Raw genomic sequence first — 57,259 nt, 5'->3', positions numbered from 1 at the left:
CCCGCTGCTGCCGAGTGCGCCGATGTACTGGGGCGGCATCGACGTCGAGCGGTCTCATCTGCTGAGTCATCTGTCCTCGCTGCTGATCCGGCCGGTCGGAGGTGGCGAGCCGATCGTCGGGCCCGAACTGTCGACGGCGGCGCGCGACGCACTCGGGGCGCGGATCGCGGCCTCGCCATGGCAGTGGATGGGCCAGGAACTCCCCGAGTTCTCCAGCGCCCCAGCTGATTACCTTCCTGGCGGGTTGTCGCTCTCGCAGGTCGGGATGCGGCTCTTCACGGTGTCCCAGCGGGGCGGGTATGCGCCGATGATCGGTGGCCTCGGCTATCTGCTGGCGGCCGGATCTGCCGCCTACGATCTGAACAGCGTTGCCGCAAAGGACGTCTGGGTGCGTACTCCGGCGCGGGTGAGCCCCGAGACCGTGGTGGTGCCGCCGTCGGAGGAGTCGTTGCCGACCCCCGCCACCGCCAGTCCCACACACGAGATCAGCTCCCCGCGCGTGCTGTCGGACCTGTTCTGGATCGGTCGCTACGCCGAACGTGCCGAGCACACGGCGCGTCTGCTGACCGTGACCCGCGAGCGCTATCACGAGTTCCGCCGCCGGCAGGCGATGGACGGCAGCCAGTGCGTGCCGGTGCTGCTGTCCGCTCTGGGGGACATCACCGGCACCGATATCGGCGCTGCAGATCGACACGAGATGGTGGCCACCGCGCCGACCACGCTGTGGTCGCTGACCGCCGACCGGCACCGACCCGGGTCGCTCGCGCAGTCGGTCGAGAGACTGGGGCTGGCGGCCCGCGCGGTGCGCGACCAGATGTCCAACGACACGTGGATGCTGCTCTCTACACTTGAACGCACGCTGCTGCAGGCCGGCGACAACCCACCGGAATCCCACAGCGAGGGAGAGGCGTTCCTGACGTCGACCAACACCGTCGCTCTGGCCGGGCTGCTGGCGCTGTCGGGGGTGATCGCCGAATCGATGGTGCACGACATCGGCTGGACGATGCTCGACATCGGCAAGCGCATCGAGCGGGCGCAGGTGCTCACCGCGCTGCTGCGGGCCACCCTGACCACCGCGCGTCCCCCCGAGGCCGAGCAGACCGTCATCGAGTCGACGTTGGCCGTGTGCGAGTCGCTGGTGATCTATCGCCGCCGCAACCCCGGCACGATCAGCGTCGCCGGCGTGGCCGAACTGGTGCTGTTCGACGACGAGAACCCGAGATCGCTTGTGTTCCAACTCAACCGGTTGCGGGCGCACCTGAAGTCGCTGCCCGGCTCCTCGGGGTCGTCGCGGCCGGAGCGGTTGGTCGACGAGATCGCCAGGCGGTTGCGCCGAGTCGAGCCGGACGATCTCGACGATGTCGCCGCCGACGGCAGCCGCGAGGAGCTCGAGGACCTGCTCACCGCGTTACACACCGGACTGCGGGATCTGTCCGATGTCATCACCACGACGCATCTGGCGCTGCCGGGTGACATGCAGCCGTTGTGGGGCCGGTACGAGCGCCGGGTGGTGCCGGCATGACACTGAGCGAGCATGCGAGCGAATCAAAGGCAGCGAGTGAGCGTCGGTACGCGATCACCCACCGCACCGTCTACACCTATTCGGACGTCGTCACCAGCTCCTACGGTCGCGGGTTCCTCACCCCGCGCGATTCGGCACGGCAGCGGTGTCTGTCCCACGAACTGCTCCTCGACCCCGAGGCGGCCGACAGTTCCACCAGCCGCGACGGCTGGGGCAACGTGAGCACGTACTTCCACGTCACCCGGCCCCACCACCGCCTCTCCGTCACCAGCCGCTCGGTCGTCGAGGTGGCGCCGCCGCCGCCGGACGTCTACCAGGGGCCGTCGGCCCGCGCGCCGTGGGAGATCGCCCGCCCGGTCGGCCCCGAGGGGGCGTTGGCGAGCGAGTTCACCCTGGACCTGACGCCCCCGGAGATCACCGACGAGCTGCGTGAGTACGCGGCGCCGGTGTTCACCCCGGGTCGGCCGCTGATCGACGTGCTGAGCGACCTCACATCACGCATCTACTCCGATTTCACCTACCGATCCGGGTCGACCACCGTTTCCACCCAGGTGAGCGAGGTTTTGGCGGCGCGGGAAGGGGTATGTCAGGACTTCGCCAGGCTCGCGATCGCGTGCCTGCGCGCCAACGGACTGGCAGCGAGTTACGTATCGGGCTACCTGGCCACCGATCCGCCGCCGGGAAAGGAACGAATGGTCGGGATTGACGCGACGCACGCCTGGGCGTCGGTGTGGACGCCGCAGAACGTGTGGCTGGGAATGGATCCCACCAACGATCAAATGATCGACGAACGCTATGTCACCGTGGGTTTCGGTCGCGATTACGCGGACGTGCCCCCACTGCGCGGCATCATCTACACGGACTCCGAGAGCAGCACCATCGACGTCTCGGTGGACGTCGCACCCTATGAGGGAGAATCGCTCGATGCGTGATTTCACCTGCCCCAACTGCGGTCAGCGGTTGGCGTTCGAGAACTCGGTGTGCCTCAATTGTGGGAGCGCACTGGGCTTTTCACTCGATGACATGGCTCTGTTGGTCATCGCCCCTCCGGCGGAGAGCGAACACGCAGGCGCGGTCGACGAGACCCGATTCCAGCTGTGCGTGAACATGCACCTCGCCGAGTGCAACTGGCTCGTCGAGAAGGGGCCGATCGCGAAGCTGTGCGTGTCCTGCGCACTGACCCGCACCCGGCCCAACGACGCCGACACGATCGCGCTGGCGGCGTTCGCCGCGGCCGAGAAAGCCAAGCGCCGCCTGATCGTCGAGTTGCACGAGCTGAAGCTGCCGATCGTCGGACGCGACATGGACCCCCAGTTCGGCCTGGCCTTCGATCTGCTGTCGAGTCAGTTCGAGAAGGTGTTCACCGGTCATGACAACGGGATCATCACCCTCGATCTGGCCGAGGGCGACGATGTGCACCGCGAACAGCTGCGGATCTCGATGGACGAGCCGTACCGCACCTTGCTCGGGCATTTCCGCCACGAGATCGGTCACTACTACCAGTACCGGCTGATCGGCACCTCACAGGAGTATCTGCAGCGGTATCACGAGCTGTTCGGCGATCCCGAGGCCGACTACCAGGAGGCGCTGGACCGCCACTACAGCGAGGGTGCTCCGGCGGGCTGGGAGGCCGACTACGTGTCGTCCTATGCCACCATGCACCCGGCCGAGGACTGGGCCGAGACCTTCGCCCACTACCTGCACATCCGCGACACGCTGGACACCGCCGCGGCGTTCGGAATGGCGCCGGCGGCGGCCACCTTCGACCGGAGGGCGTTGGGCCCCAGCGGATTCGACACGATGATCGAGATGTGGCTCCCGCTGGCGTGGGCGCTGAACATGGTCAACCGGTCGATGGGCAAGGACGACCTGTATCCGTTCGTGCTCCCGGCTCCGGTGTTGGACAAGATGCGGTTCATCCACACCGTCATCGACGAGGTCACCTCCAGCCCGACCAAACTCGCCGAAGTCGGTGCGCCTGCCGACGAGCAGAGCCAGCAACTGGGCTAGGCGGCCTCTAGAACCCGGTGGCGCTCCGGTGTGAGGCAACACGCGGCGCGAGGATCGACCACCCGGCCCCGACCGATCCCTAGGATCGCCGGGTGGCCGATCGTTACGGCGCCGACATCCTGGCGCGCAATCCGCACCGCAAGCCCCGTTCGACCGAACAGCCGATCAAGATCGGGATGGTGGTCGAAGACGCGGCCAGCGGCTTCGTCGGCGCCGTGGTGCGGGTCGAGTACGGCCGCATGACGCTCGAGGACCGGCACGGGCGTACCAAACCCTTCCCGGTGGGGCCGGGGTATCTGATCGACGGCAGGCCGGTGATCCTGACCGCACCCAAGAAGGCGGCTCCAGCTGCGCCGACGCGCACCGCGTCGGGCTCGGTCGCGGTTGCGGGCGCCCGCGCGAAAATGGCGCTCGCCAGCCGTATCTACGTCGAGGGCCGGCACGACGCCGAACTCGTCGAGCAGGTGTGGGGGGAGGATCTGCGCCTCGAGGGTGTCGTCGTCGAATACCTGGGCGGCGTCGACGACCTCGCGGCGATCGTCGCCGAGTTCCGGCCCGGGCCGGGCAGGCGCCTCGGGGTTCTGGTCGACCACCTGGTGGCGGGCTCGAAGGAGGCGCGCATCGCCGAGCAGGTGCGGCGGGGCCCGGGCGGGGAGCACACGCTGGTGGTCGGTCATCCGTTCATCGACATCTGGGAGGCCGTCAAACCCGCGCGGATCGGCGTCGCGCAGTGGCCGAGAGTGCCCAAGGGTCAGGACTGGAAGCACGGGGTGTGCGAGGCGCTGGGATGGCGACATCGCGACCAGGCCGACATCGCTGCGGCGTGGCAGAAGATCCGTGGCCGGGTGCGGGACTGGACGGACCTCGAGCCCGAGTTGATCGGCCGCGTGGAGGAGCTGATCGACTTCGTCACCGCACCCGTGTAAGCAGGGAGCGTGTCCGACAGCCTGTTCGACGTTCCCGGTGAGCGCGCGCCCTCTGACGCGCAGCTGGTCGGGGCGGCGGTGCCGCTGGCGGTGCGGATGCGGCCCGCGTCGCTCGACGAGGTCGTCGGCCAGCAGCATCTACTCACCGGCAACTCGCCCTTGCGCCGACTGGTCGAAGGCTCTGGCGCGGCATCGGTGATTCTCTACGGCCCGCCCGGCACCGGCAAGACCACCCTCGCATCGCTGATCTCGCAGGCCACCGGTCGCCGATTCGAGGCGCTGTCTGCGCTGTCGGCCGGGGTCAAAGAGGTGCGCGCCGTCATCGAGGAGGCGCGGGTCGCGCTACTGCGGCGCAGCGAGCAGACGGTGCTGTTCATCGACGAGGTGCACCGATTCTCCAAGACCCAGCAGGACGCACTGCTCGCAGCGGTCGAGAACCGGGTGGTTCTGCTGGTCGCGGCCACGACGGAGAACCCGTCGTTCTCGGTGGTGGCGCCGCTGCTGAGCCGCTCGCTGATCCTGCAGCTGCAACCGCTGACGGCAGAGGACATCAAGGCGGTGCTGCGCCGCGCCCTCGACGACGAACGGGGCCTGGCCGGCAAGGTGCCGATCACCGACGAGGCGCTGGATCTACTGGTGCAACTGTCAGCCGGCGACGCGCGCCGCGCTCTGACCGCGCTGGAGGTCGCGGCCGAGTCGGGGGACATCACGGTCGAGGTGATCGAGCAGTCGCTGGACAAGGCCGCGGTGCGCTACGACCGCGACGGCGACCAGCACTACGACGTGGTGAGCGCGTTCATCAAATCGGTGCGCGGCTCCGACGTCGACGCGGCGCTGCACTACCTGGCACGCATGCTGGTCGCGGGGGAGGACCCGCGGTTCATCGCGCGCCGACTGATGATCCTGGCCAGCGAGGACATCGGCATGGCCGACCCGACGGCCCTTCCGACGGCTGTGGCGGCCGCCCAGACCGTGCAGCTGATCGGCATGCCCGAGGCGCAGTTGACGCTCGCGCATGCGACGGTGCACCTGGCGACGGCGCCGAAGTCGAACGCGGTCACGACGGCGATCGGCGCTGCGATGGCCGACATCCGGGCCGGAAAAGCGGGCCTGGTGCCGCCGCATCTGCGCGACGGGCACTACTCGGGGGCGCAGAAACTCGGCAACGCGGTCGGCTACCGCTACGCCCATGACGAACCGGGTGGTGTTGCCTCGCAACAGTATCCGCCCGACGAGGTGGTCGGTGTCGACTACTACCGGCCGACCACCCACGGTGCGGAGCGTGAGATCGCGACGCGGGTGGAGAAGCTGCGCGCCATCATCCGCCGGACGCGCTGAGACCCCTTGACCAGGTCACAGGCACCCGTTAGAGTCGTGATCAACCAATTGGTTGATCAAAAGAAAGGTTGATCACTGGCCGACGACGAGGACCGCTTGGACCGCGCCTTCCTGGCGCTCTCCGATCCGGTGCGGCGCGCATTGGTCGCGCGGCTGTCCCGTGGCGCGGCCACGGTCAACGAGCTGGCAGCACCGTTCGCCATCACCAAACAGGCTGTCTCCAAACACATTCGGGTGCTGGAGGAGGCCGGTCTGGTGACGCGTACCCGCGACGCCCAGCGCCGCCCGGTGCACCTCGACGCGGGTGCGCTGGAAGCGATGACGGCGTGGATCGACCGCTACCGGCTCGATGCCGAACGCAACTACCGGCAGCTCGACCAGCTGCTCGCCGAGAAAGGACACTCACGATGAGCCCCCTGCACGTGACCGCACCCGTGGACACCCTCGCCATGGAGTTCACCCGCGAGTTCGACGCCCCGGTCGGGGCGCTGTTCGCCGCGCACGCGGACCCGGACCTGGTCCGGCAGTGGCTCGGACCGCGCGATCTGGAGATGGAGATCGCCGAATGGGACTTCCGCGATCACGGCGGCTACCGCTACACCCACCGCAACGAGCGCGGCGCCTTCTCGTTCAACGGCACCTTCCACACCGTGCGTGCGGGCGAATTCATCCTCCAGACCTTCGAATTCGACGGTGCGCCCGACATGGTGAACCTCGAGTACCTGTGGTTCGACGACCTCGGCAACGGCCGATCGCGGCTGCGCGGGCGCTCGATCTGCCCGAACACCGACGCGCGCGACGCCCTGCTCTCGTCGGGCATGGAAGGCGGCATGACCGAGGGGTACGACAAACTCGACGAGCTGCTGGCTCGCGACTAACCGTCGGTGGCGAGCACCTTGTCCACGAACCCGTGCACCTTTCGGCGCAGGTCCTCGACCCGCTCGGCGCGGATGCCTTGCAGGTCGGTGCCCTTGTGGAAGGCGGGTGGCGGCCGTCGCACGTTCCGGGAACAGCTGAAGTCCGCGCAGATCAGGGTGCCGACGGTGTCGCCCTTGCGGCCGGCCGCCCCGGCGCGGCGCACGGCATAGAGCACCGCGTCCTCGGTGAGGGTGACGTCGTTGCACCACGTGCACATGGCACGTCCCCGAGGCGTGCTCGCTGCGCGGTTCAGCAGCAGCGTGATGGGTCCGTCGAGGCCCTCGACCCCGGTAGTTCTGTCGAGGCCCTCGACGACTAGATACGCGCGGCGGGGGATCTTGGGATCGGTCCAGCCGTAGTACTCCAGGGCGTCGAAGTCGACGCTGTCGAAATCAGGTGCGAAGGTGACCTTTTTGACCTCGCCGCGGGTCGCGCCGCGGAAGGCGCCCAGGATCTGGTCACGGGTGTAGGCGTGCATGAACGAAACCATCCGATGAGGGGAGGGCGCACGGAGCGCCGGTGAGTGAGGACATGACTGCGCCGCCGACCCCGCAGGTCAGCGACGGGGCGCGGTCATCTGATGTCGGCGTAGGCGCCGACGACCTCCTCGACTCGGTTGTTCACCGGAGAGACGTTAGTGGGTGACCCCGTTGGGGGCCAAGGATTTATCTGTCACAACGGGGGTGATCCCGACTGGTCGGGGGCCCAGCCGGGATCACCACGAAGGGAGTCCGGCGCGTCAGCGCAGGATTCCGGACCGGCGACCGCCACCCATCAGGCCGCGGCTGCGCCGGCGGCCCATGAGTGAGGCCACCAGCGCCACGCCGAGCGCGGCGACGATGACCTGGACGAGGAGTTCGCCCCAGTCGATCCCGTTGGTGACGGTCGGAACGCCGATCGCCCGCGCGATCGCCGTACCGATGAAGGCGGAGACGATACCGACGAGGATGGTGAGCAACATCCCGATGGGTTGCTTGCCGGGGACGACCAGTCGGCCGAGTACGCCGACCACGATGCCGATGAGAATTGCGGTGATGATGCCGGTGATGGTCATTTCTTCCTCCAAGAATTGCGGCTGAGCGCTGAAATACCCGAGCCCGTTCTGCAATAAACGCTCGCGTCAACCGGTGTTTGACCGGCGGCCGCCGGGGTAGTCGGCGCCGGCACTGGACGGCGTTCTCGGGAGTCACTCATGACCAGCTTCATCGGCGAGGTACGCAGGACCGGCAATGGACTGCTCATCCGGGTATGCGTGATCGCCGCCATCGGCGGACTGCTCTTCGGTTATGACACCGGCGTGATCTCCGGTGCCCTGCTGTTCATCAGGGAGGACTTGGGCGCCAACGATTTCGAGCAAGAGGCCATCGTCGCTGCGGTCCTGCTCGGGGCGATGTTCGGCGCGGCGGCATCAGGCTATCTGGCCGATCGCATCAGCCGGCGCTGGACGAAAGTCCTGTCCGGCACCGTGTATCTGGTCGCCGCCCTGGGATGCGCGTTCTCCGTCAACGCCGAGATGCTGATCGGCTTCCGGTTTCTGCTCGGACTCGCGGTCGGCACGGCGTCGTTCGTTTCGCCGCTCTACATCGCCGAGATGGCCCCGCCCGCCATCCGCGGAGGCCTGGTCTCGTTCAATCAGCTGGCCATCACCTCGGGCATCCTGATCTCCTATCTGACCAATGTCGCGTTCCAGAACGTCAGCGGGGACTGGCGCTGGATGCTCGGCATCGCGGCGCTGCCCGGCGCGGCCCTGGCGGTGGGGATGCTCTCGGTACCCCAGACGCCACGCTGGCTGGTCGACGCCGGGCGCGACGAGGATGCCCGCGGCGTGCTGCGCCGACTGCGCAGCGGCGACCCCGACGCCGACGTCGACGCGGAGTTCGACGACATCGAGGAGGCCAACCGCGCCGAGGCACGATCGTCGCTGCGCGACCTGATGCGACCCGAGCTGCGGCCCCTGGTGACTCTCGGGGTGGTGCTGGCGCTCGCGCAACAGTTCGTCGGGGTCAACACCGTGATCTACTACGCCCCGACGATCCTGTCCGACACCGGGTTGTCCAACAGCGGAGCTCTCGCCCGCACGGTGCTGGTGGGCGTCACCAACGTCGTGTTCACCGTGATCGCAGTGCTGCTCCTGGACCGGGTGGGCCGGCGGAAACTGTTGATCACCGGCACGGTCGGCATGTTGGCCGGCCTGCTCATCCTGGCGGTCTACTTCACGTCTGCCGGTCTGCAACGTGATGCCGGTTATCTGGCGCTGGCCGGTCTGCTGCTGTTCATCGCTTCGTTCGCGATCGGTCTCGGCCCGGTGTTCTGGCTGATGATCTCCGAGATCTTCCCCATCGGGGTCCGCAGCGCGGCCATGGCGGTCTGCACCATCGTCAATTGGGGTGCGAACTTCGTTGTCGCGCAGACCTTCTTGACGCTCGGTAACCTGATCACCCGCCAAGGGGTGTTCTACCTCTACGCCGCGCTGGCGGCGCTGTCGCTGGTGTACTTCATCCGGCGGGTGCCCGAGACCCAGGGCCGCTCGCTGGAAGAGGTGCAGAAGGAACTGCGGCCCGATTGATCCCCGATCGATAGGCTCTCCTCGATGGACACCCACGTGCTCGACGTCGACACGACCCGCCGGCGGACCGTCGACCTGACCGACGAGGTCCGCGACTTCTGCGCCTCCCGCGGCGACGGTTTGTGCAACGTCTTCGTACCGCACGCCACCGCAGGGGTGGCGATCATCGAGACCGGTGCGGGCTCCGACCACGACCTGGTGGAGTCGCTGGAGCGGCTGTTGCCCCGCGACGACCGCTACCGGCACGCGCACGGCTCACCCGGCCACGGCGCCGATCACGTACTGCCTGGTCTCGTCGCGCCGTCGATCACCGTGCCGGTGAGCGGCGGAGAACCCTTGCTCGGCACCTGGCAGAGCGTCGTACTGGTGGATCTGAACAGGGACAACAGCAGGCGCAGTGTCCGGCTCAGCTTCGTGTCGGGGTGAACGTCTGCCGCGGTGGTGGCCCGGTACTGTGGTGCGGTCGAGTATTCGCAGGTGGCGGCCGATCGGCCCCGCTGACCAGACCCGAAGGGCAGCAGGAGTGCAGACACACGAGATCAGGAAGCGGTTCCTTGATCACTTCGTGAACGCCGGACACACCGAGGTGCCCAGCGCATCGGTGATCCTCGACGACCCCAACCTGCTGTTCGTCAATGCCGGCATGGTGCAGTTCGTCCCCTTCTTCCTCGGCGCCAGGACCCCGCCGTGGGACCGCGCCGTGAGCATCCAGAAGTGCATCCGCACTCCGGACATCGATGAAGTGGGCATCACCACCCGGCACAACACCTTCTTCCAGATGGCGGGCAACTTCAGCTTCGGCGACTACTTCAAGAAGGGCGCCATCGAGTTCGCCTGGACGCTGCTGACCAACCCGGTCGAGCAGGGCGGATACGGCTTCGATCCGGAAAAGCTCTGGGCCACCGTCTATCTCGACGACGACGAGGCGATCGGCTACTGGCAGGAGGTGGCCGGCCTGCCCCTCGAGCGCATCCAGCGCCGCGGCATGGCCGACAACTACTGGTCGATGGGCATCCCCGGGCCGTGCGGACCGTCGTCGGAGATCTACTACGACCGCGGTCCGGAGTACGGCATCGAGGGCGGCCCGGAGGCGAACGAGGACCGCTACATCGAGATCTGGAACCTCGTGTTCATGCAGAACGAGCGCGGCGAGGGTACCTCGAAGGAGAACTTCGAGGTCCTCGGCCCGCTGCCGCGCAAGAACATCGACACCGGCATGGGCATCGAACGGGTGGCGTGCCTGCTGCAGGGTGTGGACAACGTCTACGAAACCGACCTGCTACGCCCAGCGATCGACCTGATGGCCGCCCGCGCGCCGCGCGGTTACGGGCAGGGCAATCACGCCGACGACGTCCGCTACCGCATCATCGCCGACCACAGCCGCACTGCGGCGATCATCATCGGCGATGGGGTGAGCCCCGGAAACGAGGGGCGCGGGTACGTGCTGCGCCGGTTGCTGCGGCGTATCGTCCGGGCCGCGAAACTGCTCGGCGTCGAGGATGCCTTCATGGGTGATCTGATGGCCACGGTGCGCGACGCCACCGGGCCGTCCTACCCGGAACTGGTCAACGACTTCGATCGCATCTCACGCATCGCCGTCGCCGAGGAGGCGGCGTTCAACCGCACGCTGGCCTCTGGCTCGCGGCTCTTCGACGACGCGGCACGCGCCACCAAGGCGTCGGGTTCCTCCCGGCTGTCGGGCTCGGACGCGTTCACGCTGCACGACACGTACGGTTTCCCGTTGGAGCTGACGCTGGAGATGGCGGCCGAGGCCGATCTCGGCGTCGACGAAGAGGGTTTCCGCACCCTGATGGCCGAGCAGCGGCAGCGCGCGAAGGCCGACGCCGCCGCGCGCAAACAGGCCCACACCGATCTCAGCGCCTATCGCGAGCTCGTCGACGCCGGCCCCACCGAGTTCACCGGATTCGACGAGTTGACCAGTGAGGCAAGGATTCTCGGCATCTTCGTGGACGGCAAGCGGGTGCCTGTGGTGGCTCACGCCGGCCGCGAGGGCACGCACGAACGAGTGGAATTCATCCTGGATCGCAGCCCGTTCTACGCCGAGTCGGGCGGGCAGATCGCCGACGAAGGCCACATCAGTGGCACCGGCTCGTCAGAGGCGGCGAAGGCCGCAGTCACCGATGTGCAGAAGATCGCCAAAACACTGTGGGCGCATCGCGTCAACGTCGAATCGGGCGAGTTCATCGAGGGCGACACCGTGACCGCGGCCGTCGACCCCCAGTGGCGCCGCGGCGCGACCCAAGGTCACTCCGGCACCCACATGGTGCACGCCGCACTGCGACAGGTGTTGGGCCCCAACGCGGTTCAGGCCGGCTCCCTGAACCGGCCCGGCTACCTGCGGTTCGATTTCAACTTCCAGGGCGCGCTCAGCGATGAGCAGCGGGCGCAGGTCGAGGAGGTCACCAACGAGGCGGTGCAAGCCGACTTCGAGGTGCACACCTTCCACGAGAAGTTGGAGAAGGCCAAAGCGATGGGCGCGATGGCGATGTTCGGCGAGTCGTACCCCGACGAGGTGCGCGTCGTCGAGATCGGTGGGCCGTTCTCGCTCGAGCTGTGCGGCGGCACGCACGTGGGGCGCTCCGCGCAGATCGGCCCGGTGACGATCCTCGGCGAATCCTCGGTGGGGTCGGGAGTGCGCCGCGTCGAGGCCTACGTCGGTCTGGATTCGTTCCGGCATCTCGCCCGGGAGCGGGCCCTGATGGCCGGGCTGGCCTCGTCGCTGAAGGTGCCCTCGGAGGAGGTGCCCGCCCGCGTCGCGACATTGGTGGACCGGCTCAAGACCGCCGAGAAGGAACTCGACAGGCTGCGGCTGGCCGGCGCGCGCGCCGCGGCGGTCAACGCGGCCGCGGGCGCCGAGCAGATCGGTAAGGTGCGGCTCGTGGCGCAGCGGATGGCCGGCGGCATCTCGGCGGGGGACCTGCGCTCCCTCGTCGGCGACATCCGCGGCAAGCTCGGCAGTGATCCGGCCGTCGTCGCGCTGATCGCCGAAGGCGACAACGATTCAGTGCCCTTTGTCGTGGCGGTCAACCCGGCGGCGCAGGACCTGGGGCTGCGCGCCAACGAGCTGGTCACCGTGCTGGGCGCGGCGGTCGACGGCCGCGGTGGCGGTAAGGCCGATCTGGCCCAGGGCTCGGGTCGGGGTGCCGGCGGCATCGACGCGGCGCTCGCGGCGCTGCGCGCGGAGATCGGCCGGAGCTGAGCGCCAGTGCCCGACGCTTCCCACGACGCCTCCAGCGACGCCCACGTCGCCGACCGTGCACCGGATCGACCCGGTGACCCGGCCACCGCGCCGGATCCGGGCAGGGGGCGCCGGCTCGGGGTCGACGTCGGTTCGGTGCGTATCGGGGTCGCGGTGAGCGACCCGGACGCCACGCTGGCCACGCCGGTGGAGACCGTGCCCCGCGACCGGCGAGGCAACCGGCACCTCAAGCGACTCGCCGGGTTGGTCGAGGACTATCAGGCGGTCGAGGTCGTGGTCGGTCTGCCGCGCACACTCGCCGACCGGGCCGGGTCGTCGGCGCGAGACGCGGTCGAGGTCGCCGACCGGCTGGGCGAACGGATCGCCCCGGTGCCGATCCGCTTCGTCGATGAACGCTTCACCACCCTCACCGCGCAGCGGGCGCTGCGTGAAGCAGGGGTCCGGGCCCGCGGCCAGCGGGCTGTGATCGACCAAGCTGCAGCGGTGGGGATCCTGCAGAACTGGCTGGACCAGCGGCGGGTGGCGCTGTCCCCACACGGAGAGGCCAGGGATGGCTGACGACTGGCACGGGGACCGGGCCGAACCGCTGGCGGTCGGGCCGCCGCGGCAGCGGATGACCCGCCGGCAGCGCGCGCGGGAGAACCGGATGCGCCGCCGGCGGCGTGTGGCGGCGGTGACGGCGGTGTCGATCGTCGTGGTCGTCGCCATCGTCGCAGTGCTCCTCGGCTCTCGGATGTGGAACTCCCTGTTCGGCGGCGCCGACAACGACTACACCGGCAGCGGCGTCACCGACGTCGTCATCCAGATCCACGACGGCGACTCGACGACGGCGATCGGCAAGACGCTGCTCGACAACAAGGTCGTCGCCACCGTCAAGGCGTTCGTCGACGCCGCCGACGGCAACGACTCGATCGCCTCGATCCAGCCGGGCTTCTACAAGGTGCGCACCGAGATCCCCGCCTCCAACGCGGTGTCGCGACTGGCGGACCCGGCCAACCGGGTCGGCAAGCTGGTGATCCCGGAGGGCCGCCAGCTCGACGACGTGTCCGACGTCAAGACCAACGCGGTCACCGACGGCATCTTCACGCTGATCTCCAAGGCCAGCTGCGTCGACCTCGACGACAACCGGCGCTGTGTATCGGCCGCGGACCTGAAGGCCACCGCCGGCACGTCGCCCCCGGCGGCGCTGGGGGTGCCGCAGTGGGCCGTCGGGCCGGTGACGGCGATGGGCGCCGACCACCGCCGCCTGGAGGGGTTGATCGCTCCCGGCACGTGGAACATCGACCCCTCGGCCACCCCGCAGGAGATCCTGTCCACGCTCATCACCAGCAGCGCCGGGCAGTACGAGCAGAGTGGTCTGCTCACGACCGCGACCAGCCTGAACATGACCCCCTACCAGATCCTCACGGTCGCCTCCCTCGTGCAGCGCGAATCCACGCCGGCGGACTTCGCCAAGGTGGCGCGCGTCATCTACAACCGGCTCGCCGAGAACCGCACGCTGGAATTCGACTCCACGGTCAACTACGCGCTCGACCGCATCGAGGTGGCCACCACCGACGGCGACCGCGCTCAGGCCACGCCGTGGAACACCTACGTGCGGCCCGGGTTGCCGGCCACCCCGATCTGCTCGCCCGGCGGGCCCGCGCTGGCCGCGGCCGAACAGCCGGCGCCGGGGGACTGGCTGTACTTCGTCACGATCGACATGCAGGGCACCACGCTGTTCACCCGCGAGTACGAGCAGCACCTGGCGAACATCGAGCAGGCCCGCCGCAACGGCGTCCTCGACTCGGCCCGCTGACCGCGTGAGCTCCGCGCGTCGGGCGGCCGTGCTGGGCTCGCCGATCGCCCATTCGCGGTCCCCGCAGCTGCACCTGGCCGCCTATCGGGCGCTGGGTCTCGACGACTGGACGTATGACCGCATCGAGTGCACGGGGGAGCAGCTGCCGGGGGTGGTGGCAGCGTTCGGGCCGGAGTGGGTCGGGGTGTCGGTGACGATGCCCGGCAAGTTCGCCGCGCTTCAGGTGGCCGATGAGGCCACCGAGCGGGCCCGGTTGCTCGGGTCGGCCAACACACTGGTGCGGTCCGCGGCCGGGTGGTACGCGGACAACACCGACGTCGACGGCGTCGTCGGTGCGCTGGCCGACGCGCCGCCCGCCGACCGCGCGGCCGTGATCGGGTCCGGCGGTACCGCACCGGCCGCCGTCGCGGGCCTGGCCGCGCGCGGAGCGCGCCACGTCACTGTGGTCGCGCGCAGCGTCGACAAGGCGGCCGGAGTGCTCGAGGTGGCGCGACGCAGCGGCGTCGAGGCCGCATTCTGCGAGCTGCAGGGCGCCGCCCTGGCCGACGTGATTGCCGACGCGCAGGTGCTGGTGAACACGATCCCCGCCGACGCCGCGGCGCCCTACGCCCGCGTGCTGGCAGAGGCCCCCGTCTGCCTCGACGCGATCTACGAACCATGGCCGACCCCGCTGGCTGCGGCCGTCGAGGCGCGGGGCGGCCTCGTGATCAGCGGTCTGCAGATGCTGCTCAACCAGGCGTTCACGCAGGTGGAATTGTTCACCGGGCTGCCTGCCCCCAAAGAGGCGATGAGGGCGGTACTTCCCGGGGCTTAGCCTCGAGCGATGGGGGAGACGGCGTTCGTGGCGCTGGCGGGCTGGCTGATCACGTTGAGCACCTACGATCTGCGGTGCCACCGCCTGCCCAATTTGCTCACGCTGCCCGGTGCGGCGGTGATCCTGATCGCGGCCGCGCTGTCGGGGCGCGGCTCGGGTGCACTGTTCGGCGCCGTGGCGTTGACCGGCGTCTATGCGCTGGTGCACCTGGCGGCACCGGGGGCGCTGGGCGCTGGCGACGTGAAACTCGCACTCGGTGTGGGCGGCGTGACCGGCGCGTTCGGGATGCAGGCGTGGGTGCTGTGCGCCGTCGGCGCCTCGCTGCTGACCGGGCTGTGGGGTACGACGCGCCTGCTGCGTGGCGTGCGCACGCCGGTGCCGCACGGGCCGGCGATGTGCCTGGCGACGGCTCTCGCAGTCGTACTGGGCCTGGCCGAGCCTGCGCTGCGGTAGTCGCCGTTTTCCGGACCCCGGCCGCCTCATGCGAAACTGGGACACGTGTTGCGATGGACCACAGCAGGGGAATCCCACGGTCGTGCATTGGTGGCGATGGTCGAGGGGATGGTCGCCGGCGTCGAGGTGACCTCTGCCGACGTCGCCGCCGCGCTCGCGCGTCGCCGCCTCGGCTACGGCCGCGGAGCGCGGATGAAGTTCGAGCAGGACCAGGTGACGATCCTCGCGGGGCTGCGGCACGGAGTGACGCTCGGCGGACCCCTGGCGATCGAGATCGGCAACACCGAGTGGCCGAAGTGGGAAACCGTGATGGCGGCCGACCCGGTCGATCCGGCCGTGCTCGCCGACAGCGCCGCCCGCAACGCCCCGCTGACCCGGCCCCGCCCCGGCCACGCCGACTACGCCGGCATGCTCAAGTACGGCTTCGACGACGCCCGTCCCGTGCTCGAGCGGGCCAGTGCCCGAGAGACCGCGGCGCGGGTCGCCGCGGGCACCGTGGCCCGGGCGTTCCTGCGGCAGGCGCTCGGCGTCGAGGTCGTCTCCCACGTCATCTCCATCGGCGCGTCGGACCCCTACGACGGGCCACCGCCGCTGCCCGGCGACCTGGCCGCGATCGACGAGAGCCCGGTGCGCGCCTTCGACTCCGCTGCCGAGGCGTCGATGATCGCCGAGATCGAAGCCGCCAAGAAGGACGGCGACACGCTCGGCGGCGTGGTCGAGGTCGTGGCCCACAATCTCCCGATCGGACTGGGGTCCTTCACCAGCGGCGAGAACCGGCTGGACAGTCAGCTGGCCGCCGCGGTGATGGGCATCCAGGCGATCAAAGGTGTGGAGATCGGCGACGGGTTCGAGACCGCGCGCCGGCGCGGCAGTGTCGCCCACGACGAGATGTATCCCGGGCCCGACGGTGTGATGCGTTCGACCAATCGCGCCGGCGGGTTGGAGGGCGGTATGACCAACGGCCTGCCGGTCCGGGTGCGCGCGGCGATGAAGCCCATCTCGACGGTGCCCCGCGCGCTGGCGACCGTAGACATGGCGACGGGCCAGGAAGCGGTCGCGATCCATCAGCGCTCCGATGTGTGCGCGGTGCCTGCGGCAGGCGTTGTCGTCGAGACGATGGTGGCGCTGGTGCTCGCGCGGGCCGCTCTGGAGAAGTTCGGCGGCGACTCCCTGACCGAGACCCGCGCCAACATCGAGACCTACCTGCGCGCCGTGGCGGCGCGCGAGCCCGCCACCGACGGGGTCAGGGCGTCGGGCTGATGGCGCCCAAGGCAGTGCTCGTGGGGCTGCCCGGATCGGGCAAGTCCACGATCGGCCGGCGGCTGGCGAAGGCGCTCGAGGTGGAGATGCTCGACACCGACGCCGCGATCGAGAAGAGCACCGGCCGCACGATCGCCGACATCTTCGCCACCGACGGCGAAGCGGAATTCCGGCGCATCGAAGAGGAGGTGATCCGCGAGGCGCTGACGTCCCATGACGGCGTGGTGTCCCTCGGCGGCGGCGCGATCACCACGCCGGGTGTGCGTGAAGCGCTGGCCGGGCAGACGGTCATCTATCTGGAGATCAGCGCGTCCGAGGGGATCCGCCGCACCGGGGGCTCCACCGTACGCCCGCTGCTGGCCGGCCCGGATCGCGCTGAGAAGTTCAAAGCATTGATGTCGCAACGAGTTCCGCTGTACCGGCAGGTGGCGACCATGCGCGTCAACACGAACCGTCGCAACCCGGCGGCGGTGGTGCGCCACATCGTCGCTCGGCTGGAGAACCCGGCCGCTGCGCGCGGCGACCGGCGCCGTCGGCGGCCGTCGTGGCGGCGTGCCCCACTGTCTCTGACCGCAGCGCCCTCGACGGAGGCGCCGCCCAGTCCCGCCGCGGTGGCGGCCAGGAAAGGATCCCCGTGTCGACGCAAGGACATGCCGTGACAGAACCGGTGACCGTCGAGGTGCGCACCCGCCCGCCGTATCCCGTCATCATCGGTACCGGACTGCTCGGTGACCTCGGCCGCATCCTCGACGGCAGGCACAAGGTCGCGATCCTGCATCAGCCCACGCTCACCCAGACCGCCGAAGCGATCCGAGCTCACTTGGCCGACAAGGGAATCGACGCGCACCGCATCGAGATCCCGGACGCCGAGGCCGGCAAGGAGCTGCCGGTGGTCGGCTTCATCTGGGAGGTGCTGGGCCGCATCGGTGTCGGGCGCAAAGACGCGATCGTGAGCCTCGGGGGCGGTGCTGCCACCGACGTGGCCGGCTTCGCGGCAGCGACCTGGCTGCGCGGAATCGACATCGTGCACGTGCCCACCACGCTGCTCGGAATGGTCGACGCCGCCGTGGGTGGCAAGACCGGGATCAACACCGACGCCGGCAAGAACCTCGTCGGCGCGTTCCACCAGCCGACCGCCGTGCTGGTCGACCTGGCGACGCTGGACAGCTTGCCGCGCAACGAGATCGTGGCCGGCATGGCTGAGGTCGTGAAAGCCGGATTCATCGCCGATCCGGTGATCCTCGACATGATCGAGGCCGATCCGCAGCGGTCCGTGGACCCCGGTGGTGACGTGCTGCCCGAGCTGATCCGGCGGGCGGTCGCGGTCAAGGCCGAGGTGGTGGCCGCCGACGAGAAAGAGTCGGCGCTGCGGGAGATCCTGAACTACGGCCACACCTTGGCGCACGCGATCGAACGGCGGGAGCGCTACCAGTGGCGACACGGCGCCGCGGTGTCCGTCGGTCTGGTGTTCGCCGCCGAATTGGGCCGCCTCGCAGGACGATTGGACGATGCGACCGCCGAGCGGCACCGCGCTGTCCTCACCTCACTCGGGCTGCCCGTCACCTACGATGCGGATGCGCTGCCCGCGCTGATGGAGTCGATGGTCGGCGACAAGAAGACCCGCGCCGGGGTGCTGCGGTTCGTGGTCCTCGATGGGCTCGCCAAACCGGGCCGTCTGGAAGGGCCCGACCCGTCGCTGCTGGCGGCGGCCTACGCCGAGGTGGCGCGCGAGAGCAGTTAGTTCTCGCGCCGCGTCTTGTCGGTCTCGTCGTCCTCGGCCACCGCGACCGAGGAGTTCTGCCGCTCGGTCTCGGCGTTCTCGTAGTCCTGCACGTCCCGGTCGTCCCTGTCGTCGCGCACGGCGGCGAACACGTCGGTGTCTGCCCGGTCGTCGTCACCCTCGCGGCGACGCGGCGTGTTCGGCGTCTTGCGGTCGACCAGCCAGCGGCCCAGCCCGACGCCGACGATCGCGAACAGGAACACCAGCAGCGCGGTGAACGCCGCGAACGTGGTCACCTCGTTGATCAGACCCTCGACATAGAGGTTCTTGTAGAAGAGGCCGATGAACCAGGCGACCGCGCCGCTGACCACGCCGGCGAACAGTCCGGCCAGTAGCCACGTCATCGCCAGATCCGACCGACGGTCCGGGTCCGGGTTGGCTCGGGCGTCGGCGCGACCGTCGATGTAACCCCAGATGAAGACGACGACCGCGTACAGCGCGACCAGGACGGCACTGATCAGACCGGCCTTGGTTTCCCAGGTGTTGATCAACGCTCCCTGCAGCAATCGGACGATCACCATCAGGGCGGCGAACACCAGTCCGCGCAGCAGCCACTTGCTCATGAGGCCTCACCTTAGCGAGTAGCGTCGGCAGTCGTGACGATTTCTGCCCGCCGCGACCGGCTGCGCCAGCGTCTTGCCGACGCCGAGATCGACGCCATGCTCGTGACAGACCTGGTCAACGTTCGCTATCTGTCCGGTTTCACCGGATCCAACGCGGCGCTTCTGGTCCTGGTCGGAGACGACACGCCGGTGCTGGCCACCGATGGCCGCTATCGGACCCAGGCGGCTGCCCAGGCGCCGGACGCCGAGGTCGTCATCGAACGGGCCTGCGGGCCCCATCTGGCGGCGCGGGCGGCCGCAACCGGTGTGCGCACCCTGGGGTTCGAGAGCCACGTGGTGACCGTCGACGCGTTCGCTGCGTTGAGCGATGCGGCGGACGGGAAGGTCGAGTTCGTGCGAGCCGCAGGCATGATCGAGGCGCTGCGCGAGGTCAAGGACGCGGGTGAGTTCGCGCTGCTGCGCCGAGCATGCGACGCCGCTGACGCGGCACTGCAGGATCTGGTGCAGCGTGGCGGGCTGCGCGCCGGGCGTACCGAGAAGCAGGTGCGCAACGAGCTCGAGGCGCTGATGCTCGAACACGGTGCCGACGGCGCGTCGTTCGAGACGATCGTCGCGACCGGGGCCAACTCGGCCGTCCCGCACCACCGGCCCACCGAGGCGGTGCTCGCCGCCGGGGACTTCGTCAAGATCGACTTCGGTGCGCTCGTCGGCGGCTACCACTCGGACATGACCCGTACGTTCGTGCTCGCGCCGGCCGCGCAGTGGCAGCACGACATCTACGGACTCGTGGCGCGCTCGCAGCAGGCCGGGCGCGAAGCGCTGGCACCCGGCGTCGTGTTGCGCGACGTCGACGCCGCATCGCGGCAGGTCATCGCCGATGCCGGCTACGGCGAGAACTTCGGCCACGGCCTCGGGCACGGCGTCGGTCTGCAGATCCACGAAGCGCCCGGAATCAACTCCGCAGCCGCCGGTACACTGCTTGCTGGCTCCGCAGTGACCGTCGAGCCCGGTGTCTACCTGCCCGATCGCGGCGGCGTCCGCATCGAGGACACGCTGGCGGTCACCCCGGAGGGGCCCGAACTACTGACCAGGTTCGGCAAGGACCTGATGATCCTCTAGACGCTAGGAGTACACCCCACCGTGGCATCGACCGCCGACTTCAAGAATGGGCTCGTCCTGCAGATCGACGGCCAGCTGTGGCAGATCGTCGAGTTCCAGCACGTCAAACCCGGCAAGGGACCTGCCTTCGTGCGCACCAAGCTCAAGAACGTGGTGTCGGGCAAGGTCGTCGACAAGACCTACAACGCCGGGGTGAAGGTGGAAACCGCGACGGTCGACCGGCGTGACGCCACCTATCTGTACCGCGACGGCTCGGACTTCGTGTTCATGGACTCCGAGGACTACGAGCAGCACCCGCTGCCGGAGGCGCTGGTGGGCCGGTTGGCCGGGTTCCTGCTCGAGGGCATGCCCGTGCAGATCGCGTTCCATGACGGCACGGCGCTGTACCTGGAGCTGCCGGTGACGGTCGAGCTTCTCGTCAGCCACACCGAGCCGGGTCTGCAGGGCGACCGGTCGAGCGCCGGCACGAAGCCCGCGACGCTGGAGACCGGCGCCGAGATCCAGGTGCCGCTGTTCATCAACACCGGCGACAAGCTGAAGGTGGACTCGCGGGACGGAAGTTACCTGGGAAGGGTCAATGGCTGACCGCAGGGGAGACCGGGGCCGGCACCAGGCCCGTAAACGCGCGGTCGATCTGCTGTTCGAGGCGGAGGCCCGCGACATCACCCCGGCCGAGGTTGCCGAAGCGCGAAACACGTTGGCGCAGAAGCAGACCGACGATTGGTCCGATGAGGACGGTATCGCGCCGCTGAACCCGTACACGGTGACGGTGGCGCGGGGCGTCACCGAACACCGAGCGCACATCGACGATCTCATCTCGTCGCACCTGCAGGGTTGGACGCTGGACCGGCTGCCTGCCGTGGACCGCGCCATCCTGCGCGTTGCGGTGTGGGAGCTGCTGCACGCCGAGGACGTGCCCGAGCCGGTCGCCGTCGACGAGGCGGTCGAGCTGGCCAAGCGGCTGTCGACCGACGACTCGCCGGGCTTCGTCAACGGAGTACTCGGTCAGGTGATGCTCGTGACGCCGCAGATCCGCGCGGCCGCGGCGGCGGTGCGCGCGGGCAGCAACGGAGCCGACGGCACCGCCGGGTGAATTCTCGCGCCGGCCGCGATGAACTAAATGTGCGCAACCTGGCTTTGAGCTGAGCTGTCGGCGAACATCACAGGGGTGACGGTCTTCCCCGAAGCTCACTGTGTTCACCGGCCGCACTGGTCGCTGGCGCGTACCTGGCTTTTGGAGCCCGCGCGGCCGGGCTGTCAGCGCGCGCTGGCGTCGGAGGCTGATGTCGTGGTTCTCGACATCGAGGACGGTCTTCCCGATTCTGACAAGCCGGCCGGTCGGCGGGCGGTCGCCGAATGTCTCGACGGCGACGGGCAGGCATGGGTGCGGATCAGCAGTGCGGGCACCCCGAACTGGAACGCCGACCTGGATGCGGTGGCCGGTGTGCCGGGCCTGAGCGGGGTGATACTCGCCAAGGTCGAGTCCGCGCACGATGTGGTCTCGACGGCGCAGCGGTTGCCTGCCGGGACGCCTGTGGTCGCCCTGATCGAGTCCGCGCTCGGCATCGAATCGGCGCTGGAGATCGCGCGCTCGTGTGCCCGAATCGCGTTCGGGATCGGCGATTTCCGTCGCGATACCGGGATGTGCGCCGATCCGATGGTCCTGGCCTATCCGCGCGCCCGCCTGGTCATCGCGAGCCGGGCTGCGGGATTGCCCGCGCCGATCGACGGTCCGACACTGCGTGACAACGCCGGGGATCTCCCGCGCGACACCGAGATCGCCAAGGCAGCCGGGATGACGGGCCGGCTGTGCCTGGACGCCGGACACGCAGGCACGATCAACACGCTGCTGAGCCCGTCGCTGGACGAGATCGACGCTGCACGGGCGATACTCGCGCGCCTGGATGCACCGTCAAGTCATTACGACGGTAGCTCCGGACCCACCCGTGCCCGGGCCGAGGCGATCCTCGACCTGGCTGCCAAGCTCGGTGTGCTCAGCGATAGTCCGGCAGCGTTATCGAATCCGCGGTGGTGAACCATTTCTTCTCGGCGACCGATCGGAACGGCCACCGCTGGCACCACTTCATCACCGCCGCGGTGATCACGATGTCGGACTCCCGCATCGGCGCATAGCCCTCGACCCCGCGTGGTAGGTCCTGGCAGCGATCGACATAGGGGCGCATCGCCTGCTCGTAGCGCGCGAGTGCCGGGGCCAGGCGGGTGGCATCGAAGCGCTCGGCAGGGCCGAGCTCGCCGGCCAGCACGTAGGCGCCGACCAGCGCCAGGCTGGTGCCCATTCCCGACAGCGGGGAGGCGCAATAGCCGGCATCTCCGACCAACGTCACCCGCCCCGACGACCATGTCGGCATGTGGACCTGCGCGAAGGCGTCGAAGTAGAAGTCGTCGGCGTCTGCGGCAGCGGCGAGCAGCGCATCACAGTGCCATCCCGCCCCGGCGAATCGGTGGACCAGGATCTGCCGTTGCTCGTCGATGTCGTGGCGGTCGTAGTCCAGCGGTTCCGATTGGAAAGCCAGTCCTGCCTTGGCAATTGCCGGATCGTGCGATGGCCGCATCGATGCGTTGAGGCCGCCCGGCGCCTGGTAGAGCAGGAACCATCCGTCGAGCCCGACGGTGTCCGGGGCGGAGAACCACGCGTGGTAGCCGCCGAGGGGACGGACGTAGCGGTCCTCGGGGCCGAACCCGATGCGGCGTACGGCCGAGTGCGGCCCGTCGGCGCCGACGACGAGATCGACGGGCAGGCGGGTGCCGTTGGCCAGGGTTGCGGTGACACCGTCTTCGCTCTGCTCCAGACCGGTGACGGTGGAGCCGAACCGGTAGTCCACGTCCTCGCGCGTCGCCTCGTAGAGCACCGCGGCGAGGTCGCCGCGCAGGATCTCGAGCGACGACACGAGCCCGTTGCCGCCGAACGCCGTGACCGGCATCTCGGCCCGTCGGCTGCCATCACCCTTGACCCACGCCGCGCCGCTCTGGTGGAGCGCCCGCGCCCGCATCTGGTCGAGCAATCCCATCCGTTTCACGACCTCGCGGCCGGTGCCCCGCAGGTCGACGGTCTGGCCGCCGGGCCGGATGCTCGACGCGAGTTCGAGCACGATCACCCGGTAGCCCGCGCGATTCAGCCAGAAGGCCAGCGCCGGGCCGGCGATACCGGCACCATTGATCAGCACGGTCGGGCTCTGCATACCCGTAATGTACTGCGCGCCAGCGGCTGTCACGGTCAAGCTGAGCGTTTCAGTTCGGCGCTCAGTTCGACGATGTCGATGCTGAGTTCTCCTTCGATGACGCTGTAGCGGCGCCGTATCGGTGGTCCGGGCATGGGTGGTGCGGTGGAGTGGTAGGTCGCGCCGGTGGGGGTTCGGTAGGTGGCGGTGTGGCGGCCGTCGGTGTCGTGGGTGGTGACGGTCCAGTCGGGGGCTTCTTTGGCGTAGTTGCAGGCTTCGCAGGTACCCAATCCGTTGAGCGCGGAGGTGGGTCCGCTGTGGCGGGCGGGGACTGCGTGGTCGTGGTGGCGGATGGGGGCGTCGCAGTAGGGGGTGCGACACGTCTGGTCCCGTAGCCCGATGAACGCCGCCAACCCTGCCGGGAAGGTCCGGGCACGCGATTCCATCGCGACCAGCTGCCCCGATGTGGGGTGGCGGTAGAGCCGCCGCAGCGTGGCTTTCGCCGTCTCGTCGGTGACGGTGTCCGACACCAGGTCGCGTACCACCGCCGCCGGCACGGGCCCATAGCCCTCGACCCAGCCGGGGCTGTCGTCGTCACCGAAGAGGGTGGTGTCGGCCATGACCAGGTTCACCGCGATCGGCGCCGGCGTCTCGGCCGGGCGGGCGGTGACCCGCTGGTAGAGGGTGTCGGTCATGATCTGTCCGCGCGGGCGCCCGTCCCCGCACAGGTCAGCCTCACGCTTCAAGGCGGCATACACCCCGATGCCCTGCGAAAGGGGCATCAGCGCGGTCAGCTGCACCATGCCGTTGGGGGCGGGCCGCGTCGACACCCGCGCAGACGCCGCCGCGCGTTCCTTGCGCTCCACCACCGCGGCAGCATCCAGGCGCGCTGCGATCGCGGCGGCGGCGGCTTCGATGCGGGCATTGCCCAACCCCACCAGCGCTTGCTGGTCAGCGCACAGCTCGGCATCCAACGTGCGCCGGTCCTCGACCATCAGGCAGGCGGACTGCTTCACGATCAGGGTGGCCCGCCACTCGGTCAACACCCCGGATTCGAGGGCGGCCAGGGTGTGGGGCATCTCGTGCACCAAGGCTTGGGCGAAGCCCAGATGCCGACCGCCATGGGCCGGCGAATCAGACCGGGCCAGCGCGACTTCGGAGGCCAAGCCCCGGCCTTGCTTCGCCACGGGCATCCCGGCAGCAGCTTCGGCCATTCGGCGTTTCTCCGCCCACAGCGCGGTGGCGCGGGCCTGCACCGCGGCCGCCTGAGCTTTCACACGTTCGCAGCGTGCCACGACATCACGCAGCTCAGCCTCCGAGGCCGACTGGTCGATATCGAACACTTGTGCGAACATGCCACCTACTCTAGTGCGACCCACCGACAAGCCGATGAAGCCGGCGCTTGCTCGACGTGAAAGCATCGCGCGGTGGCCAATCTCGCAAAGAAGGGCACGAACCCCGATCCACACAAGGCGCAAAGCCCTCGTCCGCTGGGCTGCCGAGCGCGCGCTCCCGTTGTTCGAGAACGCTTGTCGAGGTGATGAGCGGCCGCGCGCGGCGATAGATACCTTGCGAGCCGGGATAGCCCCCGCACGCGCAACTGGCCAAGCAGCAGCAGTGGCCCACATGGCCGACCACGCCCGACACGCCGCGGCGTAGCGGCAACAGCCGTCGGTCAGTAACGCGGGCCGCGCCTACAGTTCGAACGCCTCGTATGTCCGTCGCACGAACTTCGGCTGCGCGCTGGCGAGCTTGGCCAGCGACGTGTTGCCCGCGACAGCGGCTGCCGCATCCGTCGACAGGCTCGGCATGTTCTGGATCAGGTAGATCAGGATGGCATCGGACGTGGGGTCGGCCTGCCACCACGTGCCGTACGCGCCGGGCCACGAGAACGTGCCCTCCCCGCCCGGCCCGAACAGCTGCCGCGACTTCGCAGGATCCGTCACCACCGACAGGTTCAGGCCGAATCCACGGCCGATCCAGAACGGCGCCCCGAGGAAGTCGTAGCGCTTCTGCTCGTCGGTCAGTCGGTCGGTGCGCATCGACCGCACCGACTCCTCCGACAGCACCCGCACCCCGTCCACCGTCCCACCGGCGAGCAGCATCCGGGCGAACGCCAGATAGTCGTCGACGGTCGACCACAGGCCCGCCCCGCCCATACAGAACGGTGGGTCCACGATCGGCGCCGGACCCATCACGTCGTGGCGCAGCTCGTTGTCCGGCGTCAGCTGGTACATCGTCGCCGCGCGCCGGCGACCCGTGGGTCCGACGTGAAAGGCAGTGTCCGACATGTCCAATGGCTCCAGGATGCGCTCGGCGAGCACCTGGCTCAGCGGTTTGCCCGTCAGGCGGGACAGCACGATCCCGAGAACATCGGTGGCGTGGCTGTAGGTCAGCCGATCGCCGGGTTGATGAACCAGCGGCAGCTCCGCCAGCTCGGTCAGCCAGCGATCCTGATCCTGGCGGGCGGGAAGTCTGCGGTAGGCGTCGGCCAGCGGCCCGCGGATCGAGAACATGTACGCCAACCCGCTGCGGTGGGTCATCAGATCCTCGATCGTGATCGGCCGCTGAGCCGGCACCGTGCGATCCAGCGGCCCGCCGGGGTCGGTGAGCACCCGCATGTCGGCCATCTCCGGCAGCCACGTCGCGACCCGATCGGACAGGGCCAGGGCCCCCTCCTCGATGAGCGTCATCGCCGCGGCCACGGTCACCGGCTTGGTCATCGATGCGATGCGGAAGAGGGTGTCGCGCTGCATCGGCAGCTTGGCGTCGACGTCGCGGTAGCCCAACTCGTTGACCTGCAGGATGTCGCCCGCCCGCCACACCAGCGTGACGGCTCCGGCGAGCAGTCCTGCGTCGATCGCCTCGACGATGGAGGTCTGATTGCGGTCGAGGTTCATCGCGCCAGAGTAGGTCAGCGGTGCCGGGGGCAGCGCACAGTGATAGCCTTGCCGCGATTTGACCGTCCTTTAACGACCGTCCCGTGAGGCGGAGAAGGAGGTCCGGGTTACCCGTGGCTGCCACCAGTGACCGGGAGTTGATGTCCGCGGCGGACGTGAGTCGAACGATCGCCCGCATCGCCCACCAGATCATCGAGAAGACCGCGTTGGACGCGCCCGACGCGCCGCAGGTCGTCCTTCTCGGAATCCCCACCCGCGGCGTGACACTCGCCACGCGGCTGGCCTCCAACATCGCCGAGTTCAGCGGAACAGACGTCGCACACGGTGCACTCGACACCACCCTCTACCGCGACGACCTGATGTCGAAGCCGCCCAGGGCACTGGCTCCGACGTCGATCCCGCAGGGCGGCATCGACGGCGCCCTGGTGATCCTGGTCGACGACGTGCTCTACACCGGCCGGTCCGTGCGGTCGGCGCTGGATGCGCTGCGCGACCTCGGCCGGCCCCGCGCCGTGCAGCTGGCCGTCCTGGTGGACCGCGGTCACCGCGAACTGCCGATCCGCGCCGACTATGTCGGCAAGAACGTGCCGACCTCGCGCAGCGAGAACGTCAAGGTGCGGCTCACCGAGAACGACGGCCACGACGGCGTTTCCATCGCACCGCAGGGAGGTCCGCAACGGTGAAACATCTTCTGACGGCGGCAGACCTGAGCCGCGACGACGCGACCGCGATCCTCGACGATGCCGACCGGTTCCGTGAGGCCCTGCTCGGCCGCGAGGTCAAGAAGCTGCCGACGCTGCGCGGCCGCACGATCATCACGATGTTCTACGAGAACTCCACCCGCACCCGGGTCTCGTTCGAGGTCGCGGGCAAGTGGATGAGCGCCGACGTGATCAACGTCAGCGCCTCGGGATCGTCGGTGGCCAAGGGGGAGTCGCTGCGCGACACCGCTCTGACGCTGCGCGCGGCCGGGGCCGACGCTCTGATCGTCCGCCATCCCGCCTCGGGCGCCGCCCAGCAGCTCGCCGCGTGGACCCTCGACGAGGCCGGCGGACCCAGCGTCATCAACGCCGGCGACGGCACCCATGAGCACCCCACCCAGGCGCTGCTCGACGCGCTGACCATCCGGCAGCGGCTCGGCTCCGTCGACGGCAAGCGCGTCGTGATCGTCGGCGACGTCCTGCACAGCCGGGTCGCCCGATCGAATGTCGCGCTGCTGCACACACTCGGCGCAGAGGTGGTACTCATTGCTCCGCCGACCCTGCTGCCCGTCGGGGTCGACGGGTGGCCCGTCACCGTCTCCCATGAGCTCGACGCCGAACTGCCGCTCGCCGATGCCGTGCTGATGCTGCGCGTGCAGGCCGAGCGGATGAACGGCGGCTTCTTCCCGTCGTCGCGGGAGTATTCGGTGCGCTACGGCCTGTCGGAGAAGCGGCAGGCGCAGCTGGCCGAGCACGCCGTCGTCCTGCACCCCGGTCCCATGCTGCGCGGTATGGAAATCGCGCACTCGGTCGCTGATTCGTCGCAATCGGCTGTGCTGCAACAGGTTTCCAACGGCGTGCATGTGCGCATGGCGGTGCTGTTCCATCTGCTCGTCGGTACCGAAGTGGAGGCGATCAGCGCATGACGGTTCTCAAAGGTGTGCTGCTGTACGGCGAGGGTGACCCGGTCGACGTGCGCGTCGACGACGGCCAGATCGCCGAGATCGGTACGGGTCTCACCGGTGACGACACCATCGACGCGCCGGGTCAGATCCTCCTGCCCGGCTTCGTCGACCTGCACACGCATTTGCGCGAACCAGGCCGCGAGTACGCCGAGGACATCGAGACCGGTTCGGCGGCAGCGGCACTGGGCGGGTACACCGCGGTGTTCGCGATGGCCAACACCGACCCGGTCGCCGACTCCGCAGTCGTCACCGACCACGTGTGGCACCGCGGGCAGCAGGTCGGGCTGGTCGACGTGCATCCCGTCGGCGCGGTCACCGTCGGGCTGAAGGGCAAGCAGCTCACCGAGATGGGGCTGATGGCCGCAGGTGTGGGCAAGGTCCGGATGTTCTCCGACGACGGGGTGTGCGTCGACGATCCGCTGGTGATGCGCCGCGCGCTCGAATACGCCTCGGGGCTCGGCGTGTTGATCGCCCAACACGCCGAGGAGCCGCGGTTGACGGTCGGTGCGGTGGCGCATGAAGGACCCACCGCGGCGCTGCTCGGCCTGGCCGGCTGGCCCCGCGCCGCCGAGGAATCCATCGTGGCCCGCGACGCCCTGCTCGCCCGCGACGCCGGCGCCCGGGTGCACATCTGCCACGCCTCGACGGCGGGCACCGTGGAGCTGATCCGGTGGGCCAAGGAGCAGGGCATCGCGATCACCGCGGAGGTGACTCCGCACCACCTGCTGCTCGACGACAGCCGGCTGTCCTCCTACGACGGCCGCAACCGGGTCAACCCGCCGCTGCGCGAGGCCGCCGACGCCGTCGCACTGCGTCAGGCGCTAGCCGACGGCGTGATCGACTGTGTGGCAACCGATCACGCCCCGCACGCCGAACACGAGAAGATGTGCGAGTTCGCCCACGCGCGGCCGGGCATGCTCGGACTGCAGACCGCGCTGTCGGTGGTCGTCGACACGATGGTGCGGCCCGGCCTGCTGACCTGGCGCGACGTCGCCCGAGTGATGAGCGAGGCGCCCGCTCGCATCGTCGGCCTGCCCGACCAGGGCCGCCCGCTCGAGGTGGGCGAGCCCGCGAACCTGACCATCGTCGACCCCGATGCGCGCTGGACGGTCACCGGTGCCGCTCTGGCCAGCCGCTCCGACAACACCCCGTACGAGGCGATGGAACTGCCCGCCGTCGTGACGGCGACGCTGCTGCGCGGCACCGTCACCGCCCGTGACGGGAAGGCGGGCGCATGAACACCGCGACGCTGGTGGCCTCGCTGATCATGGCCGCGATCCTGGCGCTGCTGATCGCGGTGCTGATCGGCGTGATGCTGCGCGGCTGGCGGCGCCGCGCCGAACGGCAGGCGCAACTGCTCGGCACGCTGCCGCAGCTCCCCGACACCGTCGGAGCGGCGATCGTCTCACCCACCAAGGGCCTCTACGTCGGGTCCACCCTGGTGCCGAACTGGAACGACCGGGTCGCCGCGGCGGACTTGGGCTTTCGCGCCAAGGCCGTGCTGACCCGGTATCCCGAGGGAATCATGATGCAGCGCACGGGCGCCGGCCCGATCTGGATTCCGGACGAGATGATCACCGACATCCGCGCCGAGAAGAGTCTCGCCGGCAAAGCTCTCACCCACGACGGCATCCTGGCGATCCGGTGGCGGCTGCCCACCGGGGTCGAGATCGACACCGGCTTCCGCGCCGACAACCGGCGCGACTATTCGAAATGGCTCCCCGAGGAGGTGGCATGACGGCGAACGTGGCCGTGCTCGTGCTCGAAGATGGCCGGGTTTTCACCGGCACACCGTTCGGTGCGGAGGGTGAGACGCTCGGCGAGGCCGTGTTCTCCACCGGCATGTCGGGATATCAGGAAACCCTGACCGACCCCAGCTACCACCGCCAGATCGTGGTCGCCACGGCGCCGCAGATCGGCAACACCGGCTGGAACGACGAGGACGGCGAGAGCCGCGGCGACAAGATCTGGGTCGCGGGTTACGCGGTCAGGGATCCCTCGCCGCGGGCCTCGAACTGGCGGGCCACCGGCACCCTCGACGACGAACTGCGCCGCCAGGGAATCGTGGGCATCGCCGGCATCGACACCCGCGCGGTGGTGCGACATCTGCGCAGCCGCGGGTCGATGAAGGCCGGGGTGTTCTCCGGCGACGCGCTGGCGGACACCGAGGAACTGTTGGCCCGGGTGCGCGGCCAGGCCGCGATGCTCGGCGCCGATCTGGCCGGCGAGGTCAGTACCGACGACCGCTACGTCGTGGAACCTGCCGGCGCGCAACGGTTCACGGTGGTGGCGCTGGATCTGGGTATCAAGACCAACACCCCCCGCAACTTCTCCGAGCGTGGCATCCGCACCCACGTGCTGCCGTCGTCGGCCGGTTTCGCCGAGATCGCCGATCTGCGCCCCGACGGGGTGTTCCTGTCCAACGGACCGGGCGACCCCGCCACTGCTGACCACCTGGTCGAAGTCACCAAACAGGTGATCGACGCCGGCACACCGCTGTTCGGGATCTGCTTCGGCAACCAGATCCTCGGCCGGGCGCTGGGCCGGGGGACCTACAAGATGACGTTCGGGCACCGCGGCATCAACATCCCGGTGATGGACCACGCCACCGGCCGCGTGTCGATCACCGCGCAGAACCACGGTTTCGCCCTCGAGGGGGAGGCCGGTGAAGAGTTCGACACGCCGTTCGGCGCCGCGGTGGTCACCCACACCTGCGCCAACGACGGGGTGGTCGAAGGCGTGGCGCTGACCAACGGGCGGGCCTTCTCCGTGCAGTACCACCCGGAGGCCGCCGCGGGCCCCCGCGATGCGAACTACCTGTTCGACCAGTTCATCGACCTGATGGCGGGAGAGAAATAGATGCCGCGCCGTACCGACCTCAACCACATCCTGGTCATCGGGTCCGGGCCGATCCTGATCGGTCAGGCCGCCGAGTTCGACTATTCGGGCACTCAGGCCTGCCGCGTGCTGCGCGCCGAGGGGCTGCAGGTCACCCTGATCAACTCCAACCCGGCGACGATCATGACCGACCCCGAGTACGCCGACAACACCTATGTCGAGCCCATCACCCCCGCGTTCGTCGAGAAGGTCATCGCCCAGCAGGCCGAGCGCGGCAACAAGATCGACGCCGTGCTGGCCACCCTCGGCGGTCAGACCGCGCTGAACACCGCGGTCTCGCTGTACGAGAGCGGCGCGCTGGAGCGCTACGACGTCGAGATGATCGGTGCCGACTTCGACGCCATCCAGCGCGGTGAGGACCGGCAGAAGTTCAAGGACATCGTGGCCAAGGTGGGCGGTGAATCCGCCCGCAGCCGAGTCTGTTTCACGATGGACGAGGTGCGCGAGACCGTCGCCGACCTCGGGCTGCCCGTGGTGGTGCGGCCCAGCTTCACGATGGGCGGGCTGGGCTCGGGGATGGCGTACTCGGCCGAGGACGTCGAGCGGATGGCGGGCGACGGCCTGGCGGCGTCCCCGTCGGCGAACGTGCTGATCGAGGAATCGATCTACGGCTGGAAGGAATACGAGCTCGAGCTGATGCGCGATCACCACGACAACGTGGTGGTGGTGTGCTCGATCGAGAACTTCGACCCGATGGGCGTGCACACCGGCGACTCGGTGACCGTCGCGCCGGCGATGACGCTGACAGACCGCGAATACCAGACCATGCGCACCCTGGGCATCGAGATCCTGCGCGAGGTCGGCGTCGACACCGGCGGGTGCAACATCCAGTTCGCGGTCAACCCGAAAGACGGCCGCCTGATCGTCATCGAGATGAACCCGCGCGTATCCCGCTCGAGTGCGCTCGCGTCGAAGGCCACCGGCTTCCCGATCGCCAAGATCGCTGCGAAGCTGGCCATCGGCTACACGCTCGACGAGATCGTCAACGACATCACCAAGGAAACGCCGGCCTGCTTCGAGCCGACCTTGGACTACGTCGTGGTCAAAGCTCCCCGCTTCGCGTTCGAGAAGTTCCCCGGCGCCGACGCCACGCTGACCACCACGATGAAGTCGGTGGGTGAGGCGATGTCGTTGGGCCGCAACTTCGTCGAGGCCCTCGGCAAGGTCATGCGATCGCTGGAAACCACCAGGCTCGGATTCTGGACCGGCCCTGACGACGACGCCGACGTGGACGAGGTGCTCGAGCGCCTCCGGACCCCGACCGACGGGCGGCTCTACGACATCGAATACGCGCTGCGACTGGGCGCCGACGTCGAACAGGTCGCCGAGGCCTCCGGCGTCGACCCCTGGTTCGTCGACCAGATCAGCGGTCTGGTCGAGCTGCGCGCCGAGATCATCGATGCGCCGGTGCTCGGCGAGGAGCTGCTGCGGCGCAGCAAGCACAACGGGCTCTCGGATCGCCAGATCGCCGCGTTGCGACCGGAATTGGCCGGCGAGGTGGGCGTGCGCGCGCTGCGGCGGCGCCTCGGCATCCATCCGGTGTACAAGACCGTCGACACCTGCGCCGCGGAGTTCGAGGCCAAGACGCCCTATCACTACAGCAGCTACGAGCTCGACCCCGCCGCCGAGACAGAGGTCGCGCCGCAGGCCGAGAAGCCCAAGGTGCTGATCCTCGGCTCCGGGCCCAACCGCATCGGCCAGGGCATCGAGTTCGACTACAGCTGCGTACACGCCGCGACCACGCTGAGCCAGGCCGGCTTCGAGACCGTCATGGTGAACTGCAACCCGGAGACGGTCTCGACCGACTACGACACCGCCGACCGGCTTTACTTCGAGCCGCTGACGTTCGAAGACGTGCTCGAGGTCTACTTCGCCGAGCAGTACTCCGGGCGCGGCGGCCCCGGCGTGGTCGGGGTCATCGTGCAGCTCGGCGGCCAGACCCCGCTGGGGCTCGCGGAGCGTTTGGAGAAGGCGGGGGTGCCGATCGTCGGCACGCTGCCCGAGGCGATCGACCTGGCCGAGGATCGCGGCCGCTTCGGCGAGGTCCTCACCAACGCCGGACTGCCCGCACCGCGCTTCGGCATGGCGACCAGCTTCGAGCAGGCCCGCCGCATCGCCGCCGAGATCGGCTACCCCGTGCTGGTGCGGCCGTCCTACGTGCTCGGCGGGCGCGGCATGGAGATCGTCTACGACGAGGACACGCTCGAGGGCTACATCACCCGCGCCACGCAACTCTCACCCGAGCATCCCGTGCTGGTGGACCGCTTCCTCGAAGACGCCATCGAGATCGACGTCGACGCGCTGTGCGACGGCACCGAGGTCTACATCGGCGGCATCATGGAGCACATCGAGGAAGCCGGCATCCACTCCGGCGACTCCGCCTGTGCTTTGCCGCCGGTGACGTTGGGCCGCAGCGACATCGAGGCCGTGCGCCGCGCCACCGAGGCGATCGCCTTCGGCGTCGGCGTGGTCGGTTTGCTCAACGTGCAGTACGCCCTCAAGGACGATGTGCTCTACGTTCTCGAGGCCAACCCGCGCGCCAGCCGCACCGTTCCGTTCGTCTCTAAGGCCACGGCGGTGCCGCTGGCCAAGGCGTGCGCACGGATCATGCTGGGCGCCACGATCGCCGGGCTGCGCGACGAGGGTCTGCTGGTCGCCGAGGGCGACGGTGCGACAGTGCCGCGCAACGCCCCGGTGGCGGTCAAGGAAGCGGTCCTGCCGTTCCACCGTTTCCGCAAGCACGACGGCAGCCAGATCGATTCGCTGCTCGGGCCGGAGATGAAGTCCACCGGCGAGGTGATGGGCATCGCCCACGATTTCGGGAGCTCGTTCGCCAAGAGCCAGACCGCCGCCTACGGCTCGCTGCCCGCCCAGGGCACCGTGTTCGTGTCGGTGGCCAACCGCGACAAGCGGTCCCTGGTGTTCCCGGTGAAACGTCTCGCCGATCTCGGCTTCCACATCCTGGCCACCGAGGGCACCGCGGAGATGTTGCGCCGCAACGGCATTCCGTGCGATGAGGTGCGCAAGCACTTCGAGGAACCCAGCCCGGACCGGCCCGCGGTGTCGGCCGTCGACGCGATCAAGGCCGGTGACGTGCAGATGGTGATCAACACCCCCTACGGCAACTCCGGCCCCCGCATCGACGGCTACGAGATCCGCTCGGCGGCGGTGGCGATGAACATCCCGTGCGTCACAACGGTGCAGGGCGCATCGGCGGCCGTGCAGGGCATCGAGGCGAGCATCCGCGGAGACATCGGTGTGATGTCGCTGCAGGAGCTGCACAGCGCGCTGGGGTCCTGACCGGTGGGCGGGTTCGGTGACCGGCTGTTCGAGGCGATGGCGCGTCGCGGACCGCTGTGTCCGGGCATCGACCCGCACCCGCAACTGCTCGAGGCCTGGGGGCTGAGCACCGACGCCGACGGCCTGGCCCGATTCAGCGACATCTGTGTGCGGGCGTTCGCCGGCTTCGCGGTGGTCAAGCCGCAGGTGGCCTTCTTCGAGGCCTACGGATCGGCGGGCTTCGCCGTGCTCGAGCGCACGATCGCGGCTCTGCGCGCCGAGGGCGTGCTGGTGCTCGCCGACGCCAAGCGCGGCGACATAGGGTCGACGATGGCGGCCTACGCCGCCGCGTGGGCGGGGGAGTCGCCGCTGGCCGCCGACGCCGTCACGGCTTCGCCCTACCTGGGGTTCGGATCCCTGCAGCCGCTGGTGGACACCGCCCTGGCCCGCGGCCGGGGTGTGTTCGTCCTCGCGGCCACCTCCAACCCCGAGGGCGCCTCGGTGCAGCGCGCCGAGGCGGGCGGGCGGACGGTCGCACAGTCGATCGTCGACGCTGCCGCCGCGGCCAACGCGGACACCGGGGCGGGTTCGATCGGGGTGGTCGTCGGCGCCACGGTGGCCGATCCGCCGGATGTGAGCGCGCTGGGCGGGCCAGTCCTGGTTCCGGGGGTCGGTGCGCAGGGTGGCCGTCCCGACGCGCTGGCGGGCCTGGGAGGGGCCCGGCCGGGGCAACTGCTGCCCGCGGTCTCCCGCGAGGTGCTGCGGGCGGGCCCGGACTGCGTGGCGGTCCGCGCGGCGGCCGAACGCATGCGCGACGCGGTCGCCCATCTGCAGGGTTGAGCGCCTCCGCGCGACACGCCCGACAGCGATTGACCTGCGAAAATTTCTCGAGACACCCGGGTGTGGCGGGTGTGACGAGCGCCCATCGACGGCGCAGCGACGACCGTCATGCCCGCGTGGCGGCAAAACCGCCGATATGCAGGGCTTTCCGTCGCAGGGCACGATTTCGGCAAGCGCGGGCCCAGTGGGCGCGCCGATCGCGCCGCGCGCCCCTCCCGCGCCCTACACGCTGGGCTTTTGGCCGCAGAACTCGGGGGTGGGGTTAGCTTTCGTCAGCCCGCGTGGGTACGGTCGTCCACGCTGGCTGGTTCGCGATCCACCACGACCGGCCGAGAGAAAAACAGATGGTGACGATACGGAGGAACCCGTGGCCCTTCCCCAGTTGACCGACGAACAGCGCGCGGCAGCGTTGGAGAAGGCTGCTGCCGCACGTCGAGCGCGTGCCGAACTCAAGGATCGGCTCAAGCGCGGCGGCACCAACCTCAAGCAGGTCCTCAAGGACGCCGAGACCGACGAGGTCCTGGGCAAGATGAAGGTCTCCGCGCTGCTGGAGGCCCTGCCCAAGGTCGGCAAGGTCAAGGCCCAGGAGATCATGACCGAGCTCGAGATCGCCCCGACCCGCAGACTGCGTGGCCTCGGTGATCGCCAGCGCAAGGCCCTGCTGGAAAAGTTCGACTTCTCGTAAGGGAGGTCGGTGAGCGAAGGCGGCCGGCCGGATACGCACCCACGGGCTCCGGTCCTGGTGCTGTCCGGCCCGTCTGCCGTCGGTAAGTCGACCGTGGTCAGGTGCCTGCGGGACCGGGTCGCCGACTTGTACTTCAGCGTCTCGGTGACCACCCGGGCGCCGCGACCGGGTGAGATCGACGGCATCGACTACTCGTTCGTCACGCCCGAGCGCTTCCAACGCCTCATCGATGACGGTGAGCTGTTGGAGTGGGCGGAGATCCACGGCGGTCTGCACCGCTCCGGCACACCGGCCGCCCCGGTCCGGGCCGCGACAGCCGAGGGTCGTCCGGTGCTCATCGAGGTCGATCTCGCCGGGGCGCGGGCGGTGAAGGCGGCCATGCCGGAGGCGCTGACCGTGTTCCTCGCGCCGCCCAACTGGGAGGCCCTCGAACACCGACTGACCGGCCGCGGCACCGAGAGCGCCGAGGTGATGGCCCGCCGGCTGGCGACGGCCCGCACCGAATTGGCCGCCCAGGGTGACTTCGACGAGGTCGTCGTCAACACGGAAGTGGAATCGGCGTGCGCTGCGTTGGTATCCTTGCTGGTGGCCCACACACCGGTGCGGCCAGATCAGTCTTGATCAGACGTGAACTTCTCGATTCGAATCGCCAGGAGACCTTTTTCGTGAGCACCCCGCACGCCGACACGCGGCTGGCTGCCGTGGACCTCGATCCGTCCGCCGCCAGCTCCTACGACACGCCGTTGGGCATCACCAATCCGCCCATCGACGAGTTGCTGGACCGCGCGTCGAGCAAGTACGCGCTGGTGATCTACGCCGCCAAACGTGCACGTCAGATCAACGACTACTACAACCAGCTCGGTGACGGAATCCTCGAGTACGTCGGTCCGCTCGTCGAGCCCGGTCTGCAGGAGAAGCCTCTGTCGATCGCGATGCGCGAGATCCACGAGGACCTGCTCGAGCACACCGAGGGCGAGTAGAAGCGGCTGCGGCCCATGGCCGATCGCAAACGGATCATCGTCGGGGTCGCCGGCGGCATCGCCGCCTACAAGGCGGCGACGGTGGTCCGTCAGCTCACCGAGGCGGGCCACTCCGTGCGGGTGGTTCCCACCGAATCGGCTCTGAAGTTCGTCGGCGCGGCCACCTTCGAGGCGCTGTCGGGTAATCCCGTCCACACCGGCGTCTTCGACGACGTCCACGAGGTTCCGCACGTTCGCATCGGCCAGGGCGCCGACCTCGTCGTCGTGGCGCCGGCCACCGCGGACCTGCTGGCACGCGCCACCATCGGACGCGCGGACGACCTGCTGACCGCCACCCTGCTGACCGCCCGCTGCCCGGTGCTCTACGCACCGGCGATGCACACCGAGATGTGGTTCCATCCGGCGACGGTCGACAACGTCGCGACCCTGCGCCGGCGCGGGTCGGTGGTGATGGAACCCGCGTCGGGCCGGCTCACCGGCGCCGACACCGGTCCCGGGCGGTTGCCCGAGGCCGAGGAGATCAGCACCCTGGCCCAACTGCTGCTGGCGCGCGGCGACGCGCTGCCCTACGACATGGCCGGGGTGAAAGTGCTGGTCACCGCCGGCGGCACTCGCGAACCCATCGATCCGGTGCGGTTCATCGGCAACCGCAGCTCGGGTAAACAGGGCTACGCGCTGGCCAGGGTGATGGCGCAACGCGGCGCCGATGTCACGCTCATCGCCGGACACACCGCCGGGCTGATCGACCCGGCCGGCGTGCACGTCGAGCACGTCGGGTCGGCCACTGCGCTGCGCGACGCGGTGTCCAAGCACGCCGCGGCGGCCAACGTGCTGGTGATGGCCGCTGCGGTCGCCGATTTCCGGCCCGCCAACCCGGTGCTCACCAAGATCAAGAAGGGCCCGGCGGGCGAGGGCGAGCCGACCATCGAGCTGGTCCGTAACGACGACGTGCTGGCCGGTGCGGTGCGCTCCCGCGCCGACGGGCAACTGCCCAACATGCGGGCCATCGTGGGTTTCGCGGCGGAGACCGGCGACGCCAACGGCGACGTGCTGTTCCACGCGCGGGCCAAGCTCGCCCGCAAAGGGTGCGATCTGCTCGTCGTCAATGCGGTGGGGGAGAACCGGGCTTTCGAGGTCGACCACAACGACGGCTGGCTGCTGTCCGCCGACGGCAAGGAGGCCGCACTGGAGCACGGTTCGAAGACCGTGATGGCGAGCCGTATTGTGGACGCGATCGTCGGCTTCCTGCAGAGCAGGTGAGCGGCGAACGACGGAGGTACGACGCGTGCGCGTAAAGGTTGCGCGCTGCAGGGGGACACGCTTGGGTGCCAGTGGCGCCGCCGTGTGCCGGCACAGACAGTGGAAGTGAAAGGGATCGCACGTGAGTGATGCTCGGCTGTTTACCAGTGAGTCGGTGACCGAAGGGCACCCGGACAAGATCTGCGACGCGATCAGCGATTCGGTGCTCGACGCACTGTTGGCCGGCGATCCGAAGTCCCGTGTGGCGGTCGAGACCCTGGTCACGACCGGCCAGGTGCACGTGGTGGGCGAGGTGACCACCACGGCCAAGGAAGCGTTCGCCGACATCACCAACACCGTGCGTGCGCGCATCCTCGACATCGGCTACGACCATTCCGACAAGGGCTTCGACGGCCTGACGTGCGGCGTCAACATCGGCATCGGTGCGCAGTCGCCCGACATCGCCCAGGGCGTGGACACCGCCCACGAGACGCGCGTCGAGGGTGCGGCCGACCCGCTGGATTCGCAGGGCGCCGGCGACCAGGGCCTGATGTTCGGCTACGCGATCGCCGACACGCCTGAGCTGATGCCGCTGCCAATCGCGCTGGCGCACCGGCTGTCGCGCAAGCTGACCGAGGTCCGCAAGAACGGCACGCTCGACTACCTGCGTCCCGACGGCAAGACCCAGGTCACGGTGCAGTACGACGGCACCACCCCGGTGCGCCTGGACACCGTGGTGCTGTCCACCCAGCACGCCGACGGCATCGACCTGGACAGTCAGCTGACTCCCGAGATCAAGCAGCACGTCATCGACGCCGTGCTCACCGAGCTCGGCCACGACACCCTCGACACGTCCAATCCGCGCATCCTGGTCAACCCGACCGGCAAGTTCGTGCTCGGCGGCCCGATGGGCGACGCGGGCCTGACCGGCCGCAAGATCATCGTCGACACCTACGGCGGCTGGGCCCGCCACGGTGGCGGCGCGTTCTCCGGCAAGGACCCGTCCAAGGTGGACCGCTCGGCCGCCTACGCGATGCGCTGGGTCGCCAAGAACGTGGTCGCCGCCGGCCTCGCCGAGCGGGTCGAGGTCCAGATCGCCTACGCGATCGGCAAGGCGGCCCCGGTGGGTCTGTTCGTGGAGACGTTCGGCTCCGAGACCGTCGACCCGGTGAAGATCGAGAAGGCCATTCTCGAGGTGTTCGACCTGCGTCCCGGCGCGATCGTGCGCGACCTCGACCTGCTGCGGCCGATCTATGCGCCGACCGCGGCGTACGGCCACTTCGGTCGCACGGACATCGAGCTGCCGTGGGAGCAGCTGAACAAGGTCGACGACCTGAAGAGCGCCGTCTGACCTATTTCAGCGCGTCGCGCAGCGCGTCCAGCGCCCGGTCGGTGACCTCCGTCGCGGCAGGTACGACGCCGTAGTAGCCGAGGAATCCGTGCACAAGCGTGTCGGCGGTGTGCAGCGCGGCGTCCACCCCGGCGCTGCTCAACAGCTGCGCGTAGCGGGCGCCGTCGTCACGCAACGGGTCGTGGCCGGCGACCACGATGTGGGCGGGCGCCACGCCGGTGAGGTCTCCGACTGCGGGCACCAGCGTGGCAGGCGGCTGCGTCAGATCGGTGTCGCCGACGTACCAGCGGGTGAACGCCTTGCACTCCGCCACACCGAGGATCGGCGCCTCGGCGTTCTCCGTGAACGACGGTAGCGACGTGTCGAACGTCGTCGACGGATACCACAGCAGCTGCAGCCGCAGCGGGATGCCGGCGTCGCGGGCCTGCTGGGCGACCACCGCGGCGAGATTGCCACCCGCCGAATCACCGGCCACTGCGACGCGCGCGGCGTCGCCGCCGATCTCGTCGGCGCGCTCGGCCACCCACTGCGTCACCGCCCACACGTCCTCGACGGCCGCCGGGTACGGGTGCTCGGGGGCCAGCCGGTAGTCGACCGACACCACCAGGGCCTCGGCGCGCACGGCGTGCAGGCGCGCCGCCGCGTCGTAGGTGTCGAGGTCACCCACCGACCACCCGCCGCCGTGGATGAAGACCACCACTGGAAGCGCCGATGCCTCGGCAGGGGGCCGGTAGATGCGCACGGGCACCGGGCCGGCCGGACCGGAGACGCTCTGCTCGGCGGTCGTCACCTCCGGGAACACCTCCGCCCGCGGGAGCTCGGCGAAGCGTTGCCGGGCGAGCTCGGGCCCGCCGTCGGTGGTCAGTCGGAACGGCACCGCGTCGAGCACCTTCGCCAGCACGGGATCGAGGTCAGCCATGGCCCACACGGTAGTGTCCGCGGGTTTTAGTAGGTTCGCCCCTGTGATGACCCGCCGGATTGCACTGTGGGCAGCCGCGGCCGCCGTGGCCGCGACCTACGGGGTGTTTCTGATCGTCACCGCGACGCACGTGCCTGCAGGCGCCGAACTCACCGGCCGCTTCGGCGCCCAGCCCGCGGTCAAGGCGCTCGCGGCCGTGCTCCTCGCCGCGGCGGCGTGGGCGCACCCGATCGCTCGCGAGCGCCGTTGGCTGGTGGGCGCGCTGCTGTTCTCCGCCGCCGGCGACTTCCTCCTCGCGATGCCGTGGTGGGAGCCGTCGTTCGTGCTGGGTTTGGCGGCGTTCCTGGTGGCGCATCTGTGCTTCCTGGTGACGCTGTGGCCGCTGATCCGGGCCACGCCGCTGCGTCTGGCGGCAGCGGGGCTGACCGTGCTGGCGTGCGCGGGTCTACTGGTGTGGTTCTGGCCACGGCTGGTCGCAGACGGGATGGCGATTCCGGTCACGGCCTACATCGCCGTGCTGGGCGCGATGGTGTGCACGGCCCTGCTCGCCGACCTGCCGACGCCGTGGACAGCGCTGGGCGCGGTCTGTTTCGCGGTGTCCGACGCGATGATCGGCATCGGACGGTTCGTGCTGGGGGACGAGACGCTGGCGGTGCCGATCTGGTGGGTCTATGCGGCGTCGCTGCTGCTGATCACCGCGGGCCTGCTGTTCGGCCGATCGTCTGAGCCCTCTGCTAGACCTGCGGGGTGACCGTCGGACGGGAGGCTGCCGAACACGAGCCCATCGCGCGGGTGCTGCCGATGCTGACGGTGCCGCACCTGGATCGGGAGTTCGACTACCTGGTCGCGTCCGAGATGTCCGACGACGCGCAACCCGGGGTCCGCGTCAAGGTGAGGTTCAACGGCCGGTTGGTCGACGCGTTCGTTCTCGAACGGCGTTCGGAGACCGATCACGGCGGCCGCCTGGGGTGGCTGGAGAAGGTGGTCTCCGCGCAGCCGGTGTTGACGCACGATGTGCGCCGGCTCGTCGACGCCGTCGCCGCGCGCTACGCCGGCACACGTGCCGACGTGCTGCGGCTGGCGATCCCGCCGCGGCACGCGACCGTCGAGAAACGGCCTGCGGTCCCGCTCGACCCGCACGTCCCTGCCGATATCGATGCCGCCGCGTGGTCGGCCTACAGCGGCGGAACACAGTTCATCGCCGCGCTGCGCGACGGTCGCGCCGCCCGCGCGGTCTGGCAGGCGCTGCCAGGCGATGACTGGCCGGCCCGGCTGGCCGAAGCCGCGGCGGTGACCGTGCGCGCCGGCCGCTCGGTGCTCGCCGTGGTGCCCGACCAGCGCGACGTCGACCGGCTCTCGGCGGCATGCGGTGCGCTCGTCGACACCACGCGAGTGGTGGCGCTCTCCGCGGGGTTGGGGCCTGCGGAGCGCTACCGCCGGTGGCTCGCGGTGCTGCGCGGAGACGCCCGCGTGGTAATAGGCACCCGCAGCGCCGTGTTCGCCCCGGTCGCCGACCTCGGTCTCGTGCTCATGTGGGACGACGGCGACGATTCGCTGGCCGAACCCCGCGCCCCTTATCCCCATGCCCGCGAGGTCGCGATGCTGCGTGCCCACCAGGTGCGCTGCGCCGCGGTGATCGGCGGCCACGCGCGCACCGCCGAAGCGCAGGCGCTGGTACGTAGCGGGTGGGCTCACGACCTGACCGCCCCGCGGCAGACGGTCCGGGCGGCCGCTCCGCGGATGATCGCGCTGGAGGACAGCGCCTATGCCCAGGAGCGCGACCCGGCCGCGCGGACCGCGCGGTTGCCGTCGGTGGCGCTGGACGCCGCCCGCGCCGCGCTGACCGCCGGCGCCCCGGTTCTGGTGCAGGTGCCGCGGCGCGGCTATGTGCCCGCGCTGTCCTGCGCCCGCTGCCGCACCGTCGCCCGCTGCCGGCACTGCACCGGGCCGCTGTCATTGGCCAGCCGCGACGCGGCCGGGGCGGTCTGCCGATGGTGCGGACGCGAGGAGCTCGCACTGCGCTGCGCCCGGTGCGGCTCGGACGCGGTGCGCGCGGTCGTCGTCGGGGCCCGGCGAACCGCCGAGGAACTCGGCCGGGCCTTTCCGGGCGTCGCGGTGGTCACCTCGGGCGGCGAGGCCGTGGTGGAGTCCGTACCGCAGCGCGCCGCAGTGGTGGTCGCCACCCCGGGCGTCGAACCCGTCGCCGACGGAGGCTACGGGGCGGCGCTGCTGCTCGACAGCTGGGCACTGCTCGGGCGGCAGGACCTGCGCGCGGCCGAGGACACGCTGCGCCGGTGGATGTCGGCGGCGGCCCTGGTTCGCCGCCGCGACGACGGGGGAGCGGTGGTGGTGGTCGCCGAGTCGGCGATCCCGACCGTGCAGGCGCTCATCCGGTGGGACCCCGTCGGCCACGCCGACGCCGAACTCGAGGCGCGCGCGGAGGTGGGGCTCCCGCCGGCCGTGCACATGGCCGCCGTCGACGGCACCGCCGACGCCGTGCACGCGCTGCTCGACGATGCGGCCCTGCCCGCCGGCACCGACCTGCTGGGGCCGGTCGACCTGCCGGTGGGTGTGCGCCGCCCGCCCGGCGTCGCGCCCGAACACCCGGTGATCCGCATGCTGGCGCGGGCAGCGCGATCCGACGGCCTGGCGCTGGCCGCGGCACTGCGCAAAGCGACCGCCGTGCACAGTGCCCGCCACGACCACGAGCCGGTGCGTGTCCAGATCGACCCATTGCACATAGGGTGATGCCCATGTCCGTGCGGCGGGTGGCCAAGGCGTCGATCCCGCTGCTGCTCATCGCATTCGGACTGCTGTGGCCGCTGCTGTTCACCGGCGGCGGCGCCGGCGGACCCGTGCCCGAAGATCCCGTGGTGATCAGCGACTACCGGATGACCGCCACGGTCGACCCGGCGGGGGACATGACCGCGGTCGAGACCATCACCGCGCAGGTCTACACCACCGATCGTCACGGCATCTTCCGGTACTGGGATGTCGCCAACCGCAACGACTCTCACGTCCGCCAGCTGCCCGAGATCACCTCCATCCAGCTGGATGGAGCACCGGTGCCCTACCAGATGCTGTGGGAAGACGGCAGACGCTTCCGCGTCGCGAAGATCGGTGACCCCGACCGAACACTGTCCGACGGAGGGCACGTGTTCGAGATCGCCTACCGCATCCGCGGGGTGCTGGATCCCGGCTCCACCGGGGCCGACCGCCGGTTTGCCCAGACCGTGGGAGCACCGGCCGAATCACCGTCGGTGTTCTTCTGGAACGTCATCGCCCCGTCGTGGAACAACCGCATCGACCGCGCGGAGATCGACGTGACGCTGCCCGGCGCCGTCGGAGCGGTGCAGTGCTCGGTCGGGGCAGGCGTCGGACGCGCATGCGATGAGCTGCGCGCGACCGGGAACAGCGTAGTGGCGACGGCGTCGCAGCTGCCGCCCCGCACACCGGTCACCCTGCGCGCGGGTGTGGACGTGCCGACGCCTGCGCGCGCCACGCTGCCGTGGCCCTACACGTGGGACCGCATCCTCGGCCAGTCGGTCACCGGCGTGCTGTGGCTGCTCGGGCTCACCCTCGCCGCCGGCTCAGGCGCCGTGCTGTGGCTGCGCAGCGTGACCGAACCGTCGCCGGGATTCCCGCTGCAGTACGCCCCGCCGCCGGGCCTCGGGCCGGTGCAGGTCGAATACATCCGCACCGAGGCGGTCCCCAAGAACGGGCTGACCGCGACGCTGTTCTACCTCGCCGAGCGCAAACTCATCACGCTGCAGCAACTCGGCGACAAGGAATGGAAGCTGCGCAGCATCGCCCAGCCGGGCCAGTGGGCGGGCCTCGACCCGGTCACCCTGGCCGTTGCCTCCCGGCTGAAGCTGATGAGCACCGGCAGCGAGTTCACGGCCAAGAAGACCAAGACGTCGGGACAGAAGCTGAGCAAGGCCAAGGAGGACATGACCAAGGCCGTGCAGGCGTGGGCGCGCGATGAGGGACTGGTGGAGCCCCGCAAGAAAGAACTGTGGCTGCGCGCGGCGAACGCGGTCGCGTTCCTGTTGATGGTCTGCGGATTCTTCCGTTGTGGCTTCCCGATCACGCTGTGGGCGTTGCCCTTCGCGGTGTTCTTCCTGCTGACCGCACTGTCATGGCGGGACGGGGTGGGTTCGCGGCGCACCGCAGCGGGGCGTGACCTGTGGTCTCGGGCCGGCGGATTCCACCGTGTGCTCGCGACGGACTCGGCGGAGACCCGCTTCGACTTCTCTGCCCGCCGGGATCTCTACACGGCGTACGTTCCGTTCGCGGTGGCCGGTGGAGTCGCCGCGGCCTGGGCTGCGAAGTATCAGACCTCCATGAACGTCGCAGCGCCGCAACCCGATTGGTACGTCACGTCGGGGCCGGCGACGTCGCGGGCGGTGGGCAGCGGCGGCGGCGCGGACTTCGACAGTTTCGAATCGGCGTTGTCGTCGTCGATCGGCGCGTACACCGCCTCGCAGTCGTCGTCCTCCTCGTCCTCGTCGAGTGGCGGCGGCTTCAGTGGCGGTGGCGGCGGCGGTGGCGGCGGCGGAGGAGGCGGATCGTGGTGAGCGTCGTGCTGGCCATCGTGCTGGTCGTGGTTCTGCTGATCGGTGCCGGATATGTGGTCGGCTACAACAAGATCCGATCGGCCGACGTGCGGGTCGCCGAGGCGCTGGCCGGTATCGACGTGGAACTGACCCGGCGTGCATCGCTCATCCCCAGCCTGGTCCACGCCGTGGCCACCTTCGCCGCCCACGAGAAGGATGTGCTGGACCGCGTCACCGACGCCACGCAGGCGCTGACCGCGGCGACGGCGGGTCGCTCGGTGGCACAACGCAGCGACGCCGAGCGGCAACTCGACGCCGCGCTGACACCGCTGCTGACCCTCGGACAGGGCTCGCCGCAACTGAGTTCGTCCGCGAACTTCCTGGATCTGCAGCGCAACCTCGCCGACACCGAGGACAAGCTCGCGTTCGCGCGCCAGTACTACAACGACTCCGTCGCCACCCTGAATCGGCTGCTCAGCACGATTCCGTGGATGTTCGTCGCACCGTTGAGCGGCGTCAGCGAGAAGGAGTACTACCGCCAGCCCCAGTAGGCGGTTCCTAGACTGGCCCGGTGCGTCTCGTCTTCGCCGGCACCCCGGAGCCGGCCCTTCCGTCCCTGCGTCGCCTCCTCTCGTCGCCGCGCCACGAGGTGATCGCCGTCCTGACGCGCCCCGATGCCGCTGTCGGCCGGCGCGGCACCCCGATCCCGTCCCCGGTGGCTGCGCTGGCCCTCGACGCCGGCATCCCGGTGCTGCGGCCCTCGCGCCCCAATTCGCCGGAATTCGTCGCCGAACTCGCTGCGCTGGGGCCGGAGTGCTGCGCCGTCGTGGCCTACGGCGCCCTGCTCGGCGACGGCCTGCTCGACGTGCCGGCGCACGGCTGGGTCAACCTGCACTTCTCGCTGCTGCCCGCATGGCGCGGTGCGGCACCGGTGCAGGCCGCGATCGCCGCCGGGGACACCGTCACCGGGGCGACGACCTTTCAGATCGAGCCGAGCCTGGACTCGGGTCCGGTGTACGGCGTCGTCACCGAGACCATCACGCCCCGTGACACCGCGGGTGAGCTCCTGGCGCGGTTGGCCGACTCCGGCGCCGGTCTGCTGGAGGCCACCATGGACGGGATCGCCGACGGCACGCTCACCCCGGTGCCGCAGCCGACCGAGGGCGTCAGCGTCGCCCCGAAGATCACCGTCGAGGACGCCCGCGTCCGATGGGACCTCCCCGCCCACGTGGTCGACCGGCGGGTCCGCGCCGTCACGCCGAACCCGGGAGCATGGACGATGCTCGGCGAGCAGCGCGTCAAGATCGGGCCGGTGTCCGTGGTCGACGGTGACTCGGGCCGCAGCGACCTGGAACCGGGCCGGCTCGGTGTCGAGAAGAAGCGGGTGCTGGTGGGTACCGGCACCGACGCCGTCGAACTGCACACCGTGCAACCGCCGGGCAAGAAACCGATGAATGCCGCCGACTGGGCGCGCGGTGCGCGCCTCGCCGAGATCGGCTCACTGCAGTGACGCGCCCGCACCGACCCCGACGACCCCAGGGGGCCCGGCGGCCACAGCGGCGCACCCCACTGGATCCGGCCCGCCGGGCCGCGTTCGACGTGCTGCGGGCGGTGTCGGAGCGCGACGCGTATGCCAACCTCGCGCTGCCCGCGATGCTGCGTGACCGCGGGATCACCGGCCGCGACGCCGCGTTCGCCACCGAGCTGACCTACGGCGCCTGCCGCGCGCAGGGGTTGCTCGACGCGATCATCGGTGCCGCGGCGGGTCGCCCGGTCGAGCGCATCGACCCCGTGCTGCTCGACCTACTGCGGCTGGGCGCCTACCAGATTCTGCGCACCCGGGTCGAGGACCATGCTGCGGTGTCCACGACGGTGGAGCAGGCCGGCATCGAATTCGACACGGCGCGAGCCGGTTTCGTCAACGGCGTGCTACGCACGATCGCCCGCCGTGACGAGGCGTCGTGGGTGGCAGAACTCGCCCCGCCCGCCGCCACCGACCCGATCGGCCACCTCGCCTTCGTGCACGCCCACCCCCGGTGGGTCGCGCAGGCCTTCGCCGACGCGCTGGGTGCCCGCGCCCACGAACTGGGAGCGCTGCTGGCCAGCGACGACGCCCGGCCCGAGGTGCATCTGGTCGCGCGCCCGGGCGAGATCACCGCCGGCGAGCTGGCCGCGGAGGTCGGCGGGACCGTCGGCCCGTTCTCGCCGTACGCGGTCCACCTGACCGAGGGGGACCCGGGCGCGCTCACCGCCGTGCGCGACGGTCGCGCCCTCGTGCAGGACGAGGGCAGCCAGCTGGTCGCGCGGGCTCTGACGATGGCCGAGCTCGACGGTCCCGACGGTGGCCGGTGGCTGGATCTGTGCTCGGGCCCCGGGGGCAAGACCGCGCTGCTCGCGGCTCTGGGCCGACCCGTCGGCGCCCAGGTCACGGCGGTGGAGCCCGCGCCTCGCCGCGCGGAACTGGTAGAGCAGAACACCGCGGGGCTGCCCGTCGAGGTGCTCCGGGTGGACGGTCGCGACCCCGGCCTGACCCCGGGCTTCGACCGGGTGCTGGTCGACGCCCCCTGCACCGGGCTGGGCGCGCTGCGCCGCAGACCCGAGGCGCGGTGGCGGCGCCGGCCCGGTGACGTGGCTCCGCTGGCCAAGCTGCAGCGAGAGCTGCTGGCCTCGGCGATCCGGCTGACGCGGCCCGGCGGGGTCGTGCTGTACGCCACCTGCTCCCCGCATCTGGCCGAGACCACCGGCGTGGTGGCCGACGCGTTGCGCCGCCACCCGGTCGAAGCGCTGGACACCCGTGATCTTTTCGCCCCCGCCACCGACGCGGGCGAGGCGTCATCGGTGCAGCTGTGGCCGCACCGGCACGGAACCGACGCGATGTTCGCCGCCGCCCTTCGCGTCACCGCGGCCCCGATAGGCTGACCCCATGCCAGGAGAGTCCGCCCGCACCGCCCCGATGATCGCGCCGTCGATTCTGGCCGCCGACTTCGCCCGGCTCGCCGACGAGGTGGCCGCGATCGAGGGTGCCGACTGGGTGCACGTCGACGTGATGGACAACCACTTCGTGCCGAATCTCACGCTCGGCTTGCCGGTGGTCGAGTCGCTGCTCGAGGTCACCGCCATTCCGATGGACTGCCACCTGATGATCGAGGACCCGGCGCGCTGGGCCCCGCCCTACGCCGAGGCCGGTGCGCACAACGTCACCATCCACGCCGAGGCCACGGACGACCCCCGCGCCGTGGCACGCGACATCCGGGCTGCCGGTGCGAAGGCCGGGCTCGCGATCAAGCCCGGCACACCCGTCGACCCCTATCTCGAGATCCTGCGTGATTTCGACACGCTGCTGGTGATGTCGGTCGAACCCGGGTTCGGCGGGCAGAAATTCATCGCCGAGGTGCTGCCTAAAGTCGGCATCGTGCGCCGCCTGGTCGACTCCGGTGAACTCACCGTGCTCATCGAGATCGACGGCGGCATCAGCGCCGACACGATCGACGCGGCGGCCGAGGCCGGCGTGGACTGCTTCGTCGCGGGTTCGGCCGTCTACGGTGCCGAGGATCCCGCGCGCGCTGTCGCGGCGCTGCGCGCTCAGGCGGCCAGCCACCTCGCACCGTGAATTTCGACGCCGCGATGGCCGCGGCTCTCGAGCAGGCCGAAAAGGTCAAGGGCACAACGTATCCGAACCCGCCGGTAGGTGCGGTGATCCTGGACGCCGACGGTGAGATCGCCGGCGTGGGTGCCACCGAACCGCCCGGCGGGCCGCACGCCGAGGTGCTGGCACTGCGGCGGGCGGGGGAGCGCGCCGTCGGCGGCACCGCGGTGGTGACACTCGAGCCGTGCAATCACATCGGCCGCACACCACCGTGTGTGGACGCCCTTCTCGCCGCGCGGGTGGCGAATGTCGTCTTCGCCGTCGCGGATCCGAATCCCGTCGCCGCAGGCGGCGCCGCCCGACTGGCTCGCGCGGGCGTCACGGTCAACGCAGGGGTCGGTGCCGACGCTGCGGCGGGTGGTCCGCTTCGGGAGTGGCTGCACAAACAGCGCACTGGAATGCCGCACGTGACATGGAAATTCGCGACGAGCGTGGACGGTCGCAGTGCGGCAGCGGACGGCACGAGTCGGTGGATCACCGGAGAAGCGGCCCGCGCCGACGTGCACCGGCGACGTGCGATCGCCGATGCCATCGTGGTGGGCACCGGCACGGTGTTCGCCGACGATCCCGCGTTGACCGCGCGCCGCCCCGACGGCAGCCTGACCGCTCAGCAGCCGCTGCGCGTGGTGGTCGGCATGCGTGAGATCTCCCCTGATGCAACGGTTCTCAACGACGACTCGCGCACCATGGTCATCCGGACCCGAGACCCGCACGAAGTGGTCCAGGCGCTGTCGGACCGCACCGACGTGTTGGTGGAGGGCGGCCCGACCCTGGCCGGAGCGTTCCTGCGGGCCGGCGTGGTCGATCGAATCCTGGCCTACGTGGCGCCGATTCTGCTCGGCGGGCCGATCACTGCGGTCGACGACGTCGGCGTGTCCAGCATCGGTCAGGCGCAGCGGTGGCGCTACGACGGCATCCATCCGGTCGGTCCGGATGTGCTACTCAGCCTCATCAAAGCCTGATCGTCGTCGTTATCGGATCGTTACCCATTGTCCATCAAGGGTTTCCACAGGCGCCTGCGAGCGGCGCGCCCGGAGAAGGTGTGGACCCCACCCCGTGGATCCCTCGTTAGACTGGCAGGGAATATCGCGCTTTCACCGACGAGTTGCGCATGGTGAGCACGAACAAAGGAACAGAGCATGACTGCACTGCAGGACTGGCTCAGCTACAGCCCGGTCACCCCGGAGACGATCAAAGCGGTGATCCGCGATGCGTGGCGGGGCCTGACCATGGATGAGACCTCCCGGATCGACGACGTCCCCGACCTCGATGACCTCTCCGCCGCGCCTCAGCTGATGGGCCGTGGGCTCGAGCGCTGCTGAGGCGCCGCGTCGGAGCGCTCGTCGGGGTCGTCGGCGCGCTCGTCCCTGGCGCTGATCAACAACCCCAGAAGCGCCCCGACGACACACACCACCGCGGTGATGACGAAGATCTCGCCGTACTGCAGCACGTACGCTTCGCGTGTCGCCTGGAGTTGGCGCCGACCCTGCTCGAGGAGCATCTGGCCGGGTGACACGCCGGTGGGCGCAGGGATCGCGGCCAGGCGCTCCTGGAAGTACTGGTTGAACCGGTAGAGCCCCCACGCCGACAGCGACGCGATGCCGATCAGCATGCCGACCATTCGCGCCACGACCACCGCCGCCGAGGCGATGCCGTGCTGTGCCGCCGGTACCACCCGCAGGGTGGCCGAGGTCAGCGGCCCGATCACGAGCCCGAGGCCGATACCGGCGATCGCGAGGTCGGTGTCGAAGGTCGGCAGCCGCACGAATCCGAGGTCGTGGTGGGCGCTCAGCACGTCGACCGTCCACGTCGAGATCAGCCAGTACCCACCTGCGGCGATGAGCAGCCCGAGGAAGGCGACGATCCGATCGCCGACCTTCGTGGCGAGCCATCCGCCCGCCAGCGCGCCGATCGGCAGTGCACCGAGGAACCAGACCAGCAGGAACACCGCCTCCTGCTGCTCTTTGCCCAGCACGCCCTGGGCGAACAGCTCGATGTTGACCAGCGTCACCATGAGCGCGGCGCCGGCGCACAGTGACGCGCCGAGACCCGCCAGGAACGGCCGGAAATGCACTCCGGCGGGGTCGATCAGCCGTGTTGTGGCGAACCTCTCCCAGACGAAGAACGCGGCCGCCACGACCGCCGCGACGATCAGCACGGGCAGGCCATAGCTCGGCAACACCTGCTTGCCGTCCGGAGCCTGGTTGTACAGACCGACCACGGCGAGTCCGAGGGCGACGGCGAGCAGCAACCCGCCCACGACGTCGACCTTCTCCTTCACCCGGTCCTTGTCCGCGGCAGGCAGGCTGAAATGGATCATCACCATCGCGACCGCGGCAAGTGGCACATTCACCCAGAACACTGCCTGCCAGTGACTGAAGGCGGCCACCAGGGCCACCCCGTAGAGCGGTCCGAGGACGCTGCCCAGCTCCTGGGCCGCGCCGACACCGCCGAGGACGGCGGCGCGATTGCGGCTGGCCCACAGATCCGCCGCCAGCGCGAGCGTCACGGGTAGCAGGGCCCCGCTGGCGGCGCCCTGGATGGCGCGGCCGATCACCATCATCGTCAGATCGGTCGAGAGCGCGGTGACGACCGAGCCGACGGCGAAGCCCGCCAGACTCACCTGGAGCAGCAGCTTGCGCCCGAACCGGTCCGAGGCCCGGCCCAGCAGCGGCATCGCCGCGATGTAGCCCAGCAGGTAGCCGGTGATGATCGGGGTGACGCGCTGGATCTGGTTGATGGCGATCCCGACATCGGCCATGATGTCGCGGATCACCGAGACGACGACGTAGGTGTCGAGCGCTCCCAGCAGGACCGCGAGGCCACCGGCGGCGATCGCGATGCTGCGGTTCGCCGCGGGGGCGGGTGCGTTGTGCATCACACCGCCGGTTTGTCGACCGTCACCGGCTCGCCCCACTTCGACAGCGTCATCGTCACGCTGTTGCCGGGGGTGGGTTCCAGGCGGGCCTGCATCAGCTCGTGGTTGCCGTCCTCGGCGACCCACGCGGTGCCCGGGACGGGCCCCTTCGCGGCGATCTGTGGCGCGATCTTGTTGACCGCGTCGGCCCGCACGTTGCCGGTGATGCGGATCGTCTTGACGCCCTCGATCGTCTCCCGGCCCTCGGACTTCGCGTCGGAGAAATTCTCCAGCACGTTGGCCAGGCCGCTGTCGGGGCTCAGGATCGCGGCGACGTCGTAGATGTCGGCCGCCGGGCCGAAGTTCGACAGGCTGCCCCCGGCGGTGATCGCGGCATACAGGTCGCCGTCGGCCACCACGAACTCGACGCCCTCCAGCTTCTGGCCCAGGAACACGATGTCGGCGGTGCCCTTGGCGGCCACCGTCGGCTTCTGGGTGAGGTCGCCCTCGAGGGACTCCACCGGTAGCTCGGCGATCTGCCCCTGCACGGCGAGCTTCAGATGTGCGCTGGTCTGGGCTTTCGTGGTGTCGGCGGACTCCCGCAGCAACGTGGTGGCATCGGGCAGGTCGGTCCCGGAATCCTGGGACGACGAGCCGGAGCACCCCGCGATGAGGGTGACGACAGCGAAGAGGGCGGCGACGAGCGCCAAGAGGCGGGTCTGCATGCCTGCATCGTAGAGGGTGCGCCGGGGGGGGACCGTCCGCCGGTGGGCCTAGGCTGGACAGGTGTTCACCGGAATCGTCGAAGAACTGGGCGAGATCGTCGGCAGGGAAAACCTCGGCGATGCCGCACGTTTGGTCATTCGTGGCCCGATCGTGACTTCAGATGCCGGGCACGGAGATTCGATCGCCGTGAACGGGGTGTGCCTGACCGTGGTCGACGTGCTGGCCGACGGATCGTTCTCCGCCGATGTGATGGCCGAGACGCTGAACAGGTCCAGCCTGACCGGCGCCGACGTCGGCACCCGGGTGAATCTCGAGCGTGCGGCGGCGGTCAGCAGCCGGCTGGGCGGCCACATCGTGCAGGGGCACGTCGACGGCACCGGCCGCATCGTCTCCCGCACTCCCTCGGAGCACTGGACGGTGGTGCGCATCGGTCTGCCCGAGGCACTGTCGCGCTACGTCGTCGAGAAGGGGTCGATCACCGTCGACGGGGTGTCGCTGACGGTGTCGGCGCTGGGCCCTGACTGGTTCGAGGTGTCGCTGATCCCCACCACGCTCGACATGACGACACTGGGGCGTGCCGAGGTCGGTGCGCCGGTGAATCTCGAGGTCGACGTCATCGCCAAGTACGTCGAGCGGCTGATGGGGCAGGGCAGGTAGTCATTCCCAGCGGGCGGCGATGCGCCGCGCCGTGTCGATGCGGGCCTGCCGCATGGCGGTCATCCGGTCGGTGACGGTGCGCAGCACCGCCTCGGGTGCGGACTCCGGCGAGCCCGCGCCGAACGGCGGCTCGGGGGCGTACTGCATGGTCAGCTGCGCGGCCTGGGCCTCGTCCTCGCCGTACAGCATCGCGGCGACCACGAGGGCGGCGTCGATCCCGGCGGTGACGCCGGCACCGAACACGAATGTGCCATCGATCACCACCCGTTCGGTGCGCGCGGTCGCGCCGAGGATCGGCAACACGTCCAGCGCGGCCCAGTGGGTGGTCGCGTGACGACCCCGCAGCAGCCCGGCCGCGCCGAGCAGTAACGCGCCGGTGCACACCGACAGCACGCACCGGGCGCCGGTGTCCTGCGCGCGCAACCAGTCCAGTAGCCGCTCGTCCTCCATCACCGCCTGCTGGCCGGGCCCACCCGGCACATGCAGCACGTCGAGCTGGGGGGCGTCGTCGATCACGGCGTCGGGCAGCAGTCGCAGGCCGCGGTAGTCCCGAACCGGCGCATCGGTGAGCCCGTACGTGGTGAGCGTCACGTTCGGCAACGACGCGAGGACCTCATAGGGCCCGGTGACGTCGATCTGGTCCACGTCGTCGAAGACGACGGCTCCGATCGTGAGAGCGTCGGTGTGCGTCATGACAGGAAGTATCGTGGCCCCACTCAGGCGGGCAATAACGTGGGCTGTCGCGTGGTTCATACTGAACGGGACATACGTGGTTTCCCGCACGGGGACCGGCAAGGTGGTGAGGATGACGAGGCTGGATTCGGTCGAGCGGGCGGTGGCCGATATCGCCGCAGGCAAAGCCGTGGTCGTCATCGACGACGAAGACCGCGAGAACGAAGGCGATCTGATCTTCGCCGCGGAGAAGGCCACTCCCGAGTTGGTGGCGTTCATGGTGCGCTACACCTCCGGCTACCTCTGTGTGCCCCTGGACGGGGAGATCTGCGACCGCCTGGGCCTTCTGCCCATGTACGCGGTCAACCAGGACAAGCACGGCACCGCCTACACCGTCACCGTCGACGCGAAACACGGTGTGGGAACCGGCATTTCGGCGTCCGATCGGGCGACGACGATGCGCCTGCTCGCCGATCCGTCCGCGGTGGCCGATGACTTCACCAAGCCCGGACACGTCGTTCCCTTGCGCGCCAAGGACGGTGGCGTACTGCGCCGCCCCGGGCACACCGAGGCCGCCGTCGACCTGGCCCGACTGGCCGGCCTGCAGCCCGCCGGCACGATCTGCGAGATCGTCAGCCAGAAGGACGAGGGCGCGATGGCCCAGACCGACGAGCTGCGGATCTTCGCCGACGAACACGATCTCGCCCTGATCTCGATCGCCGACCTCATCGAGTGGCGCCGCAAGCACGAGAAGCACATCGAGCGGGTCGCCGAGGCCCGCATCCCGACCCGGCACGGCGAGTTCCGTGCCGTCGGTTACACGAGCATCTACGAAGACGTCGAGCACGTCGCCCTGGTCAAAGGCGAGATCGCCGGTCCCCACGAAGACGGGCACGATGTTCTGGTGCGCGTGCACTCGGAGTGCCTGACCGGTGACGTGTTCGGCTCGCGCCGGTGCGACTGCGGCCCCCAGCTCGACGCCGCACTCGCGATGGTGGCCCGGGAAGGCCGCGGCGTGGTGCTCTACATGCGGGGCCACGAGGGCCGCGGCATCGGCCTGATGCACAAACTCCAGGCCTACCAGCTGCAGGACGCCGGTGACGACACCGTCGACGCGAACCTGAAGCTGGGTCTGCCGGCCGACGCCCGCGACTACGGCACCGGCGCGCAGATCCTCGTCGACCTCGGCGTGCGGTCGATGCGCCTGCTGACCAACAACCCGGCCAAGCGCGTCGGCCTGGACGGCTACGGCCTGCACATCATCGAACGGGTGCCGCTGCCGGTGCGGGCCAACTCCGAGAACATTCGCTATCTGATGACCAAGCGGGACCGGATGGGCCACGACCTCGTCGGCCTGGAGGACTACGACGAGGCGCTGCCCGGCGACCTGGGTGGCACGAAATGAGCCCTGCTGCAGGCGTTCCCGACATGCCGGAGCTGGACGCATCCGGGCTGTCCCTGGCGATCGTCGCGAGCACGTGGCACGAGACGATCTGCGATGCGCTTCTCGACGGTGCGCGCCGCACCGCCGCCGAGGCCGGGGTCGCCGATCCGACCGTGGTCCGCGTGCTCGGGGCGATCGAGATCCCGGTGGTCGCCCAGGCGCTGGCCAGAAGCCATGACGCCGTCGTCGCGCTCGGAGTCGTGATCCGCGGGGAGACACCGCATTTCGACTACGTGTGTGACGCGGTGACCCAGGGCCTGACTCGGGTGTCGCTCGACGAGTCCACCCCGGTGGCCAACGGCGTGCTCACCGTGAACACCGAACACCAGGCCCTCGATCGAGCCGGGTTGCCCGAGTCGGCCGAGGACAAGGGCGCACAGGCGGCCGCCGCCGCGCTGTCGACGGCGTTGACGCTGCGCGGGCTCGCCTCACCGTCATGAGCGGCCGGGATCGGGAGTGGGATGTGGAGGTCAAGCCACACCTGACCCCGAGATTCGCCTACGCGGCCGCCGTCGTGATCGTCGCCGCCCACGTGATCGTGGGGGTGTTGCTCAAAGTCGGCACCACCGGGGTGATATTCCAGACCTCCGACCAGGTCGCCATCGCCGCGCTCGGCGTGGTCTTCGGCGCGGCGGTCTGCCTGTTCGCCCGGCCACGACTGCGCGTCGGCGCCGCCGGTGTCGCGGTCCGGAACCTGTTCGGCTACCGGCTGTTCGACTGGGAGCTGGTGCGCGGCCTGTCGTTCCATGCGGGGGCGCGGTGGGCCCGGCTGGATCTGCCCGACGACGAGTACGTGCCGGTGATGGCGATCCAGGCCGTCGACAAAGCGCGGGCCGTCGACGCGATGGATCGCGTGCGCGCCGCGATGGAGCGCTATCAGGGTGCCGACGGGATCAACCGCCGGCACCCGTGAGCGCGCCGTCTGCCGTGTCGTTCGTCACGATCTCCCGCGGCTCCGCACGGCCGATCGGCGCATCCGCCACCGGCTCGCTCCGCCCCGTCAGGGCGTCGCAGTAACCTGGGTCCGTGCCGGATCCTGCGACATACCGACCTGCTCCCGGGTCGATCCCCGTGGAGCCGGGCGTCTACCGATTCCGCGATGCGCATCGCCGGGTCATCTACGTCGGCAAGGCCAAGAGCCTGCGCAGCCGGCTCAACTCCTACTTCGCCGATCTGTCGGGGCTGGCGCCGCGCACGCGGCAGATGGTGACGACCGCGGCGAGTGTCGAGTGGACGGTGGTCACCACAGAAGTCGAGGCGCTGCAGCTCGAATACAACTGGATCAAGGAATTCGATCCGCGGTTCAACATCCGCTACCGCGACGACAAGTCCTATCCGGTGCTCGCGGTCACGCTCAACGAGGAGTATCCGCGGCTCAAGGTCTACCGCGGACCGCGGCGCAAGGGAGTCCGGTACTTCGGGCCGTACTCCCATGCGTGGGCCATCCGCGAGACCCTCGATCTGCTCACCCGCGTGTTCCCGGCCCGCACCTGCTCCAACGGAGTGTTCAAGCGGCACAGCCAGATCGGGCGACCCTGCCTGCTCGGCTACATCGACAAGTGTTCGGCGCCCTGCGTCGGTAGGGTCAGCGCCGACGAGCACCGCCGGATCGTGGGGGACTTCTGCGACTTCCTGGCCGGTAAGACCGATCGGCTGATCCGCGAGATGGAACAGCAGATGAACGCCGCGTCCGAGGACCTGGACTTCGAGCGCGCGGCCCGGTTGCGCGACAACATCGGCGCGATGCGCCGGGCGATGGAGAAACAGGCGGTCGTGTTCGGCGACGGCACCGACGCCGATGTGGTCGCATTCGCCGATGACGATCTCGAAGCCGCCGTGCAGGTGTTCCACGTGCGGGGCGGCCGGGTGCGCGGTCAACGCGGGTGGGTGATCGAAAAGTCCGGCGAACCGGGGGAATCCACGCTCGAGTACCTGGTCGAGCAGTTCCTCACCCAGTTCTACGGCGACCAGGCCGCGCTCGGTGGCGCCGCCGACGAGGGCGGCGACGAAACCACCAACCCGGTACCCAAGCAGGTGCTGGTGCCGGTGCTGCCCGAGACGGCCCCCGAACTGGAGACCTGGTTGTGCCAGCTGCGTGGGTCGCGGGTGTCGCTGCGGGTCGCCCAGCGCGGTGACAAGCGCGCGTTGGCCGAGACGGTGCAGCGCAACGCCGAGCAGGCACTGAACCAGCACAAGCTCAAGCGGGCCGGCGACTTCACCGCGAGAAGCGCTGCGCTGCAGAGCATCCAAGAAGCCCTGGGGCTCGAGGATGCGCCGTTGCGCATCGAGTGCGTGGACATCAGCCACGTGCAGGGCACCGACGTGGTCGCGTCGCTGGTGGTGTTCGAGGACGGGCTGCCCCGCAAGTCCGACTACCGGCACTATGCGATTCGCGAGGCTGCCGGGGACGGACGCTCCGACGACGTGGCCTCCATCGCCGAGGTCACCCGCCGCCGGTTCCACCGCCATCTGCGCGAC

56 protein-coding genes and 1 pseudogene (2 of these 57 only partly in view) are annotated in these 57,259 nt (G+C 69.8%); 47 read left to right on the top strand and 10 right to left on the bottom strand.

The features are described from left to right. The 7 genes from MHN84_RS06485 to MHN84_RS06455 all read left to right on the top strand — a co-directional run. Window positions 1-1,522: the 3' portion of a circularly permuted type 2 ATP-grasp protein gene (locus MHN84_RS06485; RefSeq protein ID WP_374238320.1), read on the top strand. Its footprint begins 1,112 nt before the window's first position; only the last 1,522 of its 2,634 coding nucleotides appear in the window; its start codon lies off the left edge, out of view; it ends in the stop codon at window positions 1,520-1,522. After that, window positions 1,519-2,454 (top strand): transglutaminase family protein, encoded by a 936-nt coding sequence (locus tag MHN84_RS06480; protein WP_241203791.1) that lies wholly within the window; start codon window positions 1,519-1,521, stop codon window positions 2,452-2,454. The genes MHN84_RS06485 and MHN84_RS06480 overlap by 4 nt, the downstream gene beginning before the upstream one ends. Beyond that, window positions 2,447-3,532 carry a putative zinc-binding metallopeptidase gene (locus tag MHN84_RS06475; protein ID WP_241203790.1) on the top strand — a complete coding sequence of 362 codons (1,086 nt, stop codon included), beginning with the start codon at window positions 2,447-2,449 and terminating at the stop codon, window positions 3,530-3,532. Before MHN84_RS06480 ends, MHN84_RS06475 begins: the two co-directional genes overlap by 8 nt. 92 nt (window positions 3,533-3,624) lie before the next feature. Continuing rightward, entirely contained in the window at window positions 3,625-4,458 is an 834-nt protein-coding gene (locus tag MHN84_RS06470; RefSeq protein ID WP_241203789.1) for a DUF3097 domain-containing protein, read from the top strand. A 9-nt stretch (window positions 4,459-4,467) separates the two neighbouring features. Further along, window positions 4,468-5,796, top strand: a complete 1,329-nt coding sequence (locus MHN84_RS06465; RefSeq protein ID WP_241203788.1) for a replication-associated recombination protein A — start codon at window positions 4,468-4,470, stop codon at window positions 5,794-5,796. A 96-nt stretch (window positions 5,797-5,892) separates the two neighbouring features. Next, window positions 5,893-6,207, top strand: coding sequence for a helix-turn-helix transcriptional regulator (locus MHN84_RS06460; RefSeq protein WP_241203787.1), 315 nt, complete (start codon window positions 5,893-5,895; stop codon window positions 6,205-6,207). Next, window positions 6,204-6,674 (top strand): SRPBCC family protein, encoded by a 471-nt coding sequence (locus MHN84_RS06455; protein ID WP_241203786.1) that lies wholly within the window; start codon window positions 6,204-6,206, stop codon window positions 6,672-6,674. The genes MHN84_RS06460 and MHN84_RS06455 overlap by 4 nt, the downstream gene beginning before the upstream one ends. On the opposite strand, the gene MHN84_RS06450 is transcribed toward MHN84_RS06455, so the two are convergent. Both MHN84_RS06450 and MHN84_RS06445 read right to left on the bottom strand, forming a co-directional pair. Continuing rightward, entirely contained in the window at window positions 6,671-7,204 is a 534-nt protein-coding gene (locus tag MHN84_RS06450) for an FBP domain-containing protein (RefSeq protein WP_308192917.1), read from the bottom strand. The two genes, MHN84_RS06455 and MHN84_RS06450, sit on opposite strands and share 4 nt — an antisense overlap. Window positions 7,205-7,453: 249 nt before the next feature. Then, window positions 7,454-7,768, bottom strand: coding sequence for a GlsB/YeaQ/YmgE family stress response membrane protein (locus MHN84_RS06445; RefSeq protein WP_241203785.1), 315 nt, complete (start codon window positions 7,766-7,768; stop codon window positions 7,454-7,456). Window positions 7,769-7,906: 138 nt separating this feature from the next. Here MHN84_RS06445 and MHN84_RS06440 point away from each other — a divergent pair, with 138 nt between their 5' ends. From MHN84_RS06440 to aroB, 10 genes and pseudogenes are all read left to right on the top strand, one after another. Then, window positions 7,907-9,280: a sugar porter family MFS transporter gene (locus tag MHN84_RS06440; protein ID WP_241203784.1), complete on the top strand. Its 1,374-nt coding sequence runs from the start codon at window positions 7,907-7,909 to the stop codon at window positions 9,278-9,280. Window positions 9,281-9,316: 36 nt separating this feature from the next. Continuing rightward, on the top strand, window positions 9,317-9,706 hold the full coding sequence (locus MHN84_RS06435; RefSeq protein ID WP_241203876.1) for a secondary thiamine-phosphate synthase enzyme YjbQ: 390 nt from the start codon (window positions 9,317-9,319) through the stop codon (window positions 9,704-9,706). 97 nt (window positions 9,707-9,803) lie between these two features. Continuing rightward, window positions 9,804-12,500 carry an alanine--tRNA ligase gene (alaS, locus tag MHN84_RS06430; protein ID WP_241203783.1) on the top strand — a complete coding sequence of 899 codons (2,697 nt, stop codon included), beginning with the start codon at window positions 9,804-9,806 and terminating at the stop codon, window positions 12,498-12,500. Between the two features lie 6 nt (window positions 12,501-12,506). Next, the gene (ruvX, locus tag MHN84_RS06425; RefSeq protein ID WP_241203782.1) at window positions 12,507-13,058 is read left to right on the top strand and encodes a Holliday junction resolvase RuvX; all 552 of its coding nucleotides are present in this window, start codon (window positions 12,507-12,509) and stop codon (window positions 13,056-13,058) included. Beyond that, window positions 13,051-14,298 carry an endolytic transglycosylase MltG gene (gene mltG, locus MHN84_RS06420; RefSeq protein ID WP_241203781.1) on the top strand — a complete coding sequence of 416 codons (1,248 nt, stop codon included), beginning with the start codon at window positions 13,051-13,053 and terminating at the stop codon, window positions 14,296-14,298. Before ruvX ends, mltG begins: the two co-directional genes overlap by 8 nt. 4 nt (window positions 14,299-14,302) lie before the next feature. Further along, window positions 14,303-15,112, top strand: coding sequence for a shikimate dehydrogenase (locus MHN84_RS06415; protein ID WP_241203780.1), 810 nt, complete (start codon window positions 14,303-14,305; stop codon window positions 15,110-15,112). A 9-nt stretch (window positions 15,113-15,121) separates the two neighbouring features. Continuing rightward, window positions 15,122-15,565 (top strand): A24 family peptidase, encoded by a 444-nt coding sequence (locus MHN84_RS06410; protein ID WP_241203779.1) that lies wholly within the window; start codon window positions 15,122-15,124, stop codon window positions 15,563-15,565. Between the two features lie 45 nt (window positions 15,566-15,610). Next, window positions 15,611-16,825, top strand: a complete 1,215-nt coding sequence (aroC, locus tag MHN84_RS06405; RefSeq protein WP_241203778.1) for a chorismate synthase — start codon at window positions 15,611-15,613, stop codon at window positions 16,823-16,825. Next, a pseudogene (locus MHN84_RS06400) lies at window positions 16,825-17,334 on the top strand (shikimate kinase); the annotation flags it as partial. The gene aroC and the pseudogene MHN84_RS06400, both read left to right, overlap by 1 nt. 146 nt (window positions 17,335-17,480) lie before the next feature. Continuing rightward, the gene (gene aroB, locus MHN84_RS06395) at window positions 17,481-18,566 is read left to right on the top strand and encodes a 3-dehydroquinate synthase (protein ID WP_241203777.1); all 1,086 of its coding nucleotides are present in this window, start codon (window positions 17,481-17,483) and stop codon (window positions 18,564-18,566) included. Here aroB and MHN84_RS06390 read toward each other — a convergent pair. Continuing rightward, entirely contained in the window at window positions 18,563-19,168 is a 606-nt protein-coding gene (locus tag MHN84_RS06390) for a B-4DMT family transporter (protein WP_241203776.1), read from the bottom strand. The genes aroB and MHN84_RS06390 overlap by 4 nt on opposite strands. 33 nt (window positions 19,169-19,201) lie before the next feature. Between MHN84_RS06390 and MHN84_RS06385 the strand changes: the two genes are divergently transcribed. The 4 genes from MHN84_RS06385 (at window position 19,202) to MHN84_RS06370 (ending at window position 22,322) form a co-directional block, all read left to right on the top strand. After that, a complete protein-coding gene (locus MHN84_RS06385) occupies window positions 19,202-20,287 on the top strand; it encodes a Xaa-Pro peptidase family protein (protein WP_241203775.1) in 1,086 nt (361 codons plus the stop codon). 21 nt (window positions 20,288-20,308) lie between these two features. Continuing rightward, entirely contained in the window at window positions 20,309-20,872 is a 564-nt protein-coding gene (gene efp / locus MHN84_RS06380; RefSeq protein WP_043408450.1) for an elongation factor P, read from the top strand. Beyond that, window positions 20,865-21,380: a transcription antitermination factor NusB gene (gene nusB, locus MHN84_RS06375; protein WP_241203774.1), complete on the top strand. Its 516-nt coding sequence runs from the start codon at window positions 20,865-20,867 to the stop codon at window positions 21,378-21,380. The genes efp and nusB overlap by 8 nt, the downstream gene beginning before the upstream one ends. A 75-nt stretch (window positions 21,381-21,455) precedes the next feature. Beyond that, window positions 21,456-22,322 (top strand): CoA ester lyase, encoded by an 867-nt coding sequence (locus MHN84_RS06370; protein WP_241203773.1) that lies wholly within the window; start codon window positions 21,456-21,458, stop codon window positions 22,320-22,322. On the opposite strand, the gene MHN84_RS06365 is transcribed toward MHN84_RS06370, so the two are convergent. From MHN84_RS06365 to MHN84_RS06355, 3 genes are all read right to left on the bottom strand, one after another. Beyond that, entirely contained in the window at window positions 22,282-23,487 is a 1,206-nt protein-coding gene (locus MHN84_RS06365) for an FAD-dependent monooxygenase (RefSeq protein WP_241203772.1), read from the bottom strand. The two genes, MHN84_RS06370 and MHN84_RS06365, sit on opposite strands and share 41 nt — an antisense overlap. A gap of 35 nt (window positions 23,488-23,522) precedes the next feature. Beyond that, window positions 23,523-24,821, bottom strand: coding sequence for an HNH endonuclease (locus MHN84_RS06360; RefSeq protein ID WP_241203771.1), 1,299 nt, complete (start codon window positions 24,819-24,821; stop codon window positions 23,523-23,525). A 339-nt stretch (window positions 24,822-25,160) separates the two neighbouring features. Beyond that, a complete protein-coding gene (locus tag MHN84_RS06355; protein ID WP_241203770.1) occupies window positions 25,161-26,366 on the bottom strand; it encodes a beta-lactamase family protein in 1,206 nt (401 codons plus the stop codon). Window positions 26,367-26,479: 113 nt separating this feature from the next. Between MHN84_RS06355 and pyrR the strand changes: the two genes are divergently transcribed. The 12 genes from pyrR to metK all read left to right on the top strand — a co-directional run bounded on the left by pyrR (window position 26,480) and on the right by metK (window position 39,304). Further along, a complete protein-coding gene (gene pyrR, locus MHN84_RS06350; protein WP_308192916.1) occupies window positions 26,480-27,049 on the top strand; it encodes a bifunctional pyr operon transcriptional regulator/uracil phosphoribosyltransferase PyrR in 570 nt (189 codons plus the stop codon). Then, window positions 27,046-27,993 carry an aspartate carbamoyltransferase catalytic subunit gene (locus MHN84_RS06345; RefSeq protein WP_241203769.1) on the top strand — a complete coding sequence of 316 codons (948 nt, stop codon included), beginning with the start codon at window positions 27,046-27,048 and terminating at the stop codon, window positions 27,991-27,993. Before pyrR ends, MHN84_RS06345 begins: the two co-directional genes overlap by 4 nt. Then, the gene (locus tag MHN84_RS06340) at window positions 27,990-29,270 is read left to right on the top strand and encodes a dihydroorotase (RefSeq protein WP_241203768.1); all 1,281 of its coding nucleotides are present in this window, start codon (window positions 27,990-27,992) and stop codon (window positions 29,268-29,270) included. The genes MHN84_RS06345 and MHN84_RS06340 overlap by 4 nt, the downstream gene beginning before the upstream one ends. Continuing rightward, entirely contained in the window at window positions 29,267-29,770 is a 504-nt protein-coding gene (locus MHN84_RS06335; RefSeq protein WP_241203767.1) for a transporter, read from the top strand. The genes MHN84_RS06340 and MHN84_RS06335 overlap by 4 nt, the downstream gene beginning before the upstream one ends. Beyond that, window positions 29,767-30,891: a glutamine-hydrolyzing carbamoyl-phosphate synthase small subunit gene (carA, locus tag MHN84_RS06330; RefSeq protein WP_241203766.1), complete on the top strand. Its 1,125-nt coding sequence runs from the start codon at window positions 29,767-29,769 to the stop codon at window positions 30,889-30,891. The genes MHN84_RS06335 and carA overlap by 4 nt, the downstream gene beginning before the upstream one ends. After that, window positions 30,892-34,230 carry a carbamoyl-phosphate synthase large subunit gene (carB, locus tag MHN84_RS06325; RefSeq protein ID WP_241203765.1) on the top strand — a complete coding sequence of 1,113 codons (3,339 nt, stop codon included), beginning with the start codon at window positions 30,892-30,894 and terminating at the stop codon, window positions 34,228-34,230. Window positions 34,231-34,233: 3 nt separating this feature from the next. Beyond that, window positions 34,234-35,049 (top strand): orotidine-5'-phosphate decarboxylase, encoded by an 816-nt coding sequence (gene pyrF, locus MHN84_RS06320; RefSeq protein ID WP_241203764.1) that lies wholly within the window; start codon window positions 34,234-34,236, stop codon window positions 35,047-35,049. Window positions 35,050-35,416: 367 nt separating this feature from the next. Next, entirely contained in the window at window positions 35,417-35,734 is a 318-nt protein-coding gene (gene mihF / locus MHN84_RS06315; RefSeq protein ID WP_003932123.1) for an integration host factor, actinobacterial type, read from the top strand. Between the two features lie 9 nt (window positions 35,735-35,743). After that, entirely contained in the window at window positions 35,744-36,355 is a 612-nt protein-coding gene (gmk, locus tag MHN84_RS06310) for a guanylate kinase (protein ID WP_241203763.1), read from the top strand. A 44-nt stretch (window positions 36,356-36,399) separates the two neighbouring features. Continuing rightward, complete coding sequence (gene rpoZ, locus MHN84_RS06305) at window positions 36,400-36,714, top strand: DNA-directed RNA polymerase subunit omega (protein ID WP_057146494.1); 315 nt, start codon at window positions 36,400-36,402, stop codon at window positions 36,712-36,714. Window positions 36,715-36,729: 15 nt separating this feature from the next. Beyond that, entirely contained in the window at window positions 36,730-37,974 is a 1,245-nt protein-coding gene (gene coaBC / locus MHN84_RS06300) for a bifunctional phosphopantothenoylcysteine decarboxylase/phosphopantothenate--cysteine ligase CoaBC (protein WP_241203762.1), read from the top strand. A gap of 121 nt (window positions 37,975-38,095) precedes the next feature. Beyond that, window positions 38,096-39,304, top strand: coding sequence for a methionine adenosyltransferase (gene metK, locus MHN84_RS06295; protein ID WP_241203761.1), 1,209 nt, complete (start codon window positions 38,096-38,098; stop codon window positions 39,302-39,304). Between the two features lies 1 nt (window position 39,305). Here metK and MHN84_RS06290 read toward each other — a convergent pair whose 3' ends face one another. Then, a complete protein-coding gene (locus tag MHN84_RS06290; protein WP_241203760.1) occupies window positions 39,306-40,223 on the bottom strand; it encodes an alpha/beta hydrolase in 918 nt (305 codons plus the stop codon). 46 nt (window positions 40,224-40,269) lie between these two features. Between MHN84_RS06290 and MHN84_RS06285 the strand changes: the two genes are divergently transcribed. The 9 genes from MHN84_RS06285 to MHN84_RS06245 all read left to right on the top strand — a co-directional run bounded on the left by MHN84_RS06285 (window position 40,270) and on the right by MHN84_RS06245 (window position 49,747). Then, window positions 40,270-40,974, top strand: coding sequence for a lysoplasmalogenase (locus tag MHN84_RS06285; protein WP_241203759.1), 705 nt, complete (start codon window positions 40,270-40,272; stop codon window positions 40,972-40,974). Window positions 40,975-41,024: 50 nt separating this feature from the next. Next, window positions 41,025-42,971 (top strand): primosomal protein N', encoded by a 1,947-nt coding sequence (locus MHN84_RS06280; RefSeq protein ID WP_255730062.1) that lies wholly within the window; start codon window positions 41,025-41,027, stop codon window positions 42,969-42,971. 5 nt (window positions 42,972-42,976) lie between these two features. After that, complete coding sequence (locus tag MHN84_RS06275; RefSeq protein ID WP_241203757.1) at window positions 42,977-44,800, top strand: DUF2207 domain-containing protein; 1,824 nt, start codon at window positions 42,977-42,979, stop codon at window positions 44,798-44,800. Then, entirely contained in the window at window positions 44,794-45,330 is a 537-nt protein-coding gene (locus MHN84_RS06270) for a LemA family protein (protein ID WP_241203756.1), read from the top strand. Before MHN84_RS06275 ends, MHN84_RS06270 begins: the two co-directional genes overlap by 7 nt. A gap of 20 nt (window positions 45,331-45,350) precedes the next feature. Beyond that, complete coding sequence (gene fmt, locus MHN84_RS06265) at window positions 45,351-46,289, top strand: methionyl-tRNA formyltransferase (protein WP_241203755.1); 939 nt, start codon at window positions 45,351-45,353, stop codon at window positions 46,287-46,289. Continuing rightward, on the top strand, window positions 46,286-47,698 hold the full coding sequence (locus MHN84_RS06260; protein ID WP_241203754.1) for an RsmB/NOP family class I SAM-dependent RNA methyltransferase: 1,413 nt from the start codon (window positions 46,286-46,288) through the stop codon (window positions 47,696-47,698). The genes fmt and MHN84_RS06260 overlap by 4 nt, the downstream gene beginning before the upstream one ends. A gap of 4 nt (window positions 47,699-47,702) precedes the next feature. Then, window positions 47,703-48,389 (top strand): ribulose-phosphate 3-epimerase, encoded by a 687-nt coding sequence (gene rpe, locus MHN84_RS06255; protein WP_241203753.1) that lies wholly within the window; start codon window positions 47,703-47,705, stop codon window positions 48,387-48,389. Continuing rightward, window positions 48,386-49,387, top strand: a complete 1,002-nt coding sequence (gene ribD / locus MHN84_RS06250) for a bifunctional diaminohydroxyphosphoribosylaminopyrimidine deaminase/5-amino-6-(5-phosphoribosylamino)uracil reductase RibD (protein WP_241203752.1) — start codon at window positions 48,386-48,388, stop codon at window positions 49,385-49,387. The genes rpe and ribD overlap by 4 nt, the downstream gene beginning before the upstream one ends. A 177-nt stretch (window positions 49,388-49,564) precedes the next feature. Beyond that, complete coding sequence (locus MHN84_RS06245; RefSeq protein ID WP_241203751.1) at window positions 49,565-49,747, top strand: hypothetical protein; 183 nt, start codon at window positions 49,565-49,567, stop codon at window positions 49,745-49,747. Here MHN84_RS06245 and MHN84_RS06240 read toward each other — a convergent pair. Together MHN84_RS06240 and MHN84_RS06235 are read right to left on the bottom strand one after the other, a co-directional pair. Further along, on the bottom strand, window positions 49,714-51,303 hold the full coding sequence (locus tag MHN84_RS06240) for an MFS transporter (protein WP_241203750.1): 1,590 nt from the start codon (window positions 51,301-51,303) through the stop codon (window positions 49,714-49,716). The genes MHN84_RS06245 and MHN84_RS06240 overlap by 34 nt on opposite strands. Continuing rightward, complete coding sequence (locus tag MHN84_RS06235) at window positions 51,303-52,007, bottom strand: LppX_LprAFG lipoprotein (RefSeq protein WP_241203749.1); 705 nt, start codon at window positions 52,005-52,007, stop codon at window positions 51,303-51,305. Before MHN84_RS06235 ends, MHN84_RS06240 begins: the two co-directional genes overlap by 1 nt. Before the next feature lie 61 nt (window positions 52,008-52,068). On the opposite strand from MHN84_RS06235, the gene MHN84_RS06230 reads away from it, so the two are divergent. Then, the gene (locus MHN84_RS06230; protein ID WP_241203748.1) at window positions 52,069-52,665 is read left to right on the top strand and encodes a riboflavin synthase; all 597 of its coding nucleotides are present in this window, start codon (window positions 52,069-52,071) and stop codon (window positions 52,663-52,665) included. Here MHN84_RS06230 and MHN84_RS06225 read toward each other — a convergent pair whose 3' ends face one another. After that, window positions 52,666-53,358: a DJ-1/PfpI family protein gene (locus MHN84_RS06225; RefSeq protein WP_241203747.1), complete on the bottom strand. Its 693-nt coding sequence runs from the start codon at window positions 53,356-53,358 to the stop codon at window positions 52,666-52,668. Window positions 53,359-53,470: 112 nt separating this feature from the next. Between MHN84_RS06225 and MHN84_RS06220 the strand changes: the two genes are divergently transcribed. The 4 genes from MHN84_RS06220 to uvrC all read left to right on the top strand — a co-directional run. Next, window positions 53,471-54,742 (top strand): bifunctional 3,4-dihydroxy-2-butanone-4-phosphate synthase/GTP cyclohydrolase II, encoded by a 1,272-nt coding sequence (locus tag MHN84_RS06220; protein WP_241203746.1) that lies wholly within the window; start codon window positions 53,471-53,473, stop codon window positions 54,740-54,742. Beyond that, window positions 54,739-55,221, top strand: a complete 483-nt coding sequence (gene ribH / locus MHN84_RS06215) for a 6,7-dimethyl-8-ribityllumazine synthase (RefSeq protein WP_241203745.1) — start codon at window positions 54,739-54,741, stop codon at window positions 55,219-55,221. The genes MHN84_RS06220 and ribH overlap by 4 nt, the downstream gene beginning before the upstream one ends. Next, window positions 55,218-55,694, top strand: coding sequence for a PH domain-containing protein (locus MHN84_RS06210; protein WP_241203744.1), 477 nt, complete (start codon window positions 55,218-55,220; stop codon window positions 55,692-55,694). Before ribH ends, MHN84_RS06210 begins: the two co-directional genes overlap by 4 nt. A 113-nt stretch (window positions 55,695-55,807) precedes the next feature. Further along, window positions 55,808-57,259, top strand: the 5' portion of a protein-coding gene (gene uvrC, locus MHN84_RS06205) for an excinuclease ABC subunit UvrC (RefSeq protein WP_241203743.1). It continues 600 nt past the right edge of the window; only the first 1,452 of its 2,052 coding nucleotides appear in the window; the start codon lies at window positions 55,808-55,810; the stop codon falls past the right edge of the window.

It is taken from the genome of Mycobacterium sp. PSTR-4-N (assembly GCF_022348085.1).
GTDB lineage: Bacteria > Actinomycetota > Actinomycetes > Mycobacteriales > Mycobacteriaceae > Mycobacterium.
This window is presented reverse-complemented; position numbering and strand designations above follow the sequence as displayed.

What these genes read in the sequence shown, in the direction of transcription:
- MHN84_RS06220 (WP_241203746.1), top strand. Translation starts at nt 53,471, where the DNA reads ATGACGAGGCTGGATTCGGTCGAGCGGGCGGTGGCCGATATCGCCGCA.
- MHN84_RS06360 (WP_241203771.1), bottom strand. Translation starts at nt 24,821, where the DNA reads ATGTTCGCACAAGTGTTCGATATCGACCAGTCGGCCTCGGAGGCTGAG.
- carB (WP_241203765.1), top strand. Translation starts at nt 30,892, where the DNA reads ATGCCGCGCCGTACCGACCTCAACCACATCCTGGTCATCGGGTCCGGG.
- MHN84_RS06340 (WP_241203768.1), top strand. Translation starts at nt 27,990, where the DNA reads ATGACGGTTCTCAAAGGTGTGCTGCTGTACGGCGAGGGTGACCCGGTC.
- ribH (WP_241203745.1), top strand. Translation starts at nt 54,739, where the DNA reads ATGAGCCCTGCTGCAGGCGTTCCCGACATGCCGGAGCTGGACGCATCC.
- mltG (WP_241203781.1), top strand. Translation starts at nt 13,051, where the DNA reads ATGGCTGACGACTGGCACGGGGACCGGGCCGAACCGCTGGCGGTCGGG.
- nusB (WP_241203774.1), top strand. Translation starts at nt 20,865, where the DNA reads ATGGCTGACCGCAGGGGAGACCGGGGCCGGCACCAGGCCCGTAAACGC.
- MHN84_RS06285 (WP_241203759.1), top strand. Translation starts at nt 40,270, where the DNA reads ATGACCCGCCGGATTGCACTGTGGGCAGCCGCGGCCGCCGTGGCCGCG.
- coaBC (WP_241203762.1), top strand. Translation starts at nt 36,730, where the DNA reads ATGGCCGATCGCAAACGGATCATCGTCGGGGTCGCCGGCGGCATCGCC.
- MHN84_RS06280 (WP_255730062.1), top strand. Translation starts at nt 41,025, where the DNA reads ATGCTGACGGTGCCGCACCTGGATCGGGAGTTCGACTACCTGGTCGCG.
- MHN84_RS06275 (WP_241203757.1), top strand. Translation starts at nt 42,977, where the DNA reads ATGTCCGTGCGGCGGGTGGCCAAGGCGTCGATCCCGCTGCTGCTCATC.
- MHN84_RS06365 (WP_241203772.1), bottom strand. Translation starts at nt 23,487, where the DNA reads ATGCAGAGCCCGACCGTGCTGATCAATGGTGCCGGTATCGCCGGCCCG.
- MHN84_RS06290 (WP_241203760.1), bottom strand. Translation starts at nt 40,223, where the DNA reads ATGGCTGACCTCGATCCCGTGCTGGCGAAGGTGCTCGACGCGGTGCCG.
- MHN84_RS06235 (WP_241203749.1), bottom strand. Translation starts at nt 52,007, where the DNA reads ATGCAGACCCGCCTCTTGGCGCTCGTCGCCGCCCTCTTCGCTGTCGTC.
- MHN84_RS06445 (WP_241203785.1), bottom strand. Translation starts at nt 7,768, where the DNA reads ATGACCATCACCGGCATCATCACCGCAATTCTCATCGGCATCGTGGTC.
- MHN84_RS06225 (WP_241203747.1), bottom strand. Translation starts at nt 53,358, where the DNA reads ATGACGCACACCGACGCTCTCACGATCGGAGCCGTCGTCTTCGACGAC.
- MHN84_RS06480 (WP_241203791.1), top strand. Translation starts at nt 1,519, where the DNA reads ATGACACTGAGCGAGCATGCGAGCGAATCAAAGGCAGCGAGTGAGCGT.
- MHN84_RS06335 (WP_241203767.1), top strand. Translation starts at nt 29,267, where the DNA reads ATGAACACCGCGACGCTGGTGGCCTCGCTGATCATGGCCGCGATCCTG.
- MHN84_RS06245 (WP_241203751.1), top strand. Translation starts at nt 49,565, where the DNA reads ATGACTGCACTGCAGGACTGGCTCAGCTACAGCCCGGTCACCCCGGAG.
- rpe (WP_241203753.1), top strand. Translation starts at nt 47,703, where the DNA reads ATGCCAGGAGAGTCCGCCCGCACCGCCCCGATGATCGCGCCGTCGATT.
- MHN84_RS06450 (WP_308192917.1), bottom strand. Translation starts at nt 7,204, where the DNA reads ATGGTTTCGTTCATGCACGCCTACACCCGTGACCAGATCCTGGGCGCC.
- MHN84_RS06240 (WP_241203750.1), bottom strand. Translation starts at nt 51,303, where the DNA reads ATGCACAACGCACCCGCCCCCGCGGCGAACCGCAGCATCGCGATCGCC.
- MHN84_RS06355 (WP_241203770.1), bottom strand. Translation starts at nt 26,366, where the DNA reads ATGAACCTCGACCGCAATCAGACCTCCATCGTCGAGGCGATCGACGCA.
- MHN84_RS06475 (WP_241203790.1), top strand. Translation starts at nt 2,447, where the DNA reads ATGCGTGATTTCACCTGCCCCAACTGCGGTCAGCGGTTGGCGTTCGAG.
- MHN84_RS06455 (WP_241203786.1), top strand. Translation starts at nt 6,204, where the DNA reads ATGAGCCCCCTGCACGTGACCGCACCCGTGGACACCCTCGCCATGGAG.
- MHN84_RS06210 (WP_241203744.1), top strand. Translation starts at nt 55,218, where the DNA reads ATGAGCGGCCGGGATCGGGAGTGGGATGTGGAGGTCAAGCCACACCTG.
- carA (WP_241203766.1), top strand. Translation starts at nt 29,767, where the DNA reads ATGACGGCGAACGTGGCCGTGCTCGTGCTCGAAGATGGCCGGGTTTTC.
- MHN84_RS06390 (WP_241203776.1), bottom strand. Translation starts at nt 19,168, where the DNA reads ATGAGCAAGTGGCTGCTGCGCGGACTGGTGTTCGCCGCCCTGATGGTG.
- MHN84_RS06410 (WP_241203779.1), top strand. Translation starts at nt 15,122, where the DNA reads ATGGGGGAGACGGCGTTCGTGGCGCTGGCGGGCTGGCTGATCACGTTG.
- MHN84_RS06440 (WP_241203784.1), top strand. Translation starts at nt 7,907, where the DNA reads ATGACCAGCTTCATCGGCGAGGTACGCAGGACCGGCAATGGACTGCTC.